Origin of the sequence: Streptomyces sp. NPDC127595 (assembly GCF_042671685.1) — a bacterium.
Taxonomy (GTDB): domain Bacteria; phylum Actinomycetota; class Actinomycetes; order Streptomycetales; family Streptomycetaceae; genus Streptomyces.
Genome location: NZ_JBHXWK010000012.1, coordinates 56,676 through 114,346, shown reverse-complemented (window position 1 = coordinate 114,346; position 57,671 = coordinate 56,676). Strand labels below are relative to the sequence as shown.

The window sequence follows — 57,671 nt, the reverse complement described above, 5'->3', positions numbered from 1 at the left end:
TGCACCTCGGCGATCCGGCGCCGCCCGGCCCGGTCCCGTACGAGATGCAGGACCACCGACAACGCCGCCGCCAACTGGCTGTGCAGCGCGGCCCGGTCGAGCCCGGCTGCCGTGCCCAGCGCCTCCAGGCGGGCCGGCACCTGCGCCGCCGCGTTCGCGTGCACCGTCCCGCAGCCGCCCTCGTGACCGGTGTTCAGCGCGGCCAGCAAGGACACGACCTCCGGCCCCCGCACCTCGCCGACGACCAGCCGGTCCGGTCTCATCCGCAGGGCCTGCCGAACCAGATCCTGGAGTGCGACGAGCCCGACGCCCTCCTGGTTTGCGGGCCGCCCCTCCAGGCGCACCACATGGGGATGGTCGGGCCGCAGCTCCGCCGAGTCCTCGGCGAGAACGATCCGCTCCCCGGGACCGACCAGCCCCAGCAGGGCACTCAGGAGTGACGTCTTGCCGCTCCCCGTCCCGCCGCTGACCAGGAACGACAACCGGGCATCGAGCAGCGCTCTCAACACCCGGTCCCCGCCGGGCGGTACCGTCCCGGCCGCCACCAACTCGTCGAGCGTGAAGGCGCGTGGCCGTACGACCCGCAGGGACAGACAGGTCGAGCCGACGGCGACCGGCGGCAGTACCGCGTGCAGGCGTGTGCCGTCCGGAAGCCGGGCGTCGACCCACGGCCGGGCGTCGTCCAGCCTTCGCCCGGCGACGGCCGCGAGGCGCTGCGCGAGACGTCGTACCGCCGCCGCGTCCGCGAACGACACGGACGTCAGCTCCAGGCCGCCGCCCCGGTCCACCCACACCCGGTCCGGCGCCGACACCAGCACGTCGGTGACGGACGGGTCGGCGAGCAGCGGTTCCAGCGGGCCGCTGCCGACCAGTTCGGAGCGCAGTTGCTCGGCCGCACCGAGGACTTCGGCGTCCCCGAGCACCCGCCCCTGCTCGCGCAGCGCCTGTGCCACGCGCGCGGGAGTGGCTTCGGAGCCGCTCTCCGCGAGCCACTGCCGTACGCCGTCCAGCAGACCCGTGCTCCCGCCGAGACCGGCGCCGCACTCCATCCCCGTACCGGCGTCCCAGCTCATACGCCCCCGCCTTCCACCGGAACCCGCTGCCAGAAGGCCGCGCAGAACCGGGCGAGCGGGCCCCGCGCCGATCCCCCAGGGGGCACGCCGCCGTCCAACAGCGGTGGTTCGGCGGGCACTTCGCCCACCAGCGGCAGTCCGAGCAGCCGTGCCACCTCGCGGTCGTCGAGGCCAGGGGCGTACGGCCCGCGAACCGCGACCCGGAGGTCGCGCAGGACCATGCCGACCGAGGAGGCGACGCGTCCGGCCGCCGCGATGGCGCGCAGGTCGGCGGGGACCACCAGCAGCCCGAGGTCGAGCTGGGCGAGGGCCTCGGCGACGCCTTCGTCGATGCGGCGTGGCAGGTCGACCACCACCGCACCGCCACGCCGTCTGGCGGCGGCAAGGACCGCCCGTACGGCCTGTGGCGGAATGGCGACGGAGTCGCCGCGATCCCAGCTCAGCACCCGCAGCGCGTGCAGTTCGGGCAGGGACTCTTCCAGGGCGCCGCCGCCGACCCGGCCGCGTGAGGCGGCGAACGCCGGCCAGCGCAGGCCTTCGGCCGCCTCGCCGCCCAGGAGTACGTCGAGTCCGCCACCCAGCGGATCCGCGTCCACGAGCAGGGTGCGACGCCCCTCGCGCGCCGAGGTGACGGCGAGCGCGCAGGCCAGCGTGGACGCTCCGGCCCCGCCACGCCCGCCGAGGACACCGACGGTGAGCGCGGGCCGGCCGACTCCTTCAGCCACATCGGCGATGCGGTCGACCAGCCATTGCTCGCCATCGGGCAGCATCAGGACGTGATCGGCCCCGATCTCGACAGCCCGCCGCCAGACGCCGGAGTCGTCCTGATCCCGGCCCACCAGCACCACTCCGCGTCTGCGCGCGGCTCCGCGCACCCGCCGCGCCGCGTCGTCGCCGACCAGCACGAGCGGCGCGGCCTCCCAGCGGCCCCTCCGCTCCGGCACCCCGTGATGGACCTCCGGCCTGGCGCCCGCCGCGGCGCACAGGCGCAGCAGATCGTCCAGTAATACGGCGTCCTCCGTGACGATCAAAGGTCCGCCCTGCCGCCCCTCGGCGGCGGGCGGCCGGTTGTCTGTGATGGCTCCCGCCACGATCTCCAGCCCCCTTCGCTGCTTCCTGCGCGGGGCCCTCTTCGGCCCCGCTGATTCCCGCTCGTATGGAGATTCGGCAACCGGCCTCCATATGAACGGCCGATACGAACCGGCCAAACACGCTCAACAAACCGAACCGGCCATGAACTTGCCGCGAGCGGAGCGCGTGGGAATCACGGTGCAGCGATCCTGGAAATCGTGTGGATCTTGGTCGATTTCTGTGGACAACCGAGTGGCTGTGAATATCGCCTTCACCCTTACCGGTGACGCCTGTGCGACTTCCACAGAGCAGCCTCACAGCTACGCAGGGTGACGGATCTTGGGCATGCGAAAGCCCGCGACCTCAGCCGCGGGCACAGGGTTTGCGGGCCGTGCATGGGGGGAGAAAATGCATCCGGACATGCGACGACCCCCGCCGGGGGGGAGAGCGGGGGTCGTCCCCACGGTCCGACTCGGGGGGGGAGGAGCCAGACCGGGTTAGCACGGTCGCGAACGATCCGTGACTTCCATGGTGTACCCGAGAGGCCTCTCAGGCAAACCCACGCGCCTCACCTTACGCCGAATGGTGGGCGCCTATGCTCTTGCTCGTGGAAAACCACTCCTTGCCTCGCACAGCAGCCTTCTTTGATCTGGACAAGACGGTCATTGCGAAGTCGAGCACGCTCACGTTCAGCAAGTCGTTCTACCAAGGCGGCCTGATCAACCGCAGGGCCGCCTTGCGTACCGCATATGCCCAGTTCGTGTTCCTGGCGGGCGGCGCCGACCACGACCAGATGGAGCGGATGCGCAAGTACCTGTCCGCGATGTGCCGCGGCTGGAACGTCCAGCAGGTCAAGGAGATCGTCGCCGAGACCCTGCACGACCTGATCGACCCGATCATCTACGACGAGGCCGCGTCCCTCATCGAGGAGCACCACACCGCCGGACGCGACGTTGTGATCGTGTCCACGTCCGGTGCGGAGGTGGTCGAGCCGATCGGTGAACTGCTCGGCGCCGACCGCGTGGTGGCGACCCGCATGGTCGTGGGCGAGGACGGCTGCTTCACCGGAGAGGTGGAGTACTACGCCTACGGGCCCACCAAGGCCGAGGCGGTCAGGGAACTGGCCGAGTCCGAGGGATACGACCTCTCGCGGTGCTACGCCTACAGCGACTCGGCGACCGACCTGCCGATGCTGGAGTCCGTCGGCCATCCGCACGCGGTGAATCCGGACCGCACGCTGCGGCGCGAGGCCCTCGCGCGCTCCTGGCCGATTCTGGACTTCAACCGTCCGGTCCGGCTGAAGCAGCGACTGCCCACGCTCTCCGTACCGCCCCGTCCGGCGCTCGTCCTGGTGGCCGCGATAGGAGCGGCGGCGGCCACGGCGGGACTCGTCTGGTACGCGAGCCGGCGGCGCACGACGGTGTCGTGATCGCGTCACGGATCACGCCGGCCATCACGTCACACGTGCGCCGACAGCACCCTCCCGCCCGTTTCCGTCCCGTTTGAACCTAAAAGTAAAGAAGTGCATCCGGGGGTTCCGCTTCCTCAGGACCTGGAGTACAAAGGGGTTAACGGCCCGCGAGACCAAGGACATCCGAGAGGATCACCTTCAAACGCAACCAAGGCCCCACGGACCGCGCATGAACACCAGGCACCCACGCGACGTCGACCCGTCGATTACGGGCCAGCCGCACCAGGAAACGGGCCACAGTTCCCGGCCTGATGGGCAACATTCGAGGACGCTTGGTAACCAGGTGAACATGCCAGCGGCGGTACGAATCCTCGTACCGCCGCAACCCTGTTCAGGGAGTTTTCCGCCCTCTTCGTAGAGGTCGTTTTTCAGACTTTCCGAGTCCTACGCCGCCCCGCGCTGAAGCGCCTCGCAGACGGCCGTCGACTCCCTGGCCCCCAGTTCAACCGCCTTGCCGCAGTGGGCGATCCATGCCGCCATCCCCTCCGGAGTACCGGAGGCATAGCCGTTCAATGCCGCGGCGTAGGCCGCGCGTCCCAGTTCGCCGTGGCCTACCTCGGCCGGGCAGACGGACTTCGGGTCGAGGCCGCTGCCGATCAGGACGATGCGCTCGGCCGCGCGTGCTACCAGGCCGTTGTGCGAACCGAAGGGACGCAGGGCGAGGAGTTCGCCGTGGACCACCGCCGCCGTCACCAGGGCGGGTGCCGAGCCGCCCGCGATGATCAGCCGGGAAAGGCCTTCGAGACGGCCGGCGACCTCGTCGGCGTCCGGCAGCGGCAGCTCGATGAGCGGCTCGTCCACCGGCTCGCCGTCCCGGCGCGGACGGCCGACCTCGTCGCCCTTGTCCGCCGCCGCCACCAGATGCAGCCGGGCCAGCACACGAAGGGGCGACTGCCTCCAGATGGACAGGAGTTGGCCCGCCTCGGCGGTCAGCCGAAGGGCCGCGCCGACCGTACGGCCCTCTTGGTCCGCGCTGAAGTCGGTGCGGCGGCGCACCTCTTCGAGACCCCAGTCGGCGCCGGACAGCGCCGCGGATCCGCGCGCGCCACGCAGCGCCGCCTCGGACGTGATCTCGTTGCTGCGGCGACGCATGATCCGGTGTCCGTAGACCCGGTCCACGGCCTTGCGCACGGACTCCACGGAGTCCGTCACCCCGGGCAGCGAACCCAGGGCCGCGAGCGGATCGGCGGTCGCGTCTGTCGTACTCATGAGTACGACATTACGCACCCCTGCGCCCCGCCCCACGATGGAGTGGTCTTCTTCACGCAAGCGGTGCACCCGGGGCGATCAGCCCACTAGTCTTTGTGAACATGAAAATTGCTTTCGTTGGGAAGGGCGGCAGCGGCAAGACCACGCTGTCCTCGCTCTTCATCCGCCACCTTGCCGCCTCCGGGGCGCCGGTCGTCGCGGTGGACGCCGACATCAACCAGCACCTGGGCCCCGCGCTGGGCCTCGACGAGGCGGTCGCCGCCGAGCTGCCCGCGATGGGCGAGCGGCTTCCGCTGATCAAGGATTACCTGCGCGGCACCAATGCCCGCATCACGTCCGCCGAGACGATGATCAAGACGACCCCGCCCGGCGAGGGCTCACGGCTGCTGCGGGTGCTCGAGGACAATCCGGTGTACGACGCCTGTGCGCGGCCCGTGGAACTCGACGGCGGCACCATCCGTTTGATGGTCACCGGCCCCTTCACCGAGGCCGATTTGGGAGTGGCCTGCTACCACTCCAAGACCGGTGCAGTGGAGCTCTGCCTGAACCATCTCGTCGACGGCCGGAGCGAGTACATCGTCGTCGACATGACGGCGGGCTCGGACTCCTTCGCGTCCGGCATGTTCACCCGGTTCGACATGACGTTCCTCGTCGCCGAGCCGACCCGGAAGGGCGTCTCGGTCTATCGCCAGTACAAGGAGTACGCCCGGGACTTCGGCGTCACCCTGAAGGTCGTCGGCAACAAGTGTCAGGGCCAGGACGACATCGACTTCCTCCGCGCCGAAGTCGGTGACGACCTCCTGGTCACGGTCGGGCACTCGGACTGGGTCCGCTCCATGGAGAAGGGCCGCTCGCCCCGGTTCGAGCTCCTGGAGGACGCCAACCGCCGCGCCCTGCGCACGCTGCAGGGCGCCGCCGACGCCATGTACGAACTGCGCGACTGGGAGCGCTACACACGTCAGATGGTCCACTTCCACCTGAAGAACGCCGACAGTTGGGGCAACGAAAGGACCGGGGCCGACCTGGCAGCGCAGGTCGACCCCGGCTTCGTACTCGGCGAGGGACTGGTGGCTACGGCTTGAGCGACGGCCCGCGGGCAGCCGCTTGGGCTTGACCGCCGGCCCGTGGGGAACCGGGACCGCTACGGCTTGACCGCCGGCGCCCCGGGGACGCCCTTCGGGGCCGGGGCCGGGCGGCCCGAGAGGAAGGACGCCCAGCCCTGCTTCGGGGTCTCGCCGACCTTGAGTCCGCGGAGCTTGTCCAGGGCGGCCGGGTCCTGGACATCGAGCCAGTCGGCGAGCTGCCGGAAGGAGACGCAGCGCACGTCCGACTTGGTGCAGACGCGTTCGACGACCTCTTCGACGGCGCGCATGTACGTGCCGCCGTTCCAGGACTCGAAGTGGTTGCCGATGATCAGCGGCGCGCGGTTGCCGTCGTAGGCGCGGTTGAAGCCCTTGAGGAGGCCGTCACGCATCTGGTCGCCCCAGAGCTCGTGCTTGTCGGGATCGCCCTGAGTGGTGGTCCCCGACTGGTTGACCATGAAGTTGTAGTCCATGGTCAGCTGCTCGTAGGAGTGTCCGGGGAAGGGCACGAGCTGCATCGACAGGTCCCACAGGCCCTCCTTCTTCTTGGGCCAGAGCTGGTCGTTGACGCCGCTGGTGTCGTAGCGGAAGCCCAGTTGGCGGGCCGCCTTCATGAAGTTCTTCTGCCCTTCCAGGCAGGGCGTGCGGGCGCCGATGAGTTCCTTGTCGTAGTCGAAGGGCAGCGGGGACGCCTTCTTCATTCCCGTGTTGGTCTTCCAGGACTTCACGAACGACTTCGCCTGGGCGATCTCGTCCTTCCAGTCCGCGACCGACCAGTCACCGACGCCGCCTTCGGCACCGCAGAAGTGGCCGTTGAAGTGCGTGCCGATCTCGTTGCCCTCCAGCCACGCACCGCGCAGCTGCTTCACGGTCTCCTCGATGCCGGCTTCGTCGTTGAAGCCGATCTCCGAGCTGCCCGCCGAGTGCTGCGGCGGCTTGTAGAGGTCACGCTTGTCCTCCGGCAGCATGTACACGCCGCTCAGGAAGTACGTCATCGTGGCCTTGTTGGCCTTGGAGACCTTCCGGAAGTGCGAGAAGAGCTTCTGGCTGTCCTCGCCGGCGCCGTCCCACGAGAAGACCACGAACTGCGGGGGCTTCTGCCCGGGCTTCAGCCGCTCCTGCCGCGGCAGATGCGGCTGTGCGCCGGTGTAGGCGGTGGAGCCGTCGCCGATCAGGCGGACCGCGCTCTTGGGCGCCGGGGCACCCGCCGCCTTCTTCGCGCCGTGCGCGCCTTCCTTGGAACCGGTGGTGTCGTGCGCACAACCGGCGAGCGCCGTGGCGCAGGCCGCGGCGAGTGCTACGCCCGCGGCGATCCTCTGGGTGACGGCCATCTTCCGCCCGCCTTCTTCCTTCAGTCTCGGCAACGCTGATGAGCGTTTTCTGGAGTTATCTGCGGCTATGAACCGCCAGTGCGGCCAAGGTCGCATGAGGCCGAGATTGAATAAGTACGACAAGCCGATCAATTGCCTGGTTCACTCCACGGGGTGAAGTAATGCCCCATTTGCCATAGTTTTCCGCACGAAGCCTTTACTCTGCATTACGATCCGTTTACCGAGCGTTGAAAATCCCGCCGCTGCACGCCGTGACCCACGGCCGCGATCCGCCCTCCGCCTCCCCGGCGGGGGACCACCTGTTCCGCGACCGCGCCGCCCCGGAGGAGACGGGAACCATGACTGCCTGCGTCCCCACCCGCGCCACCGACTCGACTCGACAGAAGCGCATCCGCCAGCCCCACAGCCCCCCGCCGGCTCCGCCCCGCAGATTCCGCATCGCGGGCGCAGATCTGTCGGCCTCGATCGCGGTCTTCCTGATCGCCCTGCCCCTGTCCCTCGGCATCGCCCTCGCCACCGGCGCGCCGCTCCAGGCGGGCCTGGTGGCCGCAGCCGTCGGCGGACTCGTCGCCGGACGGCTCGGTGGCTCACCGCTGCAGGTCAGCGGGCCCGCCGCCGGGCTCACGGTCGTCACCGCCGAGCTCATCCATCTCTACGGATGGCGCACGACCTGCGCCATCACCGTCCTCGCCGGCATCACCCAACTGGGCCTGGCCCACCTGCGGGTGGCCCGTTCGGCGCTGGCCGTCAGCCCCGCGATCGTGCACGGCATGCTCGCCGGCATCGGCGTGACCATCGCCGTCGCCCAGCTGCACATCGTGCTCGGCGGCACCCCGCAGAGCTCCGTTCTGGACAATGTCCGCGCACTGCCGGACCAGTTGGCGAACGTCCATCCCGCGGCGGTGTCGATGAGCGCACTGACTCTGGCGCTCCTCCTCGCCTGGCCGCGGATTCCCGGCCGGGTGGGCCGGCTGCTGCGCAGGATCCCGGCGGCGCTCGTCGCCGTCGCCGGGGCCACCGCGACCGCCTCGCTCGCCGGCCTGACCCTGCCCAAGGTCGACCTGCCGTCCTGGAGCAGCCACGCGCTGGCCGGGCTGCCCGAAGGACCCGTACTCGGGATCGCGGCCTCCGTCCTGACCGTCACGCTCGTGTGCAGTGTCCAGTCGCTGCTCGGCGCCGTGGCCGTGGACAAGCTGGTGGCGGGCCGCCCCGAGTCACTGCCGCGGGTGGGCCGCTCCGACCTCGACCGGGAGCTGCGCGGGCAGGGCGCCGCCAACATCGTCTCCGGCGCGCTCGGCGGACTGCCGGTCGCCGGGGTCGCCGTACGAAGTTCCGCGAATGTCCAAGCCGGCGCCGTGAGCCGGAACTCCACGATGCTGCACGGCGTTTTCGTAGTAATTGCCGCGCTGCTGATGGTCCCGATCCTGGAGCTGATCCCCCTCGCATCGCTCGCCGCCCTGGTGATGGCCGTCGGCATCCAGATGGTGTCCCTGCACCACATCCGCACGGTCACCCGCCACCGCGAGGTGCTGGTGTACGCGGTCACCACCGCCGGCGTCGTCCTCCTCGGCGTCCTGGAAGGCGTCGTCATCGGCGTCGCGGTGGGAATCGCGGTCGCCATGCACCGCCTCGCCCGCACCCGCATCACGTACGAAGAGAGGGAGGGAGTTCATTACGTACACGTACGAGGGCAGTTGACGTTTCTCGCGGTGCCGCGGCTCAGCCGTGCCCTGCACCAGGTGCCCCAAGGGGCCGACGCGTTCGTGGAGTTGGACAGCTCCTTCATGGACCACGCGGCCTACGAGGCGCTGCAGGACTGGCAGAACTCGCACTGCGCGCAGGGCGGCACGGTCGAGCTCACCGGACGGACCGGAAGCCGGATCACCGAGCCCACGGGCTCCGCCCACTGCCGCTGCCGGCCCTGGACACCCTGGCGCAACCACCACTGCGAGACCTCCGCGAGCCCGCGGTCCGCACCTCCAGGAAGCCGTCCTGGCGGGCCGGGTGAACCGGCTGGACCGGAGGACTCGACCGGACCCGCTGGGCTCTCCGGGGCGAGCGGTCGGAGCGGGCACCAACTGGCGCGCGGGATCAGCGCGTTCCAGCGCAACACCGCGCCCCTGGTGCGGGGTGAGCTGGCGCGGCTGGCCCGGGAGGGGCAGCGGCCGGCGCAGCTGTTCCTGACCTGTGCCGACTCGCGGCTCGTCACCTCGATGATCACCTCCAGTGGTCCGGGCGACCTCTTCGTCGTACGGAACGTGGGCAACCTCGTGCCCATGCCCGGGGAGGAGAGCGGCGACGACTCGGTGGCCGCGGCGATCGAGTACGCGGTGGACGTGCTGAAGGTGCGGTCCATCACGGTGTGCGGGCACTCCGGGTGCGGCGCGATGCAGGCCCTGATGAACGCGGAGCCCGGAGGGGCGATGACGCCGCTCAAGCGGTGGCTGCGGCACGGGCTGCCGAGCCTGGAGCGGATGGCCGCCAAGGACCGGCCGTGGGCACGGCTGGCCGGGCGGGCGCCGGCCGATGCGGTGGAGCAGCTCTGCCTGACCAACGTGGTGCAGCAGTTGGAGCACCTGCGTGCGTACGACTCCGTGGCGCGGGCCCTGCGGGAGGGCGCGCTCGAACTGCACGGGATGTACTTCCACGTGGGCGAGGCGCAGGCGTATCTGCTGGCCGACCACGAGGGAGCCGAGCTGTTCGATCGCGTGGGAGCGGCGGAGGACCTGCGCCATCCCGCATGACCGGTCCCGGCATCGCGTACGGGGGGCCCGGCATCGCGTATGGGGGCCCGGCATCGCGTAGGACCGGCCCCGTCATCGCGTAGGACCGGTCCCGCATCCCGCGCGACCGGTCCCGCGGTCACTCACGATTGGTCCCCCATCGCGCATGGTCTGTCCCGCGGTCACGCGTGACGCGTCGCACAGTCACGCGTGACCCTGTACCTCGTGTCGGGTGAACCCGACCGCCGAGCCGTACGTGCCCCAGAGTGGTCCTCCTGAAGAGTGCCCCGGCCACCGACACTGCCGCGCTCTATAGGTCTAAACCAATTTCGGGTCGGCCCTTGTCATCGGACCCCCGGGTCTGATGAGCTGTGGCCTGGGACACAACGGACACCCTGGGAAAGGGAGATGTCGTGAGCAACGAAAGCCTGGCCAACCTGCTGAAGGAAGAGCGCAGGTTCGCGCCGCCCGCCGACCTGGCCGCGAACGCCAACGTCACGGCGGAGGCGTATGAGCAGGCCAAGGCTGACAGGCTCGGCTTCTGGGCCGAGCAGGCCCGTCGGCTGACCTGGGCCACCGAGCCGACCGAGACGCTGGACTGGTCGAATCCACCGTTCGCCAAGTGGTTCAAGGACGGCAAGCTGAATGTCGCCTACAACTGCGTGGACCGGCATGTGGAGGCGGGGAACGGCGACCGGGTCGCCCTTCACTTCGAAGGTGAGCCCGGGGACAGCCGGGCCATCACCTATGCCGAGCTGAAAGACGAGGTCAGCAAGGCCGCCAACGCGCTGACCGAGCTGGGAGTCGAGAAGGGCGACCGGGTCGCCGTATACCTGCCGATGATCCCCGAGGCCGTCGTCGCGATGCTCGCGTGCGCCCGGATCGGCGCCGCGCACTCGGTCGTCTTCGGCGGGTTCTCCGCGGAGGCGATCGCGACCCGCATCCAGGACGCGGACGCCAAGCTGGTCATCACCTCCGACGGTGGCTACCGGCGCGGCAAGCCGTCCGCGCTCAAGCCCGCCGTCGACGACGCGGTCAGCCGGGTCGACGGGGTCGACAAGGTGCTGGTGGTGCGCCGTACCGGGCAGGAGGTCGCCTGGACCGAGGGCCGTGACGTGTGGTGGCACGAGATCGTCGAACGGCAGTCCGCCGAGCACACGCCGGAGGCGTTCGAGGCCGAGCACCCGCTGTTCATCCTCTACACCTCCGGGACGACCGGGAAGCCGAAGGGCATCCTGCACACCTCGGGCGGCTACCTCACGCAGGCCTCGTACACCCATCACGCGGTCTTCGACCTCAAGCCGGAGACCGACGTGTACTGGTGCACGGCCGACATCGGCTGGGTCACCGGGCACTCGTACATCACGTACGGGCCGCTCTCGAACGGCGCGACGCAGGTGATGTACGAGGGGACGCCGGACACCCCGCACCAGGGGCGGTTCTGGGAGATCGTGCAGAAGTACGGGGTGACGATCCTGTACACGGCGCCGACGGCCATTCGTACGTTCATGAAGTGGGGCGACGACATCCCCGCGAAGTTCGATCTGTCGTCGCTGCGGGTGCTCGGGTCGGTCGGTGAGCCGATCAACCCCGAGGCGTGGATGTGGTACCGGAAGCACATCGGGGGCGACCGTACGCCCATCGTGGACACCTGGTGGCAGACCGAGACCGGCGCGATGATGATCTCGCCGCTGCCGGGCGTGACGGAGACCAAGCCGGGTTCCGCGCAGCGGCCCTTGCCGGGGATCTCGGCGACCGTCGTGGACGACGAGGCGCGGGAGGTTCCCGACGGGGGTGGCGGCTACCTCGTACTGACCGAGCCGTGGCCTTCGATGCTGCGGACCATCTGGCGCGACGACCAGCGGTTCCTCGACACGTACTGGTCGCGGTTCGAGGGGAAGTACTTCGCCGGGGACGGGGCCAAGAAGGACGAGGACGGAGACATCTGGCTCCTCGGGCGCGTGGACGACGTGATGCTCGTGTCCGGGCACAACATCTCGACGACCGAGGTCGAGTCGGCGCTCGTCTCGCACCCCTCCGTCGCCGAGGCGGCGGTCGTGGGCGCGGCGGACGAGACGACCGGGCAGGCGATCGTGGCCTTCGTGATCCTGCGGGGCACCGCTTCCGCCGAGGACGAGGGGCTGGTGGCGGACCTTCGCAACCACGTGGGCGCGGTCCTCGGACCGATCGCCAAGCCCAAGCGGGTGCTGCCGGTGGCCGAGCTGCCGAAGACCCGCTCCGGCAAGATCATGCGGCGTCTGTTGCGTGACGTCGCGGAGAACCGCGAGCTCGGTGACGTCACCACGCTCACGGACTCCACGGTGATGGACCTCATCCAGGCGAAGCTGCCGGCGGCGCCCACCGAGGACTGACCCACCCGGCGTGACGGGTGTGGGGGCGCCGTACGTCCCCACACCCGGTTCGGGGGCCACACCCGGCTCGGGGGCCACACCCGGCTCGGGGGCCACACCCGGCTCGGGGGCACCATGAGCCCCCACACCCGGCTCCTCCGGCGGCAGACGCGCCGATCCCCCCGTTTCCCCCTACCGTGAAGATCACCGGATAGGTCCCGCCGCACCTTGGGTAGGCTGAGTACCGCGTCAACGACGCGACAAGATCCTCAAGGTGCGCCGGGAAGTCTGGTCGGCATGTGCTCCGCCCTGCCCGCCCGACCGGAGGTCTCCTCGTGCCCGCCCCCGCACCGCACAGCACCAGCCGCAAGTTCCTCGGCCGGCTGTCCCTGCCCGAGCGGAATTTCGTGGCGGACGCGCTGCGCGCCGAGACCGTCGGCGGCGTACTGCTGCTCGTGGCCGCGATCGCCGCGCTGATCTGGGCGAACACCCCGATCAAGGACAGCTACCGAACGGTCCTCGACTTCCACGTCGGCCCCGGCGCGCTCGGGCTGGACCTCTCCCTCCAGCACTGGGCGGCGGACGGACTGCTCGCCGTGTTCTTCTTCGTCGCCGGCATCGAACTCAAGCGCGAGCTGGTGGCCGGGGATCTGCGGGACCCGAAGGCGGCACTGCTGCCGGTCGCCGCCGCGGTGTGCGGGATGGCCGTTCCGGCGCTCGTCTACGCCCTCACGAACGCGCTGGGGGGCGGCTCCCTGGACGGCTGGGCGGTGCCCACCGCGACGGACATCGCGTTCGCGCTCGCCGTCCTCGCGGTCATCGGTACGTCCCTGCCGTCGGCCCTGCGTGCCTTCCTGCTCACGCTCGCCGTCGTCGACGACCTCTTCGCGATCCTGATCATCGCCGTCTTCTTCACCGCCGACCTGAACTTCGCCGCCCTCGCCGGTGCGGTCGTCGGCCTCGGCGTCTTCTGGCTGCTGCTGCGCAAGGGCGTACGCGGCTGGTACGTGTACGTTCCGCTCGCCCTCGTCATCTGGGGGCTGATGTACAACAGCGGCATCCACGCCACCATCGCCGGTGTCGCGATGGGCCTGATGCTCCGCTGCACCCGGCACGAGGGCGAGCCGCACTCCCCCGGCGAGCACGTCGAGCACCTTGTACGACCTCTGTCGGCCGGGCTCGCGGTTCCGCTGTTCGCACTGTTCAGTGCCGGGGTCGCGGTCTCGGGAGGCGTACTGGGAGATGTCTTCCAGCGGCCCGAGACGCTCGGTGTCGTCCTCGGGCTCGTCGTCGGCAAGGCGGTCGGCATCTTCGGCGGGACCTGGCTGACGGCGCGGTTCACGCGGGCCTCGCTCAGTGACGACCTGGCCTGGCCGGACGTCTTCGCCGTCGCCTCCCTCGCGGGCATCGGCTTCACCGTCTCGCTGCTGATCGGCGAACTCGCCTTCGACGGCGACCCGGAGCTCACCGACGAGGTGAAGGCGGCCGTGCTCGTCGGCTCCCTCATCGCGGCCGTGTGCGCCGGAATTCTGCTGAAAATACGCAACGCCAAGTACCGGGGGCTGGTCGAGGCCGAGGAGCGCGACGACGACCTCGACGGCATCCCCGACATCTACGAACAGGACAAGCCGGAGTACCACCTGCGGATGGCCGAGATCTACGAGCGCAAGGCCGCCGAGCACCGAAGGCTTGCCGAAGTGACGGGCGGGGCAAGCGAGGGGGACGACGGTCCGGCATGATCTGACACGACCGTACAAACATGCAGGAGAGGGAGATCGCGATGAGTGCACCCGACGGCAGTCCGGTCGGCGCCGAACGCAGCATCGGCCAACTGTTCGCCTCGGCGACGACCGAGATGTCCTCGCTGGTGCACGACGAGATCGCGCTGGCGAAGGCGCAGCTCAAGCAGGACGTGAAACGCGGGGCGATCAGCGGTGGCGCGTTCGCGGTGGCGGGCGCGGTGCTGATCTTCTCGCTGCCGATGCTGAGCTTCGCCCTGGCGTACGGCATCCGGACCTGGAGCCACTGGAACCTGGCGATCTGCTTCCTGCTCTCCTTCGCGGCGAACGTGCTGCTCGCCGTCGGTCTCGCGCTGATCGGCGTGGTCTTCGCGAAGAAGGCCAAGAAGAGCAAGGGCCCGCAGAAGGTGGCGGCCTCGGTGAAGGAGACGGCGGGCGTCCTGCAGAACGCCAAGCCGCACCCCCGCGAGCTCGCCGCGAAGGATCGTGCGCCCGAGGCCATCGAGGCTGTGGCACGCTCGTCCTCATGACGGACCCCGCCACACCTCCGGCGCAACCCACTTCGGTCGTACGCCTCGACATCCCCGGCGGACGGGAACTCACCCACCGGGACGTCGCCGCCAACGGCGCACGCTTCCACATCGCCGAGATGGGCGACGGGCCGCTCGTCCTGCTGCTGCACGGCTTCCCGCAGTTCTGGTGGACCTGGCGGCATCAGCTGGTGGCGCTCGCCGACGCGGGTTTCCGCGCCGTGGCCATGGACCTGCGGGGCGTCGGCGGCAGCGACCGCACGCCGCGCGGCTACGACCCCGCCAACCTCGCGCTCGACATCACCGGGGTCGTACGGTCCCTCGGCGAGCCCGACGCCGCGCTGGTCGGGCATGACCTGGGCGGGTATCTGGCGTGGACGGCGGCCGTGATGCGCCCCAAGCTCGTACGCCGGCTCGCGGTCTCCTCCATGCCGCATCCCCGGCGCTGGCGCAACGCCATGCTCTCCGACGTCAAGCAGACGACCGCGAGTTCATACATCTGGGGGTTCCAGCGGCCGTGGGTTCCGGAGCGGCAACTCGTCGCGGACGGCGGCGCCCTGGTGGGCCGTCTGGTACGGGACTGGTCGGGGCCGAGCCTGCCGGACGACGAGGCCGTGGAGACGTACCGCCGTGCCATGTGCATCCCCTCCACGGCACACTGCGCGGTCGAGCCGTACCGGTGGATGGTGCGGTCCATGGCGCGCCCGGACGGAATCCAGTTCAACCGGCGCATGAAGCGGCCGGTCCGGGTGCCGACGCTGCATCTGCACGGTTCGCTCGACCCGGTGATGCGCACGCGGAGCGCCGCGGGGTCCGGCGAGTACGTCGAAGCGCCGTACCGGTGGCGGCTGTTCGACGGGCTCGGGCACTTCCCGCACGAGGAGGACCCGGTGGCGTTCTCGACCGAACTGGTCAACTGGCTGAAGGATCCCGAGCCCGACCGGTGAGGCCGTCCGGGCTGGTCCGCTCGGGTGTCCGGCACCCGAACCGGAACGCTTGTCCTACGAACGGCCAAGTGCCTTACGCATAGGCCAATTGGGGGCCCAGGGGGTGGTTATCGACCTTGGGGCGGGGGCAGACGTCGGGGTATGGGCTGGACGCACGACTTCAGTGACGCAGCACGCACTCGCCGCTCGGCCGCGGGCCTGAGCTCCCCTCGGAGGAGCACCCCGCCGCTGCCGGGCACGGACCTCCGAGTGGGGATCCCACGTATTCTGCGGCGCCGAGCCCGCTGGGTCTCGGTGCGGCTGCGCCATCCTCGCGACTGAACGACCGAACCGACACACCTCACACCTAGCACTGCGGGCTGCGGGCTGCGGGCTGCGGGCTGCGGGCTGCGGGCTGCGGGCTGCGGGCTGCGGGCTGCGGGCTGCGGGCTGATCATCGGTCGGCCGGCTGACCGGTGTCAGAGCGCGCAGTTGTCGCTGTCCACCTGCTGGTTCGCGGTGCGCCCCTTGGCGATGTCCTCCTGGACCTCGTCCGCGGTGAGCGCGTACCCGGTGTTGGCGTCATCGAGCGACTTCGCGAAGACCACGCCGTACACCTTGCCTTCCGGCGTGAGCAGCGGGCCGCCCGAGTTGCCCTGGCGGACGGTCGCGTAGAGCGAGTAGACGTCGCGGCGCACCGTGCCCCGGTGGTAGATGTCCGGGCCGTTCGGCTTGATGCGTGCGCGCAGCCGCGCGGGCTGGATGTTGTACGCGCCGTTCTCCGGGAAGCCGGCGACGATCGCGCTGTCGCCGCTGACCGCGTCGTCGGTCGTGAACTGGAGGGCGGGCGCGTCCAGGTCCGGTACGTCGAGTACGGCGATGTCGCGCTGCCAGTCGTAGAGGACGACCTTGGCGTCGTACTTCTTGCCCTCGCCGCCTATCTGGACGGTGGGCTCGTCGACTCCGCCGACCACGTGGGCGTTGGTCATCACGCGGCGGTCGCTGAAGACGAAGCCGGTGCCTTCGAGGACCTTGCCGCAGCTCTGGGCGGTGCCCATCACCTTGACGATGGACTTCTGGGCGCGGGCGGCGACAGGGCTGTTGGCGAGGGCCGGGTCGGGGGGCTGGACCTCGGTGATGGGCTCGTTGGCGAACGGGCTGAAGACCTGCGGGAAGCCGTTCTGCGCGAGGACCGAGGAGAAGTCGGCGAACCAGGTGTCGGCCTGGTTGGGCAGGGCACGGGACACGCCGAGCAGCACCTTGGAGCTGCGGACCTCCTTGCCGAGTGTCGGCAGCGTCGTACCGGCCAGGGCCGAGCCGATCAGCCAGGCGACCAGGAGCATCGCCACGACGTTGACGAGGGCGCCGCCCGTCGCGTCCAGGGCGCGGGCCGGGGACCAAGTGATGTACAGGCGCAGCTTGTTGCCGAGGTGGGTGGTGAGGGCCTGGCCCACGGAGGCGCAGATGATGACGACGACGACCGCGACGACCGCGGCGGTGGTGTTCACCTCGGCGTCGTCGGTGAACGCGCCCCAGATGACCGGGAGCAGGTAGACGGCGACCAGGCCGCCCCCCAGGAAGCCGATCACGGACAGGATGCCGACGACGAAGCCCTGGCGATAGCCCACGATCGCGAACCACACAGCGGCGACCAGCAACAGGATGTCCAGCACGTTCACTGCTTCTAGCCTCGCCTCATCACTCTGCGGTCACTCCGTCTCGGCTGGGGGTCTGACCCGCGGCACGGCCGCTGACGGGTGCGGCGTCCCCCAGGAAGACACAGCACGGAGCCACCCTGTCATGCGCGCCAGTCGAGCGGGACCTGCTTCTCGCGGTCCCAGGGCAGCTCCCAGCCCGCGTAGTGCAGGATCCGGTCGATGATGCCCGCGGTGAAGCCCCAGACGAGGGCCGATTCGACCAAAAATGCCGGGCCCTGGTGACCTCTTGGATGCACGGCGGTGGCGCGGTTGGCGGGGTCCGTGAGATCCGCCACGGGGACGGTGAAGACCCGCGCCGTCTCGTTCGGATCGACCACGCCCACCGGTGTCGGGCGGCGCCACCAGCCAAGGACGGGCGTGACGACGAAGCTGCTCACCGGGATGTAGAGCTTGGGCAGCACGCCGAAGAGCTGGACGCCGCCCGGGTCGAGCCCGGTCTCCTCCTCGGCCTCGCGGAGAGCGGCCCGCAGCGGCCCGTCGGCCTGCGGGTCGCCGTCCTCGGGATCGAGGGCTCCGCCGGGGAACGAGGGCTGTCCGGCGTGTGATCGCAGGGAGGTGGCGCGCTCCATGAGCAGCAGCTCGGGGCCGCGCTCGCCCTCGCCGAACAGGATGAGCACGGCGGACTGGCGCCCCGCGCCGTCACTCGGCGGCAGGAAGCGGCTCAGCTGGAGCGGCTCCACCGACTCGGCGGCGCGCACCACCGGGTCCAGCCAGTCGGGCAGGCCTTCCCTGCTCAGCGCCACCGGGGCGCCCTGCGTGCCGCTCTCCAAGCGACCGCCCTGCGTGTTACTCGCGTGCGTCATCGCCACCCCCGTTCTGCTGATCCCAACGCCTGCCGGTACCGAGTTCGTTCCGTCATCCGGTGGCGGGGGGTGTATCCGGGCAGGGGCGTCTTGCGGTGCCCCGCTGTGTGTCCGGGGGTTGAGGCTGCGGTGCTGCCGACGGGGGCCGTCATCCAGTGCCCTGCGGTGTTCCCAGCGGAGGTGCCGGGATGCCGCCCGCGTCCAGGTAGGACTGCGGCGGGTTGAGGCGCTGGCCGGGGAAGCCGCCCTTCTCGTACTTCAGGAGCTTCTTCGCCTTCTCCGGGTCCGTCTCGCCCTCTCCGTACGCCGGGCAGAGCGGCGCGATGGGGCAGGCGCCGCAGGCGGGCTTGCGGGCGTGGCAGATACGGCGGCCGTGGAAGATCACGTGGTGGGAGAGCATCGTCCAGTCGCTCTGCGGGAAGAGCGCGCCGACGGCCCTCTCGATCTTGTCGGGCTCCGTCTCCTCGGTCCACTGCCAGCGGCGCACCAGCCGCTGGAAATGGGTGTCCACGGTGATGCCTGGGCGGCCGAAGGCGTTGCCGAGCACCACGAAGGCGGTCTTGCGGCCCACTCCGGGGAGCTTGACGAGCTCTTCGAGGCGACCGGGCACCTCGCCCCCGAAATCGTCCCGCAGGGCCTTGGAGAGCCCTATCACCGACTTGGTCTTGGCCCGGAAGAACCCCGTCGGGCGCAGGATCTCCTCGACCTCCTCCGGGTTGGCCGCGGCCAGGTCCTCGGGGGTCGGGTACTTGGCGAAGAGCGCCGGGGTCGTCTGATTCACCCTCAGGTCGGTCGTCTGCGCCGACAGGACGGTGGCGACGACCAGTTGGAAGGGGTTCTCGAAGTCCAGCTCCGGGTGGGCGTACGGATACACCTCGGCGAGCTCGCGGTTGATGCGGCGGGCTCGGCGGACGAGAGCGGTGTCGGGCGCGGGGGCCTGCTGTGAGGGCTTGGCGGGGGTTGCCTTCTTTGCTGGGGTTGCCTTTTTGGCGGAGGCCCGCTTGGTGGTCGTAGTCGTCGCCTTCTTCGGGATCGCTGCCTTCTTAGGGATCGTTTTTGCCGGCTTCTCCGGGGTTGCTTCTGCGGGCTTCTCAGGGATTGCTTTTGCGGGCGACGCCTTCTTGGCGGCTGCCGGCGCCTTTCGGGCAGGCTTCCTGGCGGGCGCGCCGACCGTCGCTTGCGCCCGCTTTGCTCCCTTTGTCGTTTTCTTGGCACCGTCCGTGGGCTGTTCGCCCACAGCGGAATCACGACGTACAACCACCCGCCCAGCCCCCTTGGCCTGTGCTCTCACCGGCGTTTTGGACACCCGGCCAGCCTAAAGCCCGGTACTGACATCCGCCCCGGACCCTGGAGATCGGCCCCCAATTGGCCCCCTGCCGCACTGCCCGGGACTCCAGTGCGGCAGACTTGTGACTGATCACACTGTTTGGACCGTCCGGCAAGATGGGGAACACGGTCCCCTGGTACCAAGGGGGAGCAAGATCCCCTGAGCAGGTCGACAAGGAGAGAACTCGTGGACGACGTTCTGCGGCGCGCCCCGCTCTTCGCGGCGCTCGATGACGAGCAGGCCGCGGAGCTCCGCGCCTCCATGAGTGAGGTGACCCTCGCGCGCGGTGACGCCCTTTTCCATGAGGGTGACCCCGGGGACCGCCTTTACGTGGTCACCGAGGGCAAGGTGAAGCTCCACCGCACCTCCCCCGACGGCCGCGAGAACATGCTGGCCGTCCTCGGCCCCGGGGAACTGATCGGCGAACTGTCGCTGTTCGACCCGGGTCCGCGCACAGCCACGGCCAGCGCGCTGACCGAGGTCAAGCTGCTGGGCCTCGGCCACGGCGACCTCCAGCCCTGGCTGAACGCGCGGCCCGAGGTGGCCGCCGCCCTGCTGCGCGCCGTCGCCCGGCGCCTGCGCAAGACCAACGACCAGATGTCCGACCTGGTCTTCTCGGACGTGCCCGGCCGCGTGGCCCGCGCACTCCTGGACCTCTCGCGCCGCTTCGGTGTGCAGTCCGAAGAGGGCATCCACGTCGTGCACGACCTCACGCAGGAGGAGCTGGCCCAGTTGGTCGGCGCGTCCCGCGAGACGGTCAACAAGGCCCTCGCCGACTTCGCGGGCCGCGGCTGGCTCCGTCTGGAGGCGCGCGCCGTGATCCTGCTGGACGTGGAGCGGCTCGCGAAGCGGTCGCGCTAAGCGTCGTCTTCTTTACTGAAGGGCTCTGCCGCAAGGTAGGGCCCTTCTTGTATCGCCGTATCGCCGGGCGGGGACCCGGGAGGCAAGGGGGCGGGAGTGCACGAGGACAGGGCGCCCGAGTCGGTCTGGGCTGGGCGGTCGACGAAACGTCGGTGGCGGCGAGGACCGGCGGCGGCCCAGCAGCTGTGGAGCACCGGGCGGGAGAAAGGCAGCCCGGGCGCGCCGCTGGGCACCTGGGCGGTGGACGGGACCCTCGCGATGGCCCGCATCGACGGAGTGCGGGCGTACGGGCTGACGTCCGGTGAGCCTCTGTGGAGCTGGCAGCCGCCCGGAGGGGGCGACCAGGTGCTCGCCCACGTCTCGCAGGACACGGCGGACGGCGTGGCCGTCGTACTGCATCACGACGGCAGGGACGGCGACGACGCGCTCAGCGACGCCTGGCACGTCTACCTCACCGGCCTCGACCTCCGCACCGGCTCGGCGGTCTGGACGCGCGCGCAGCCCGCCGACGAACTGGGATCCGTCTCCACGGAGGCGCGCGGGATCGCGCTCGGCGGCGGCCTCATCGCGACCGCGCGTACCCGCGACGGGAACACGGAGACCACGATCCGGGTACTCGACGCGCGCACCGGAGCCCTCCAGTGGGAGCGGCCGCTCCCACTGGAGGGCTGGGGGGACGCCGCCGTCCTGGCGGCCGAGCCCGTCGTCGTATCCACCGTCGGACCCGGGTATCCCACTCCCCCGCTCGCTCCCCGCCGGCTCTTCGCGTCGAGTGCTCCTCGCCGCCTCCACGTGGTGAGCGCGGACGCGGAGCAGGTCATCGATCTGCCCCAGTACTCCGAGGTACCGCCTCCGTTCGACGTGCCCCCGAGGTACGAGGCTTTCGGTGGGCACCCGGTGTTCGTCGGCGACACCCTCGCCGTCGAACTCGTCGCGCCCCAGCCGGACGACCAGGAGCACACGGGAAGCAGTCTCCGGGCGTACTCCGCCGCCACGGGCGACTTCCGCTGGTCGTGGTCCAGCACGTACGGCGGGACGATCTTCCCGCTGGCCCACCGGGGCTACCTCGTGGTCCTCAACGGCTATGGCGACCGGGCGACGGTGCTCGACCCCGCCGACGGCCGGGTCGTGGCCGAGCGCTCGCTGCCCGGCTACAGCTTCCAGGCACGTCTCGTCGCCTCCGGGGACTGCCTCGCCGTCGTCTGCACAGCGCCGCGCACCACCCGGCGCGTGCGCGTGTTCCGCTGGAAATGACATGACCCTCCACCGCGGGCAGCTGCACAGTGGTGCCATGCAGAACAAGGGGCTCGACGCCCAGGGCTACCTCGCGCCCGAGGGCGCTCCCGGACTGATCCCGAGGGAGTTCCGGCCCGTGGTGGCCACGGCACGGGACCGGCTCCTCGATGTCTTCGGGGCACGGCTCAACAGCGCGTACCTCTACGGCTCGATTCCGCGCGGCACCGCGCGCGTGGGGCGCAGCGATCTCGATCTGCTGCTCGTCCTGCGCCAGGAGCCCACCGACGAGGACCGTGCGGACGCCCGCTCGCTCGACGGTGCGCTGGACAAGGAGTTCCCGCAGATCGACGGCTCCGGAACGCTCCTGGTCAGCCGTACGCGGCTGCTGAGCGCCCTGGAGACGTACGACCTCGGGTGGTTCGTCGCGTGCCTCTGTACGCGCGTCCTGGGCGAGGATCTGGCCGAGTATCTGCCGCGCTACCGCCCCGACTCGCTCCTCGCCCGCGAGACGAACGGCGACCTCGCCCTGTTCCTGCCGCGCTGGCGCGAGCGGATCGCCGGTGCCGCCGACACGGAGGAGGCCCGGCGCCCGCTGGTGCGGTTCATGTCACGCCACCTCGTACGGACCGGGTTCACGCTCGTCATGCCGCGCTGGAACGGCTGGACCAGCGATCTGACGGAGATGGCCGAGGCGTTCGCCGCGTACTACCCGGAGCGGGCCGACGGAATGCGGGCGGCGGCCGTCCTCGGCTACGAGCCCAGCGGCGACCTCGCCGTCCTGCGGTCCTACGTCGACGACCTCGGGCCGTGGCTCGCCGAGGAGTACGCGCGCGTGCACGGCGTCAAAGCCCCGAGGCCCGACGCACCGTAAGGCGGGCCTAGATGAGCCCGTGCTCGCGCAAGTAGTCCAGCTGGGCGCGTACCGACAGCTCGGCCGCGGGCCACAGGGAGCGGTCCACGTCCGCGTACACGTGCGCGACGACCTCGGACGCCGACCGGTGGCCGCTCTCGACCGCCGTCTCGATCTGGGCGAGGCGGTGGGCGCGGTGGGCGAGGTAGAACTCGACGGCGCCCTGGGCGTCTTCGAGGACGGGCCCGTGGCCCGGCAGGACGGTGTGGACGCCGTCGTCCACCGTCAGGGACCTCAGGCGCCGCAGGGAGTCCAGATAGTCGCCCAGCCGGCCGTCAGGGTGGGCCACCAGGGTCGTACCGCGGCCCAGGACGGTGTCCCCGGTCAGGACCGCCTGATCGGCCGGGAGATGGAAGCACAGCGAGTCGGACGTGTGACCGGGGGTGGACACGACACGCAGCTCCAGGCCGCCGGTGGTGATCACATCACCCGCGCCCAGCCCCTCGTCCCCGAGCCGCAGCGCCGGATCCAGCGCCCGCACCTTCGTCCCCGTGAGCCCGGCGAACCGTACGGCCCCCTCGGCATGGTCGGGGTGTCCGTGGGTGAGCAGGGTCAGCGCGATCCGCCTGCCCGCCTTCTCCGCCGTATCGACGACATTGCGCAGATGTACGTCGTCCAGGGGCCCCGGGTCGATCACCACCGCGAGTTCGGAGTCCGGCTCGGCCAGGATCCAGGTGTTGGTGCCGTCCAGGGTCATCGCCGAGGCGTTGGGGGCCAGGACGTTGACGGCTCGCGAGGTGGCGGGGCCGGAGAGCACCCCGCCCCGTGGCTGGCCCGGGAGGGCGGCTGCGTCGGTCATGCGGGGGCTCCACCGGTCGGGATGTGCTTGGTGAACTCGTCGTGTCCCGGCCAGGAGAGGACCACTTCGCCGTTCTCCACGCGGGCCCTGGCCAGGACGGGGGTCAGATCGCGGGCGGGAGCTGCGGCGAGGGCGTCGGCAGCGGTGTCGTACGCGGTGAGCCGGCGCAGGGTCGCGATGGTCGGCGGCATCATCAGCAGCTCGCCCTTGTCGTACGAGGCCGCCGCGTCCGCCGGGCGGATCCATACCGTGCGGTCCGCCTCCGTCGACGCGTTGCGGGTGCGCTGCCCCTCCGGGAGGGCGGCCACGAAGAACCACGTGTCGTAGCGGCGGGTTTCGAACTCCGGCGTGATCCAGCGTGCCCAGGCTCCCAGGAGATCCGACCTGAGGACGAGTCCCCGGCGGTCCAGGAACTCCGCGAAGGAGAAGTCGCGGGCGACCAGGGCGGCGCGGTCCGCCTCCCATTCGTCGCCAGTGGTGTCGCTGATGACCGTGTCAGGGCTGGCGCCCGCGAGGAGGACGCCCGCCTCCTCGTACGTCTCCCGGACCGCAGCGCAGACGATGGCCTGGGCGGAGATCTCGTCGCCGCCGAGCCTTTCCGCCCACCACGCGCGCGTGGGGCCCGCCCAGCGGATGTGCTGCCCGTCGTCGCGCGGGTCGACGCCGCCGCCCGGATACGCGTACGCGCCTCCGGCGAAGGCCATGGAGGCGCGTCTGCGCAGCATGTGGACCACCGGGCCCCGGGGGGTGTCCTTGAGCAGCATCACGGTGGCCGCGCGCCTGGGGGTCACCGGTGTCAGCGTGCCCTCGGTGAGCGCGCGGATCCGGTCGGGCCACTCCGGGGGGAACCACTGCCCATTCGCCATGGGCGGAGGCTATCCCGAGCCGGGCGGATGTTCGAGGGGCCGCCCCTTGGGGATCCGCTGGCCGGCGGTGGGGGCGGGACCAAGGAGTTTTTCGCCCCCCCTCCGCCCCTACCCGTCCCGTACCTGGGGGCTCCGCCCTCAGACCCCCGTGTCGCGCTGAACGCGCTCGTCCTCAAACGCCGGACGGGCTGGAATCCTCAAGCTCCGGACGGGCTGGACAGCTCCACCTGGATCTCGACCTCCACCGGCGCGTCCAGCGGGAGGACCGCCACGCCGACCGCGCTGCGGGCGTGGACGCCCTTGTCGCCGAGGGCCGCGCCGAGGAGTTCACTGGCGCCGTTGAGGACGGCCGGCTGGCCGGTGAAGTCGGAGGCGGAGGCGACGAAGCCGACGACCTTCACGACACGCGCGATGCGGTCCAGGTCTCCCGCGACGGACTTGACCGCGGCGAGCGCGTTCAGGGCACAGATGCGGGCCAGGTCCCTGGCCTCCTCGGGCGTGACCTCCGCGCCCACCTTGCCGGTGAGCGGAAGCTTGCCTTCCACCATCGGGAGCTGGCCCGCGGTGTAGACGTACACGCCGGACTGCACGGCGGGCTGGTACGCGGCCAGCGGCGGGACCACTTCGGGCAGCGTCAGCCCGAGTTCCGCCAGCTTGGACTCGACGGCGCCGCTCATGCCCTCTCCCGCTTCAGGTAGGCCACCAGCTGCTCGGGGTTGTTCGGCCCGGGCACGACCTGGACGAGCTCCCAGCCGTCCTCGCCCCAGGTGTCCAGAATCTGCTTCGTGGCGTGGACGAGCAGAGGCACGGTTGCGTATTCCCACTTGGTCATACGGGCGACTGTAGCGGCTGTCACGGGCGCCCTCCCGCGGGCCTCGTACGCCGCCCGACCCACACGTTGTCCACAGCCTCCTGCTTAGTACCGCGGCCGACTGGTTAGGCTCGAATACGTGAGCAGGCTCCAGGTCGTCAGCGGCAAGGGTGGTACCGGCAAGACCACGGTAGCCGCCGCCCTAGCGCTCGCCCTCGCGACGGAGGGCAAGCGCGCTCTCCTCGTCGAGGTCGAGGGCAGACAGGGCATCGCGCAGCTCTTCGAGACAGAAGCGCTGCCCTACGGCGAGCGGAAGATCGCCGTCGCTCCCGGGGGCGGGGAGGTGTTCGCCCTGGCCATCGACCCCGAACTGGCTCTTCTGGACTACCTCCAGATGTTCTACAAACTCGGCAGCGCCGGCCGCGCCCTGAAGAAACTCGGCGCCATCGACTTCGCGACCACCATCGCGCCCGGTCTCCGGGATGTGCTGCTGACCGGCAAGGCCTGCGAGGCCGTCCGCCGCAAGGACAAGAGCGGGCGGTTCGCCTACGACCACGTGGTCATGGACGCGCCGCCCACGGGCCGCATCACCCGCTTCCTGAACGTCAACGACGAGGTGGCGGGCCTCGCGAAGATCGGCCCGATACACAATCAGGCACAGGCCGTGATGCGCGTCCTCAAGTCCAAGGAGACGGCCGTTCACCTGGTGACGCTCCTGGAGGAGATGCCCGTACAGGAGACCGCCGACGGCATCGCCGAACTGCGGGCCGCGAAGCTGCCGGTGGGGCGGATCATCATGAACATGGTGCGTCCCGCGCTGCTCGACGACGCCGATCTGGAGCTCACTGCCGCCGCCCCCCGTACCGCCATCGCCAAGTCGCTCTCCGCGGCCGGACTCGGTGGCGCCCGTCGCGGCGGGCTCGCCGAGCGACTGGTGGACCCGCTCCTCGAAGAGGCCGCCGAGTACGCCGAGCGCCACACCCTGGAACGCGAACAGCGGGCCGTGCTCAGGGAGCAGGGCCTGCCGCTGCACGAACTGCCGCTGCTCGCCGAGGGAATGGACCTGGCGGGCCTGTACGAACTTGCCAAGGAACTGCGTCAGCAAGGGATCTCATGAGTTCGGACCCGGCCCGCGCACACGACTCCGCCCACACACAGGAATCCGCCCACGCGCAGGAATCCGCCCACGCGCAGGACTCCTCACGCGGGCTGCACGCCGCACGCATCCTGGAAGTCGATCCGCTGATCGACGACCCGAAGACCCGCATCGTGGTGTGCTGCGGCTCGGGCGGCGTCGGCAAGACGACCACGGCGGCGGCGCTGGGGCTGCGCGCCGCCGAGCGCGGCCGCAAGGTCGTCGTGCTCACCATCGACCCCGCGCGCCGACTCGCCCAGTCGATGGGCATCGACTCCCTGGACAACACCCCACGCCGGGTGAAGGACGTCGAGGGGGACGGCGAACTGCACGCCATGATGCTCGACATGAAGCGCACCTTCGACGAGATCGTCGAGGCGCACGCGGACCGCGAGCGAGCGGCCGCCATCCTGAGCAACCCCTTCTACCAGTCGCTTTCGGCGGGCTTCGCGGGCACGCAGGAGTACATGGCGATGGAGAAGCTGGGGCAGTTGCGGGCGAGGGACGACTGGGACCTCATCGTCGTCGACACCCCGCCGTCCCGCTCGGCCCTCGACTTCCTGGACGCGCCCAAGCGGCTCGGGTCCTTCCTGGACGGACGGCTGATCCGGCTGCTGACGGCGCCGGCGAAGCTCGGCGGGCGCGCGGGGATGAAGTTCCTGAACGTCGGTATGTCGTTGATGACCGGCACCCTGGGGAAGCTCCTCGGCGGTCAACTCCTGAAGGACGTACAGACCTTCGTGGCCGCCATGGACACGACCTTCGGCGGGTTCCGTACCCGCGCGGACGCCACGTACAAGCTGCTCCAGGCACCCGGCACGGCCTTCCTGGTGGTGGCGGCCCCGGAGCGGGACGCGCTGCGCGAGGCGGCGTACTTCGTGGAGCGGCTGGCGGCCGAGGACATGCCGTTCGCCGGTCTGGTGCTCAACCGGGTGCACGGAAGCGGCGCCGCTCAGCTGTCGGCCGAGCGGGCGCTCGCCGCCGCGGAGAACCTCGGACTCGTCACCGCGGAGAACCTCCGACTTGCCACCGCGGAGAACCACCGACTCGCCACCGCGGAAAATCATGACCTCGAAGCTGCGGAAAATCTTGACGAGGCTCGCATTGTCGATCAGGGGGGCGGGAAGGCTGGACTTCGTAACTCTCCCGACACGTACGACCGTTCAGAATCTCCCGCTTCCGAGGCACCGGTTCCCGACGCGACCGACCATCCCGACGATCCCGAGGAAGGCTCCCCCGCCGCCACGGACAGGACCGTCACCACGAACGGGAACGTCACCACGAACGAGAACGGAACCGCCGTCACAGACACCGGCCGGACCGTCGAACAACTCACCGCAGGCCTGCTGAGGCTGCACGCCGAGCGCATGCAGCTGCTCTCCCGCGAGCAGCGCACACGTGACCGCTTCACCGCCCTCCACCCCGAGGTGGCGGTGGCCGAAGTGGCGGCGCTGCCCGGTGACGTGCACGACCTGGCAGGGCTGCGGGACATCGGGAACCGGCTCGCGGCCGGTCGGCCGGAGCTGCCCGAAACCAGCGCCTGACGGGGCGCTTTCCGTGGCCTGCGAGGCCATGACCTGAACACGCGTGGCCATGACCTACAGAGGCTGAGGCAAACGGCCTCAGCCCACCGCCAAGTAGCGCTCGTACACCTCTTCCTCGTCGAGGGGCAGCAGGCCCGCGCCGCGCTCGTACTCCGTGCGCGCGGTCTCGAGCAGGCGTCGCCACGAGGTGACGGTGGGCCGCCGGCGCAACAACGCGCGCCGCTCCCGCTCGGTCATGCCACCCCACACGCCGAATTCGACGCGATTGTCGAGCGCATCGGCGAGGCACTCCGTGCGTACCGGACATCCGGTGCACACTGCCTTAGCCCTGTTCTGCGCTGCTCCTTGAACGAACAGTTCATCTGGATCGGTAGTGCGGCAGGCCGCCTGCGCACTCCAGTCGGTTACCCAGCCCATACCGGCGCCGTCCTCTCCCGAATCGAGGCTCCCCCACGGCGGCAGCGGCATATTCACCGCCGCCAGTTGAGGACGTTACGGAAGGTGGGCACAGCGCAACACCCCCTTCGGGCCCAATCTTGAATGGCCCGAACGGACTATGCGTAAGCGGCAGATCACCCGGGGGAGTGACCTGGCGACATGCGTGAGTTTCCCGGCAAACCGGGACAGTTCAGTTGAGTCACAACGGACGCCGGGTGACACACAAGGCGGATTCGGACACGCCCCCAACAAAAGTTGGGCTACCTCCGGAACGATTCGGGGTCGCCGGACGTATTGATACATGGCCGCACTGCTGTGACAGTTGTGAGCAGCTTAGGCCAAGGCCTATACGTATGTCCGGCGATTGAGAACGTAGGCTGCCCCTATGCCAAAGAAGCGCTCGGGCGGTGGTCTGTCGCCTTTTCAGCAGTCCGCCAAGTTCCTCGGTGTCAGCGTCCTCGCAGGTGCGGTCATGGCCGGGATCGCGCTGCCCGCAGCGGGCGCGCTCGGCCTCGCGGCCAAGGGTTCGGTCCAGAGTTTCGACGAGATTCCGGACGAGCTGAAGAGCCCGCAGTTGAGCCAGCGGACCACGATCCTGGACAGCGAGGGCGGCCAGATCGCCACGGTCTACTCGCGCGACCGGACCGTGGTCGACCTCAAGGACATCTCGCCGTACATGCAGAAGGCGATCGTCGCGATCGAGGACTCACGCTTCTACGAGCACGGCGCGGTCGACCTGAAGGGCGTCCTGCGCGCGCTGAACCAGAACGCGCAGAGCGGCGGAGTGTCCCAGGGTGCCTCCACGCTCACCCAGCAGCTCGTGAAGAACTACTTCGTCGAAGAGGCCGGCGACGACCCGACGAAGGTCGCCCAGGCCACCCAGCAGACCCTCGGCCGCAAGATCCGCGAGCTCAAGTACGCGATCCAGCTGGAAGAGAAGCTCGGCAAGAAGAAGATCCTCGAGAACTACCTGAACATCACGTTCTTCGGTGAGCAGGCCTACGGCATCGAGGCCGCCGCCCAGCGCTACTTCTCCAAGCCCGCCAAGGACCTGAACCTCCAGGAGTCGGCGCTGCTCGCGGGCATCGTCCAGTCGCCCAGCCGGTACGACCCGGTCAACGACGAGGCGGAGGCCACCAAGCGCCGCAACACCGTGCTGCAGCGCATGGCCGAGACGAACGACATCTCGCAGGCGGAGGCCGACAAGGCCATGAAGACGCCGCTCGGCCTGAAGGTCAGCAAGCCGAACAACGGCTGCATCACGGCGGTCGAGGGCGCGGCCTTCTTCTGCAAGTACGTGGAGAAGGTCTTCCTCAGCGACCCGGTCTTCGGTGAGACCAAGGAGGAGCGGGCGAAGATCTGGAACCAGGGCGGCCTGACGATCCGTACGACGCTCGACCCGCAGGCACAGCAGTCGGTGCAGGCCTCGCTCAAGGACCACGTCAACCAGACGGACACGGTCACCGCGGCGGCCACCCTGGTCGAACCCGGCACCGGCAAGATCGTCGGCATGGGCCAGGCAACTCCGTACGGCTACGGCAAGAACGAGACCGAGTACAACTACTCGGTCAACTACGACATGGGCGGCTCGAACTTCGGTTTCCCGACCGGTTCGACGTTCAAGCCGTTCGTCGCCGCGGCCGCGCTGGAGGAGGGCCGGCCCGCGACCCAGGAGTACGCGTCGCCGTACGAGATGGAGTATCCGAGCCCCGTCCAGACCTGTGGCAGCAAGCCCTGGGTCAACCTGGACGGCGACACGGTGGAGAACGAGGCCGAGTCGGAGGTCGGGCCGTACCGGCTGAAGGACGCGATGGCCAAGTCGGTCAACACCTACTTCGTGCAGATGATCTCCGACATCGGCCTGTGCCCGGTGGTCGACATGACCGACAACCTGCACGTCACGCAGGGCAACGGCGACAAGCTGCCGGAGAGCCCGTCCATCGCCCTCGGCGCGGTGGGCCTCTCGCCGCTGACGATGGCCACCGCGTACGCCTCCTTCGCCGCCCGGGGCATGTACTGCACCCCGATCGCCATCGAGTCGATCACGCAGAAGGTCGGTGACGCGCAGAAGTCCCTCGCGGTGCCGAAGTCGACGTGCTCGCGCGCGATGTCCGAGAAGACCGCGGACACCGTCAACACCCTCCTGAGCGGCGTGATCGACTCCGGTACGGGCCAGGCGGCCGGTCTCACCGACCGCGCCAACGCCGGTAAGACGGGTACGACGGACTCCCGCAAGAACGCCTGGTTCGTGGGCTACACGCCGAACCTCGCCGGCGCGGTCTGGGTCGGCAGCGCCACGCAGAAGGTCGAGATGGAGAACATCACGATCGGCGGCGTCTGGCACGACAAGGTCTACGGCGGCCAGGTGCCGGGTCCCATCTGGAAGGACGCGATGACCGGCGCCCTTGAGGGCCACGACTCCCCGTCCTTCAACCTCGTCAACATCCCCGACGCCCCGAAGGGCAAGGGCGACGACGGGAACAACGGTGACGACGGAAACGGCAACGCGAACGGGAACAACGACAACGGCGGCCCGACCGACGGCGGCCTCACCACCACCGGTGCGACCACCGGCGGCGGAGACGTCCCGACACCGTCCTTCTCCATCCCGGAGGGCTTCCTCCAGGGGCAGAGCAACGGCGGGAACGGGACGGGTGGGCGGGACTAGCGTGCCGCCCGCCTGACGGTTTCGGGCCGAGGGTTTGATACGCCGGTGGGGGCGCCCCTTGTTGCTGGGGGCGCCCCCGTCTTATTACTGGGGGCGCCCCCACCGGCGTATGGGTAGGCATGCAGGTAGGTAGGTCTGCTTTGCGCGGTCGCCTTCGTACGATCGCTTGGTGCGGTCGCTCAGGCGCCCGCGAGGAGCTGCTTGACCAGGGCCGCGACGCGGCCGCCCTCCGCCAGGCCGGCCACCTTCGGGTTCACGATCTTCATGACCTGGCCCATGGCACGCGGCCCCTCGGCGCCTGCCGCCTTCGCCTCCTCGACGGCCTGGGCGACGATCTGCCGGAGCTCGTCGTCGGACAGCTGCTTGGGAAGGTACGTGGCGAGGATCTCGCCCTCCGCCTTCTCACGCTCGGCCGACTCGGGGCGCCCGCCCTGCGCGAAGGCGTCGGCGGCCTCGCGGCGCTTCTTCGCCTCGCGGGTGATCACCTTCTGCACTTCGTCGTCGGAGAGTTCGCGCTTGGTCTTGCCCGCGACCTCCTCGTTGGTGATCGCGGAGAGGGTCAGCCGGAGCGTCGAGGAGCGGAGCTCGTCGCGCTCCTTGATGGCGGCGTTGAGGTCTTCCTTGAGCTTCGACTTAAGCGTGGTCATGCCGTCGATTGTCGCAGGTGTGGTGAGACGGGTGCCTGTTGATTTCGGGGGGCGTACGTCGTGGGCGGCAGGGTTGTCCACAGGGGGCGCGTCGAGTTGCCGCGGTCTGACACGATGGACGTATGCGCGCGCTATACGGAGTACCCCTGGGAATCACGGCGGTGGGCGCCGCCGGTCTGTTGTATGCGGCGGGTTTCGAGGCCCGTTCCTTCCGGCTGCGACGGGTGACCGTGCCGGTGCTGCCGCCCGGCATGCGACCGCTGCGGGTTCTCCAGGTCTCCGACATCCACATGGTGAGCGGCCAGCGCAAGAAGCAGCGCTGGCTGCGCTCACTGGCAGGCCTGCGCCCCGACTTCGTCATCAACACCGGGGACAACCTCTCCGACCCGGAGGGCGTACCCGAGGTGCTGGACGCGCTGGGTCCGCTGATGGAGTTCCCGGGCGCGTACGTCTTCGGTTCGAACGACTACTACGGCCCCAAACTCCGCAACCCCGCCCTGTACTTGTTCGAGAAGGCCCAGGGCCGCCACGGTCTGAACGGCAACAAACCGGTCGTCGGCGCCCTCCACAACCCGTGGGAGGGTCTGCGCGACGCCTTCGACACCGCGGGCTGGCTGAACCTCACGAACACCCGCGGGGAGCTGAAGATCGAGGGCGCGTCGGTGGAGTTGACCGGCCTCGACGACCCGCACATCAAGCGGGACCGGTACGAGCGCGTGGCCGGCGGCCCGTCGGAGTCCGCCGACTTCTCGATGGGCGTCGTCCACGCCCCGTACCTGCGCACGCTCGACGCGTTCACCGCCGACGGCTACCCCCTGATACTGGCCGGCCACACCCACGGCGGCCAGCTCTGCCTCCCCTTCTACGGCGCCTTCGTCACCAACTGCGACCTGGACACGGACCGCGTGAAGGGCCTGTCCACACATACGGCGGAGGGGCGGACGTCGTACATGCACGTCTCGGCGGGCTGCGGGGCGAACCGGTATACGCCGGTGCGGTTCGCTTGTCCGCCGGAGGCTTCGTTGCTGACGTTGGTGGAGCGGAAGTAGGAGGCGGGGGGCGTGGTCGCCTGGCCCTGACTGGCCCTGACTGTCCCTGACTGGGTCCGGCCCGTGGGGCGGGGCCGGGGGGAGCCGAGTAGGACCAGGGACGGGCCGGGGGAGCAGGGACGGATCTGGCTCGGCGGGTCGGGAAAGGGCGAGGTCCGGTCAGGTGCTGGTCCGGTCAGGTGCCGGTCCAGAGGGGGCCTGGTCCGGAGGGGGCCTGGTCCGGAGGGGGCCTGGTCTGAACGAGTCCCCGTCTGAACGAGTCCATGTCTGAACGAGTCCATGTCCATGTCCATGTCTGGACGGTCAGGCCGATCCGTAACCCACCCAGATGACCCGTATCGCCCGATTCGTCGATCCGCTTTAGCGTGGGGCCATGATCGCCCCGATCCCCAAGGACATACCCGACCTCCCCGCGATACCGGGTATCCCCGCGCCAGCCCCCTCCATCGTCCCCGCGACGGCCGTGGTGGCTCCCCTACGCCGCCCGCTGGTGGCGGCGTTCCGCACCCTCGTGGCCCTCGCGGCGGCGACGGGCGTGGCCATCGACCTGATTCTGGGCAGCCCGTTCCGCGTGCTCAGCTACTTCACGATCCAGAGCAGCCTGCTCGTGGCGGTGGTCCTCGTCGCCTCGGCCGGGCGGGCGTGGACGGCTCGACGACCGCTGCCCGGTGCGGTGACGGGCGGCACCCTGCTGTACATCTCGATCACGGGCCTGGTCTACCACCTGATCCTGGCGAACGAGTCCAGCGTCTTCTCCATGACAGGGGAGGTCACCCCGCCCACCGGCTGGCAGGCGGTGGCCAACCACCTCCTGCACACGGTGACGCCGATCGCGGTCGCGGCCGACTGGCTCCTGCTGACGCGCCCCGCCCCACTGGCCCTCCGCCATGCGGTTACCTGGCTCCTCTACCCCATCGCCTACCTGGCCTTCTCCCTGGCCCGCGGCGCGATGATGTCCCCGGGAACCCCGGCGCGCTATCTCTACCCCTTCATGGACGTCGACCGGCACGGCTACCCCGGCGTACTCGCCAACGCCTTGCTCCTCGGCCTCTCCTTCTACGCCCTCGCTCTCCTCCTCGTCGCCCTCGACCACATCCGCCCCGACCCGGTCCGTCGCCGGGTCAGACGCCCCGAAAACCGGATTTCGTCTCCAGCCACCAGTGGGCTAAAGTAAACGACGTCGCCGCCACGGCAGCGACAATCGGGGTGTAGCGCAGCTTGGCAGCGCGCTTCGTTCGGGACGAAGAGGTCGTGGGTTCAAATCCCGCCACCCCGACAGCTGTAACGCCAGGTCAGGCCCGGTGCTGAGAGATCAGCACCGGGTCTGATTTGCGTTGTAGCCCTGTTTTGGGAGCCATTTGGGAGCCAACTGGGTGTGATCTTCGGGATCCGGCTCCCGGGTTGGCTCCCGAGGAGCGGCGTTCCGACTCCTCCCAGCGCGCTGTACGCCTCGCGCCCCCCAATGAGTCACTGCACGGCTTGTGCTGGGCAGACCTGAGACGGTACGACGATCACCATGCACCCTTGGTCTCCGTTGAATGACCGGCAGCTCGCGCTCCTCACCCGCATCGGGGGCGGAACCGATCCCGTCACTTCTGACAGCCCCGAACTCGCAGTCACGGCTCGGGCGCTCAGGGACCGGGGCTTGGTGACCATGCCCAGGAAGAAGGGGAGGTGGCAGGCGGAGATCACTGACGCGGGTCGCTTCTATCTGGAGCACGGTCACCATCCCGACCGTCCGGAACTGGCTCCACGCAAGCCTCGCGCGGCGACGTCTGAAGCCGAGACGCCGGTTGCCGCTGACCCTCGGCAGGAGGCCGATCCTCCGACGGAGACGAAGCCCGTATCGAAGCGTGCCGTACAACCTCCGCGCCCGTCGCCGGCGGCTGTCGGGCCAGCGCTCATCGCGCAGGTGCAGAAGGCCGGACGATTCCTTCGGATCCCGGACCCCAGTGCCGAGGAACGGGCTCGGTATCGCAGGGCGTTCGACGCGGCGCGGCAGTGCGCTCCGGAGGGGTATCACCTGAAGTACAGCGGGCGGGCGAAGGGCGACTTCTTCCTCGGCCTGCTCCGGGTGACTGGTGAGGACGACACCGAGTGGAATCGGATCCGTTTGGCGCGCAGCCGTGTGATCACCGACGTCGAGGACGTGCTCGCCGCGGTCACCAAGGACCACAGCGCCTTCGAGATCTCCGAGGAGGTCCTGCCGAGGGTGCTCGCGCTGCTCCGGCTGCTCGCCGAGCAGGCTCTCGCGCGGTACGGCGAGATCGCGGTGTCCAAGAAGCGCAGGCAACCCAGGCCGCTGCTTACCGTCCACGGCAGGACGTACGAGGTCAGCTTCCGTGAGCGGCAGAAGCAGGTCCGGTACGTCCCCAAGCAGCCGGGCCGGCGCACGTACGACTGGCAACGGGTTACCCCAGCCCACAAGTTCGAGCCGTCCGGCGAACTGGAGCTGCTGGTCAGCGAGAACTCGGGTTACAGCTACAGCTACGGCTGGAAGAAGGAATGGGCCGACACGGCCAAGAAGCCGTTGGAAGAGCAGATCGCCTCAATCTTCCGGGCGTTGAAGGCACGCGCGGAGGAGCAGGAGCGCGCCCGGCTGGAACGGGAGGCGGAGCAGCGGCGTCTGCGAGAGGAGCGGGAGCGGCAGGAGGCCGAGCGCCGACGGCTGGCGGCGGAGCAGGAGGAGCGCGAGCGGCGGGAGTGGGAAGCCGCGGTAAGTGCGGCTTCGGTCAAGGCGGTTCACGCGGTACGGGCCGAGCACTTCGGCACGGCCCTTGAGCAGTGGCGGGCCGCGGGTGAGATCCGGGCGTTCTGTGCAGCGCTGGATGAAGTCGCCGCCGCGTCGGGAGACGTCCTCGAAGTCGAGAGGCTGCGTGAGTGGTCGGCTTGGGGGAACACGGAGGCCGATCAGCTCGACCCCACGACGAACGGCAAGGGCCTGGCCGCCCGCGACTTCAACGTGGAACCGACGAAAAAGCAGCTGCGACCGTTCCTCGACGGCTGGCGGCCGGACCGGCCGGAGAAGGAGAAGCCTCCGGCTCAGCCAACTCCTCCGAAGCCGGAGCCAGACCCGTGGCGCGGCGTCATCGACGCACATCAGGATCAAGGGTGGCGATATGGACGCCAAGGTCGCGCTCAATGGTGGAGGCGATGACACCGTGACCACGGTCGCGAAGGGCCTTTACGGCCTTCTCGACCAGCTCTCCGAGCCGGATGACCTCCGCGCGTAGGGCCACCAACTCGTCGTAGCGATCGGCCTTGTCCTGGCCGCACCACGCCCGGACGGTTCGTAGGACGGCGGCTTCCGCGTCCAGCTTGCGTTCGTCCCGTCGGCTGTAGGAGTGCCAGGAAGGCTGGGCACGCTCCTGCTCGATGTCCTGTTGCTTGCGGTCCACCTCCGGGAGGATCTCGTCGGCGAGGCGGGCTGCCACGTGGCGGGCGACGCGCTCGGTGACCGGCCACCCGGCCAGGCACATGCCGTGGCGGTTTTCGTAGACCATGGTGTCGCTGCGGAGTTCGGCGGCATCTATGCCGATGAGTGGTGCCGTCTCGTCAAGGCGACTCAGCTCCAGAACGCCTGCGTCCGCCACTGTTCGGCGCAGGCGCAGCCTGTTCTTCGGGCGGACGAACCCGAGGATCATGCGCGCCGCCTCAAAATCCGTGCTGCCCCGGACGTGGCGAGAGGACTCCGCCAGCGCCAACTCCGCCGCATCATCCGTTCTGAAGGACTCGACGTCACTCCACGAGGCCACCAGGCAGGCGAGGCTCACCCACTCCTGCAAGCCAGTCTCGTCACCGTCCAAGAACCGCACGTGTACGTGCCCTGATCCTCCAGAGCCGCCGACCCGGACGATCTCCACCTGGCGCACCGCGCCACCCAGCTCCTTCGGTGCGGCCCGATACGCCCAGCGTTCCCCGGTCTCCATACGTCCATTGAGCCAGGTCGACGACACCGCCACGCGCCAATCAACGGATCTGAGGTATGTCTGGTTTCCACCGTCCCCTCGGCAGAAACCTGAGAGAAGATCACGGTCAGCGTCTCCCGGGGGGATCTCAAATGACTGACCAGCACAACCGCACCTGCGGGCGCCCGACCCGCTCCGGGAACCCATGCAAGGTCCGGATATCGGGCTCGGACGTGGCGTGCGGCACGCATGCCACGGAACAGGACAAAGCCGTGGCCGAGGCTCACCGACGCGGGTGGAGCGAAGGCTACAAGTCCGGCAGCGAGAGCAGCGCAAGCTTCTCCAGATCTCGGATCGAACGGCTGGAACAGCGCGTCAAAGAGCTCGAGGAACAGCTGGACGGTGCGAAGCGTGTGTACGAGATCGACGGCCATCAGGTTGTGGACGTCGGTGGATACGCCTACCGCTGGCGCGGCAGCACACCACTCGAGGTCGGCGACCGGGTGCTGCTGCCCGAAAACTACGTGAGCCGCATGAAGAACGGCCCCGGCCCCACCCTGGGTGTGGTGAGCAAGCTCGGCACCACCTATCGCGGACCGCTGTCCGACATCGTCAGGCGAGCGCCAGCAATGGGCGAGTAAGACAAGAGTGCCATCAGCTGGGTCGTGCCCCACCGAATGATGCGATGGGGATTGCCTCTCATGTCGCACCTGCACCAAGCCGCAGTGGCCTGACCTTGCTGAGTTTTTGTGCCGACTGGAACAGGGACTTCGTCGAGCACCCGCACCCGTCTCGGACCAGTGGGTGTGACGCAGGCCATGAGGTGCGAGGCCCGTGGCGATCGGGAGCGAGCAGGCATCGGTCCAGTCGCTGGCGCCACGCCCCCGGCTGGGCCGCCCGGCCGTCACTGACGAGCGCCCATGTACCTGCACTCCTCACGAGCGCTGGGTGCTTGACTCCGTCAATCGGCTCCCGCAGGGCCGGGATGATCGCAGGGCTGACGCACACCACAGATGCCAGCTTGGGTGCCCGGCAAGCGCCGAAGGCAACCAGCCAGCCAACTGCGCACTGCTCGACTGCATCACTTAAAAAGCAACAAGCACCGCACTGACTCCTAGATGCTTTACTTTAGGCACCCACTAAAGTGCAACGAGAGGTCACGAGGCACACCGATGTTGCCCTTCAGTCCCGAGTCAGACTTGGTTACAGCGCGTGCCCGACTGCGCGCACAGGTTGATGGCGTACTACAGAAACTGCGCGCCGGGGTGCTGCCTGACGAAGCTGAGCGTCAGCACGTCGACTGCAAGGAGGAGGCCGGCCGCCGCGGGACAGGAGGCGTGCTGCTGCCCGGCACCCCACGCAACCTTGCTGCCGCCGACCAGCTAGCCAGCGAAGTTGCTTGCCTCGCCAATACGCCAGGCGGCGGAGCTTTGATCGTTGGTGTCGAAGATTCCACCGGCCGTTTTCTAGGCGCCGCACTCGAAGAAGACTGGCTTCGGCACAGGATCTACGAGCGGGTAGGCATTGCCCCAGCTGTGGAGGCCATCACGATTGACGGAATGCGCCTTCTGGTGGTCTACGTAGCCGAGGCGAGGGAGCCCGTCGAAGACCTGAAGGGCCGCATCCGATGGCGAGCGGGCGGCCATTGCGAGCCCGTCGACCGCGCAGAGTGGTGGCTTCACCGACAGAACACCACTGGTCACGACCCGATGGCATCGGTTACTGACCACTCATATCTTGAGGTGTCTCCCGGCGCCGTCGCTGCTGCCCATCGCTACCTTGACTCGTCCGGATCACTCTCGAGGCAATCACGCCAAGGATCCGTGCGGGACCTGCTGAGCTCCCTGGGCGTTTTGCGCCCCGACGGCAAGCTGACCCAAGCAGGGGCTCTCACATTCTGCCCTGCCGACAGAACGTACCTCTCACTATCCGTAATCGATGTAGAAGGTGGCGACGTGATCTCGCCTCCGCCTGACCTATCAGGTCTTAGCCTGCTGGAACAGGTCGCGGCAGTGGAGGACCGGCTTGACGCGCTGAATACCTCCCTGCGCTTGGAAGGTCGCCCCGGCTTCGCAGTCACCTCCGTTCGCCGCCTTCCTGAGGGCGCCGTACGTGAGGCAGTCCTGAACGGAGTGGTACACCGCGACTGGATGCAACCCGACCCGGTAGTCATCACATGGATTGACGCGGACTCAGCCGTACAGGTCGTGAGCCCTGGCGGCTTCGTTGGCGGGATGAACGCAAGCAACGTCCTTACCCAGCGCTACGCCCGATATCCCGCTCTGGCAGACCTCTTCAGGGCACTTCACCTGGTCGAGAAACAGGGCTTGGGCGTCGACCGCATGTACCGAGACATGGTCTCCCTCGGGCATCGCCCCCCGGTCCTGGTAGAGGAAGAAGGTCCCCGAGTACGTGCACGACTAACCGGTGGGCGTCCGGTTCTACCGGTGATGAACCTCGTTACCCGGATCCAACCAACGATTCGCCAACGCGACGTCCGCGTGGCACTGATCGTGTACACGCTTCTCCGAGAGCCCTTCGTTACAGCCGAGCGGCTCACAGGCATCCTTCAACGGAGCGCTGATGAAGCTGCAGAGGCTCTCGAAACAGCAGCGGAATGCCTGGTAGGTGACGCACCTCTACTGACCCACTACAAGGACGTTTGGGCCCTTTCGAAGGCTGCTGTATCAGCCGTAGAGACCGTTGCAGATCGGGACGAGCTCAGACGCCGTGGCGTGCTTCCCTACCTAAAGCCAGACATCACGGGTGCCGAAGCCGTGGCTCGCGAATGGCTCTCCGACCATGATCGCTACACTTCGGGCGATCACGCCACGCTCACAGGGCTTACTACCACCGGCGCCCGGGGCCAACTGGAGCGATTGGAGCGAGATGGACTGCTCCTACGCGGTGAAGGGGCAGGGCGAAATTCCCATTTCGTTGCTGGGCCCGGCCTCAAGCGAGCCACAGAGTGAGAAGCCGTTGGGTTGTCAGACCCGTCGTGCATGCTGGGTCAGTCACCAACCTGGGGAGGATTCGTGCCTGGCATCCCTGCCACATTCCTGTCGGGAGGTTCTCGGACTGGTCGGGAGAGCCGGCCGGGGCCAGAAGAGCACGAGCGCTTCTGCACCACGTGCGTACTGTGCGGTGCCCCTCTGATACCTGGTCGACACAGGTTCTTCACAATCGGTGCGGAGAATGGCTGGCCGCTCGCCTGGCACACTCCGACCGAAAGCACGACGTGCGTCGCGGGGGTCAATCCCACCCCGGTCACTCTCGCCGCGCTCAAGCCGGGCGACCACATCATGGGGCCAGGCGGAGTACCGATGCTCGTCCACGAGTGCAGGCGGATTCGCAAGCCGAATCAGGCGCCTTACTACCGACTCCGCACAGGCAGTTCCGCGCCAGTGTACGTGCACCGCGCACACTTCTTCCTCGTCCCTGGCCTCGACGAATTGGCTCGTCTGAAGGCCCAGCCCGGCGCGAGTCAGGTGGACCTGTTACCCGACGACGGATTCCTCTTTCCCACGTTCGACTCGCTAAGTATCAGCCTGGCGAGGATCGACCGCCTCGCGCCAAGCCAGTTCGAGCAGTTCGTGTCTGGACTCCTCGAGCGATCAGAGTGCTCGATCACTCGACGGGGTGGTCGGGCCAACGACATGGCGGCTGACATCCTCGCCACCAACCGGGATGGGGTCTACATCGCGGTCCAGTGCAAACACACCCGAACAGGTCGGAACGTCGGCGCTGCGACCATGTACGAGGTGAATGGCACAGCCGCCCCTGAACACGGGGCAAGAGTGGCGCTCGTAGTGACTAATGGAGGTTTCACGAGGTCAGCGCTGGCCTTCGCAGACAAGCACGAGATTCGAGCCGTCGGCAGGGACGACCTCGCGAAGTGGGTAGACGGGGCGCTAACCCTTGCCGACATCCTTGGCGAGGTACCCACCAGCTAGTGACGGAAAGGTATCGGGGAGCCGACTAGCGCCGAGGAGAGCGCCTGGGCTGTTCTTCGAAGGAACGCACGGTGAGTTCCCGTGGGGAACAGCGTTCTCGTTCCCCGACACCAAGCCCACCAACAGGCCCCTGTCTTGGCGACCTCTCCGAAACTGCTGGAACGGAACGCCGTAGTCCATGTGCTGGCCACACACAAGTAGCCGAGCCCTCGCACGGCGGAGCAGATGTGTAGTGGACTGGTCGTGCACGTTCACCAGGCTGCACAGACTCTGCGATTACCGCAGTGCCCCGCAACACTGTTGCGGGGCACCGTTTAGATGCTGTGGGCGACCATGCGTGCGCGCAGGAGATCGTCGAGGACGCGCACGGGTGACGCGGGACACATTGTCAGCCGAGCGTCGAGCGCCATCTCCCACTGCTCAGTCAGTCCGAGCATGAGGCGCTTGCGCATGCCCGGGGTGACGTGGGCGTAGCGCGCTGAGACGGAGCCGTCGATATGGCCCATGCGTTCGTCCATGAGGACCTTCTCGGTGCCCAGGTCCTCCATCACGGTCCGGTGGGTGTGCCGGAGACCGTGAGGTGTGAGGCCCTTGGCGATCGGGAGCCAGCAGGCATCCGCCCGGTCGCCAGCGCCGCGCCCTCGGGCCGGGACGCCGGGCCACGGTTCGCCGAGCAGCGGTACGGGGCGGGGCTCCTGTGGGGCCTTCTTCGGGTACCAGCCGGAGACCGCCGGGGTGAACAGCCACGTCGCAAAACCGTTTCGACGCCAGTGTGCAGCGTGCTCCGACACCGCTCCGCCGCGCACGAACCCCAGGTCCGCGATGGCCTGTTCCACCTTCGCCCGCTTGGCTGCCGTCACCCGGTCGGGGTGGTTGAGCACGTTGGACACCGTGCCCGTGGAGACTTCGGCACGGCGTGCGACGTCGACGAGCTTCGCGCCCTGGTGGCCGCCGGTGCGGGCAGTGCCCTGGCCCCGGAAGACGTAGGTCTTGCCGTGACACGGGCAGGGTTTCGGCTTCGTGCGGGCGACGTGGTTGGAGACCAGGGCCAACAGCCAGCACATCGCGTCGATGGTGCGGTAGCTGTCGTCCTTGGGTGGGCAGCGCACCAGCTCGCCGGTGTCGAGTTCGTACAGCTGCCATTCGACGCGAACGGCTCCGGGACGAGCGAACTCCGTCTCCAGGCCGACGATTTCGCCCCAGCGCATGCCGGTGTACCCCTTGAGGACGACGGCTACGAACTCGTCGTCACGGCCGGAGAGCAGGGCGGCGCGCTCGGCGGTCAGCAGGATTCCGAGCGGGTCGGTGACGACCTTCTCCGGGCCGCGGTCGCGGGAGCGGCCGGCGCGCTTGCCGCGTCCGCGTCGCCTGGCAGCTGGGTTGGACGTGATCAGACCCTCGTCGATCGCGTCCTCGAAGATCAGGTGGAGCGTCGAGCGCCAGGTCTTGACGCTGGAGGCCGCGTAGACGGCCTTCTCCTTCTTCTCCCACAGGTCGACGTCCGTGCGCAGGATGCCGGCGAGCGCCTTGTCCTCGAAGTCAGGGAGCAGGTGCTCCTCGATGTGGCGCTTGTAGTTCTGCATGGTCGAGGCGGCCAGGTCCTGGGCCTCGTACCAGCGGTTCGCGTACTCGCCAAAGGTCTCCTGGCCGAGTGCCGGGTCGCGCCAGTCACCGCGCCGGTACTTGTTCTCGGCCTCGCTCGCGGCGCGCTGGGCCTCCCCCTTGGTGGCGAACCGGATCGCCTTGCCGGTGTCGTCGACCACCGTGAGGTGCTTGCCGGGCGCGGTCTTGTACCGGCCGCGCCAGTAGTTTCCGCGCTTCTCCGCGAAACCCAACTTCCGTCTTCCTCCCCTGTTCTCGGCTTGTGACTGGGCGCGGGCGTGCTACGCGACGGTCTCGTACTGGGTACGGCGCGGCGGTCGGGCCCGCAGACGCCCTGACGTCGGAGCCGTAGTCGGCCCAGGAGGCTGGGCGGCACGCGTTCGTGCAGCGGGAGGTCTTGTTGCTGCCGGACTGACCGCCGCGGGGCTGGCGGATCGCCTCGGGCGTTCTTCGTGGAGGCGCACGATCTCGGCGAGGTGCGCGGCGGTGAAGCGGTAGGCGCGGCCAACGCGGGTGTGCGGGATGAGTCCGCGTCGGGCCCGGTCCTTGACCCACCAGGCGGAACAGCCGAGGGCTTCGGCGATTTCATCGGGACGGTAGAGACGGGGCAAGGGGGCACCGCCCTCGGTGACGGGCAGGCGTCGTACGAGGGCAGGGGGTATGTCGGAGTAGTGCAAGAAGGGCGGGTCCTTACTGAGTGGAGCGTGCTCTGTCAGCGGCGCTGGGCTGGCCTCGTCACGTGGCGGTCGGCCTCTGCAGCAGGACGAGAGGCGAGACGAGGAGGGCTTCGGCGATCGCGACGAGGTCGTCGGCATCACATCGGCGTTGGGCGCGTTCGATGCGGGACAGCATGGTGTTGGACATCGGGTGGCCGAGGGCGGTCACGCGGCCAGCCAACTGGCGTTGTGACAGGCCGCGTTCGGTTCGGAGGATTTCGATGGTGCGCGCCGCCCGTATTCCAGCGGGTCCGACTTCCAGTGAGCGTGGGGGCATGGCTCCAATTGAAAGGTGCATTCGCCGGTTTGGGTAACCGGCGATCGTGGTCTATGTTGCGCTCGCGTCGTTCGCCGAGATGCGGTTCCCTGGGGTCGGGAAGGGACACGGAACAGCACATCGATCATGGCGTTGACGTGCGGTGTTGTGTTGTAGCTTCCCCGTCTGCGGCTCGTCAACGGCTTGCTGATGTGATGCTTCTGGCTCGGCAGTCCGGGCAACTATTTGGTCAACCGCCGATCGTGCCTTACGGTTTTCCTCCCGCCCGCCACCCAGCCCCATTTCCCGCAGCTTTCTGCCGTGAGAGATTGCGCCGGATAGGGCTGGACTTGCGCAACGGGGGTGTGGCTATGTTGACGACACCCCCGGAAACGCAATCGCTTCTCCGCGCGCGTCCGCGCCAACACCCCCTCGAATCCCACCCCGACCGACGGTGAGCCGTGCCGTCCACGCACAGGCCACCGAGTGAGGACCGCCCCGCACTTGGCACGAATCCGCACCATCAAGCCCGAAGCCTTCGTCTCCGAGTCCCTGGCCGCCGTCTCCCTGACCGCCGAGCGCACCTTCCTCGGCCTGCTCACCCAGGCCGACGACCAAGGCCGCCACCGCGACCACGCCGCGATCATCGCCGGACAGTTGTGGGTCCTACGCCCGGAACACACCTCCTCCGACGTCGAGACGGACCTCGCCCAGCTCGCCGACACCGGACTGATCTGCCGCTACAAGGGCCCGGATCACAAGCGATACCTCCACGTCGTGACCTGGCACCAGCATCAGAAGATCAACCGGCCCAGCAAAAGCCGCCTCCCCGCCTGCCCGATTCATGACGCCTCTGGCGCTGCCGCACCTGCCGTGAGCGACGGTGTCGTGGAGTCCTCACTGCCGCCTCATGCAGTCCTCCCTGAGGGCTCCGGCGAGGGACGTGAGTCCGCGCTGAATCCGGGGCGCTATAGCGAAGCCACAGGTCAGAAGCGCTTCACGGAGTCCTCCGTGAAGGATCAGGGAGCGCTCGGTGAGGCGGCAGTGACGTCTCACCGTCCGGATCTAGGACCTAGGACCATGGATCTAGGAGATATCCCTTCGGGGGGCGCAAGCGCCCACGCGCCCGACACCGTCTCGGCCAAGCAGCTCCTTGCCGAGTACATCGCCGCGTGCAACCACCGCCCGCCGGACGCCTTCCTGAACCATCTCGGCAAACAGGTGCGCACGCTGCTCGACGAGGGCATCGCCCCCGCCCACCTCCGGGCCGCGCTCGAACGCCATCGGGTCAAGGGCCTGTCCCCGGGCGTCCTGCCGAGCCTGGTCCACGAGGTCATGAACGCCGCCTCCTCCGCCCCGCCCGCCGCCCACCGGGCGTGGACGAACCCCACCGACGTCGTCGCCGCCTACGGAGATGAGCTCTGACCGCCACCCTCACCCGCGCTCCCCAGCCCGTCGGCGCGATCACCGACCGGCTCAACACGATCCTCGCCAACCGCGGCATCGACCCCACCACCGCTGCCGCCCACGAGCCGGCGCCCGAGACCGTCACCGCCCTGGAACTCGCCGACGCCCGCATCCCCGCCCGCTACCGCCGCGCCCTGGCCGACCACCCCCAGATCACCACCTGGGCCGACCAGATCGCCCGCGCCGGACGCCCCGGCCCGACCGGACCGGGCATCGCCGAGGGCCCGTCACTGCTGATCGCCGGCCCTACCGGCACCGGCAAGACCCACCAGGCATACGGCGCGGTACGCGCCCTCCTCACCCGAGGTGTCCGCCTGCGCTGGGAGGCCACCACCTCCGCCGACCTCCACGCCCGGCTCCGCCCCCGCGCCGGCCACGACGGCGAACGGGAACTGCAGACGCTGGCCCGCTGCCCGCTGCTGCTCCTGGACGACCTCGGCGCGGCCAAGACCAGCGAATGGACCGAGGAGCTGACCTACCGGCTCATCAACCACCGGTACGAGCACATGCTCCCCACCCTCATCACCACCAACCTCCCCACCGCCGAGCTCCGCACCGCACTCGGCGACCGCGTCGCCTCCCGCCTCGCCGAAATGACCGAACGCGTCATCCTCACCGGCCCCGACCGACGCCGCACCGCGCCCGCCGCCTGAACGACACGCGCGCCCTCACCGCCCCGCCCGTCCGCGCTTCCGCATGCCCTCGAACGCGCGGACCCCTTGGAGAGCCTCTGCATGACACCTGGCACCACCACACTCATCAACGCCAACGGCATCGGCATGCCCGCCTTGCCGCACTGGCTCCCTGCGCCTGCGGCTATCGCGGCCCTGCTCGTCGTCGCGCTGTCCGCCGCATGGTCCCTGCAGCGGTGCCTACGGAAGCCGAGCACTGGAAAGCGTCTTAGCACCGCGGCGATCCCGGTCGCCGCCATCGCCGCGATCGGCTGCACCGCCTACAGCGCGGACACCAGCTGGCGCTTCGCCGCCGACTACCTCGACATGGGCAGCACCATCGAGCGCGCCGCGATGTTCGCCGCCGCTGAACTCGCCTTGTTCGCCAGCGCACTCATGGCCCGGCAGAACCTCAACGGCCCGAAGCAGGCGCCCGGCGCGCCCGGCACCCTCACCTGGGTAATCACCGGCGTGCAGATCGTGCCTGCCTACGCCGAGTCCGGCCTGGTCGGCGGAACCGTGCGTGCCGTCGTCGGCCCGGTTCTAGCGGCTGTGCTCTGGCACCTGGCCATGGGCATCGAACTGCGCCACCGCAGCCCGCACGCCGACTCCCGCAGCCTGACCGCCGTCCTCACCCGACAGGCACGCGAACGGCTACTAGCTCGTCTGGGGATTGCCGACCGGGACGCGGATGCCGCCCGGATCATCCGCGACCGCGCCCTCGACCGGGCCGTCACCCTGATCCTCCGGGCAGAGATCATGCCGCCCGACAAGCGCACGAAGTGGCGAGGCCGGCGCCTCACCCGCCGCCTGCACCAGGCTCTGGAGCAGGCCGATGTCGACCGCGACGAACGCCAGGACGAACTGCTGCTGCGCAAGCTCGCCACCCGCCAACAGGTCACTGCCCTGGCCTCCAAGCCATTGCCCGCGCGGTGGCCCGAACCCGCCACGCGTACGAGGGGCGGCTCCGCGACGGCCCACCCGCGGGCCACGGCAAGAGAGCGGGCAGAAACTTCGGGCCGCCCGCCCTCCAAGGTCGCGGGCGATGATGCCGCCGACGGGGCAGCCCGTCCCCAGCCCGAAAACCGCCCGCAACAGCCCGCCCGCACCACCGTCGGCCCGGAACGAAAGCCGGGCGAGGAGCCGCCGAGCCACGACCAATGGACGGCCTCGCGGGTGGAGTCGAAGCGCCCGGGCCCCAAACCACGCGCGACACGGGACCTCCTCAACGAGTACGCCCGTGACCTCCACCGCGAGCACGGACGTCTCTCCCGTGACCTGCTGGAGGAAGCCGTGCGCAAGGACGGCTACAGCGTGGCCAGCGACACCGCCGGCGAGGTGGTCCGCACCGTCAAGGCCGAGCTGCCGACGGCGCCCGTCGGCCACCCACGCTGAGACCACCCCCAACACCCAAGGAAAACCACTCAATGCACGACTCGCACAACGAACTCCCCACCCCCCAGGAGGGGATGATCACCGGCCTCGACAGCGCAGCAAGCAATGGCGATGGACCGTCCACAGGCCGGTCCATCGCGGACTCCTCCGCCCCGGGGGTGGCGGAGGAGCAGCTCCGGCACGAGGGCGTGCCGGAGCAGGAACGGGTGGGCACCGGCAAACAGCCGCGCGATCCCTCCGTTGGGGCCACACAGCGTGCGCCGTACCGCCGCGCGAACCTCGATGCGCAGCGCTCCGAGCACGTCACCGCGCGCTTCGCACCGCACGAGAAGCACGACATCCAGTCTTCGGCGAAGACCTCTCACGTGACCATGGCCCGCTACATTGCCGACGCCACCATGGCCCGCGTTCGCGGTGAGATCACCGTCGCTGCCGAGCGCACGATCTACGACGATGCGGTCGACGAGCTCGCCGCTATGAGGGCGCAGATCGCCCGGATCGGCAACAACGTCAACCAGATCGCCCACCGCCTCAATGCGGACGGCGATCCACACCCTGTGGACGCCGCGATCCTCCACCGGGCGGACCGTCTACTCACCACCGCCCACGACACGGTCCGGGCGATCGATGACGCCGCCTTCCGGGCAGCCGGGCAGAAGTGGGCGGTGTGAGGTGATCGCGAACATCGTCAAGCCGGGCAACCGCACCTACGGCGTGCTGGCCTACCTATTCGACAAAGGCGACGCCAACGAACACACCGACCAGCACATCGTCGCCTCCTGGGACGACTTCGTCCCCGACCCTGGTCCCTGGGACAGCCCTGGCCACAAGCAACGGCTCGGCCAGCTCACCCGGGCCCTGGATCTTCGGGTCAAGCAAGCTGGTGACAAGGCATCTGAGGGGCACGTGTGGCACTGCTCGATCCGCGCCGCGCCCGAAGACCGCATCCTCACCGACGCCGAGTGGGCCGCCATCGCCCGGCGCGTGCTGCACGCGACCGGCATCGCACCCGACGGTGATCCGGACGGCTGCCGGTGGGTTGCTGTGCGTCACGCGGAGGACCACATCCACATCGTCGCCACCAAGGTGCGCGGTGATCTGCGCCGACCGCGGAACTGGAACGACTACCACCGCGCCATGAACGAACTCAGAGCCGTCGAGGACGACTTCGACCTCACCCGGGTTACACATGGTCCCGAAGCTGCTGCCGGCACCTCGGCGGTCAAGCGCTCCACCCGGGCCGAGGAGGAGAAGGCCAAGCGCCTGGGTCACGACAAGACCGCGCGTGAGCGGCTGCGGCACACCGTGCGTACCGCGCTGTCCCACGCGAACGATCTGGACGAGTTCTTCAACCTGCTCGCCGATGCCGGACTCCAGGTCGAGACCCGCACACTGCCCTCCGGCGACCTTCAGGGCTACAAGGTCGCCCTGCCTGACGACGGCACGCCCATCTGGTTCTCCGGCTCCAGCCTCGCCACCGACTTGTCCCTCCCCCAAATCCGACAGCGCCTGGCCGCCACCGAGGCACAGCCCACCCCAGCCTCATCAGCCCGCCAGCACCGCCCCAACTCGTGGCACGTGGCCACCGCTGCCGCCGAACGCATCCCCCACCACCTCGCCCACGCCGAAGACGGCGCCGTCCAGGCCCATCTGACCGTCTTCGGCGAAGTCCTCTACGCGCTACCCGCCCACGCCCTTGCTGGCCCCAAGGCCGAACTCCACCGTGCGGCTGTCGCCTTCGAACACGCCGCCCACACCCGCGCCCGCGCCGACCACCAGCACGCCCGCGCACTGCGGGGCGCGCTGAAGGCCATGCGCTACCAGCCTGCAGACCACACCGCGCTGGCCATGTTCTTGGACGCCGCCATCCTCGTCGTCCTCGCAGTCCAGCGCCACAGCGCACTGCACCACCACGACCGGCAGGTGGCCGCCGCCCGTCAGACGCTCACGCACCTGCAAGCCGCCTACGACCAGATAGCCCCCACCAGCCTCGCCGCACTCGCCAGGCACAATCCCTCCGACAACACGGTGCGCCGGTACGCCCGAACCCTGCACGAGGTACTGCCTCGCCACGCCGAACAGATCCTCACCGAAAACGCCTGGCCCGCACTCACCGCCGCCCTCGCTGCCGCCGAAGCCGCTGGCCACAACCCGGCCACCGTCCTCCAGCAGGCAGCCCAGCACCGCCCCTTGGACGACGCGAAGTCAGCATCCGAAGTCCTCGTCTGGCGCATCCAACGCCTCGGCGACCGGCACGCACCCGGCCCCGACGCACGAACCGCGCAAGCCCGTCGCCTTCGCACTCAGACCCCCACACTGACCGATTCCGGGCTCCCGGGCGCGTACACGCCGCCCACATCCCGCCCAGGACAGTCCCGCTGAGCAGGACCCCCTGACGCGGAGGCCACAAGGAACGACACCGCGCGCAGCCACGAACCGACACGAAGCGACGGATCGTAGCCCTACATGCCCGGTTACCGAAACCGGGGATTCTCCGGACCCTATGTGTTGCCCAACCGCCCCATCCCTCAACAAGGAGCACCCGCATCCTCCTCATCGAACCCCGCCGGCACGTCGTCGCTCAGCTGTGCGGCGCGTACTTCAAATACCACGCCGGCACCAAGACCTGGCGCCACGACGATGGAGGCCCCTACACCAAGGCGGAACAGGCCGCCGCCCTCGCGCCCACCATCAACGAGGTCAAAGAGGCGAAGAAGCAGATAGACCGGTACCACGAGTACCTGCAGACCTGGCTCGAAGCCCCCGAGGTCCTGGACCGCTTCCTCGCCCCCTTCCTGGACCAGCTCGACGAGCGGTCCTTCGGCAAGGCCATCCACATCATGAACAAGAACGAGCGGTTGAAGCTCCAGCGGCTGGTCAACGCGGCGGCCGAACCTGTCCGTCCGTTCTCCCCTTACGCCTTCTGACAAACGGCGGCACCAGCCGCATCCCCAGATGACGAAGGGGGCCGGTGACCGGGAAACATCCCGGTCACCGGCCCCCTTCACTTGTCCCGGAGTCACCGTGTCCGCTGAACTTTGTCAACGGCCTTCGCCAGGTGCGCGTCGACAAGGCCCGGCGAGCCGGAAACGACCACGACCACTGTCCCAGTGCGGACGGCCGTCTGCTTGACGATGCTGCTGCGCCCACCGGAGGAGAAGGTCAACAACTGACTCCACCGCTCGTCGCCCAACCGAGCGGCGAGCGCCTTCCGAGCCGTGACCGTGACGGAGGTACTGCCGCCGAGGACCCGATACGTGGAGCAGGAGGTCATCGCCTCGAATATCCGGGCCACGCCCTCCGAGAGTCTGGTCTCGGTGTCGCTGTACAGCTCCTCGGACACCTCGGAACCGCCGTCACCGACGTAGGTGAAGGACACTTTCGCCCTCTGGGCGAAAGTGAGGCTGCCACCGACTGCAGCCTCGCCATCGAGCTCCTCCAGCGCCGGACAGCCGATCACGGAGACGTCATCGTGGCGCTCCGCACGCTGCGGCTGCCGGACGTAGCCCTCACCGAGATCCCTCTCGTCCAGGAGCCGCTCCACCAGCACGGATGAGGACAGTGGAGCGGGCACCGAAGCCCTCTCGCCCTCTGAACTCGCCGAGAGGGCCGTCGAGGGAGGGGGACCGACGGAATCAGCACTGCCGGTCGAACAGCCTGTCAGGGCGAGGGCTGTGAGGCTGAGGACGGTCGTGGTGTGAAGGCGCATTCGACCCCTTGGTGATCTGGGGAGCGGACAGGTCGACCAGGCCGGCCCTCCGAGCGCCGACAGGGAACGGGGCCGAGTGGATTCCGGGGTTCAGTGGCCAAGATGGCGCAGCCCGTCCTCAAGGGTGGGGTGCCAGTGGTCGGCCGGACCGGCGTGGCGGTTGTACCAGGCCGCGTCCAGGCCAAGCTCCCTCGTCGTGTGGCCGGCACGGCACCGCAGCCACACCGAGTCGTCGCGCATACAGAGGACAACCCAGTGCCGGTATACGCCGCACTCGGGACACTCACGTACCTCGCCGTCGATGACGAGCGGCTGGTCCCAGGGCATCATGAACCCGGCGACGTCCTGGCGGGACGGCGCCCTGAATTCCGGCGGAAGGAGGTCGGAGTCCAACGCAGCCTCCGTGGCGTCCTGGGCGGTAGCGGCGGCCGAGCCGGGTGCATCGGGCCAGGGCATGTCGGTGTGTATCTGCAGCAGCGCTTGGCCCGCACGCTGGACGTCACGGAACTCACGGTCGGTGCCAGCACGTCGCCGGAATATTCGGAACATACGGGTCTCCTTCTCTGCCACTCGACAAGTTCGGGGAACGGTCCGTTCAGGGGAAATCGGCGCTCGACAAGGAGCAGCACAACAGCCGCTCCTGGGCGCGGGGCGTCAGCTGCGGCGGACAACCATGAGCCGGCCCTCGGCGCCGCTGGGCAGGGTCCGGCGGGACACCAAGGCCGGCGAAGCCAGAGAGGAGGCAAACGCGGCGACCAGATCATGGGGAACGCCGGCGCTAAAGCTGGCACTCCACAAATATGGGGCCCCGAGAACGGGTTCCGCCCACGCCTGCCACCCCATCAAGTCCGTGCGCGGATCCGCATCCTGGACAAGCGGCGGCTGCAACCCCAGGGAGACGGTGGCGGAGAACCCGGGGTCCATGGCGGTGGTGTGGGGGCTGTCCAGGTCACGGACCCAGCCTTGGGCACCGAGCGCGCTCAGGACGGTCTCGGGCCCTTCGAAGCCGATGTCGGGTGCCTCGCGGGCGTCGATCGCCACGAGGAGGTCGGCGAGTGCCTCATACGGGATGCCGACGGTGAAGTAGGCATTCCACTCCGCCATCGCAGAGTCGGCATGCGGGCGGGCGCTCAGCTGCCAGGCCACGGGCAGTCCGCCCAGTTCGAACGGGTAGGCCGCGAGGATCCACTCGGCACCGCACAGCTCGTCCGGGCTCACGTACAACAAGGTGTCGCGGGAGGTGGGCCACATGCGCCAGCCGAGGCCGGTCAGGGTGGTCCCGATCTGCTCGGCGAGCGCACTGTCGTCACCGGCCAAGTGGCGCGGGGTGACCCAGTACAACGGCTCCTGCGAGTCGGGGCGGAGAGGGTCGCTGGGATGGTGCGGGTACAGGGGCGCCTCCATCGGTTCCGGGGGGGTAGGTGTTCTGGCGAAGCGTTGTACGTTGGCATGGCTTGCGGCCGGGCACCAGTCGTTTCCGGGGTTTTCCTGTCTGCCCCGGGCGAACTGGAAAGAAAGTGGACGCATTTACCCTCGTACGCGGGGTGGATCACCCTCACTCTGCCTGTGCACGGGAGGGTCAGAAGGCATGACGATGAGCGAACAGACCGCGTTCGACTCCGCGGCGGCCGAGAGCATTCTGCGTAGAGCTTGCGTCCTCGCGGGGCTGGACCCCGACGGCGTGGAGATGCTGCGACTCGGTGACCATGTGGTGTTCCGCATCGACGGCGGGCGCTTCGTCTCCCGCGGACTTGAAGGCAACCAGGAAGCCGGGCGGTGGAGCCGCTGGTTGTTCGCTTTCCTGTACGCACGCACCCTGCATGACATCCAGGACTCCACCGGGCTTCGCCTGACTTTGGAGGTGAAAGGCTGCCTGCTGGACGTGACGAAGCCGGCCGTGTCGGAGGCCCACGAAACCCAAGAGCCGTTCGACCTGAACACCGAGTGGGCACCTTTGCGCATCCTGGTCGAGATGGACGGCGCCGCCCAGCGACGTTTTCGCTGGGACCCCCTGGGTATCCCCGGGCAGATAGCCCTGGCAGCCCTCATCGACAGCTGGCGAAACCCCCCAGGCCATACCAGCGATCTGACCTTCGACACCTTCCTCGAGAAGTTCAACGACCCCCGGCAATGGCAGGTCGACGAGCCTGTACCTGTCCCTGAACCTCATTTCGCCGGCCGGTTGGAGCGCCTCAAGCGGAAGCACTTCGAGCGGCTCTCCGAAGGGCTCGACGCCGGGAACATCAACGATTACGTACGCGAGTGGGAAGGAATCCTCCGCGAAGCTCGCACCACCCTGGTTCCCAACAACGCTCCGGACGAAGACCTGAAGGCCGTCGTCCTGACCGACGTCGTCGGGCTGGCCGATCACCGCATGATGATGCTGGCCACCCACCCGCTGAAGCTGCGATGGCTGGCACGGAACTACACAGAGATCGCCCGCAGCATTGAGACCGCCCTGAACAAAGATGGAGGTCTGAGCCTCAACCAGGAGAACGAGGATCTCTTCTTCGACGCTATCGACCGCATCTCCCCACACGGAACACCAGCGGTCCTCGTCGGGCCGGGCGGCACGATCGCCATTCCGATGCGGGAATCAGCCGGACACGAAGAGTACGCACCGGTCCGCCATGGCGGCAACGAGTCTAAGGAATGGCTCTCCAGCGTCGACGAGACTGCGATCGATGAGATGGTCCGCGTCATCAGCGACTATCTGACGACCTACCCCCACAAGCTCGACGGCCTCCGTGTACTGCTTCTGGACCGCAACGGCGATCCCGTCCTGCCAATGCGCGTGGCCAAGCAAGTACGGGCCAAGAACCCTCGTCTGAAAGTTGATCTGGTCGTGCTGGCCCCTCAGGCCACGCATCACGAGATCATCCAGGGTTTCGACTTGCAGTTCTCCGGCGCGGAGATGTCCGAGGACAGCTTCCTCCCCGACGTTCAACTCATCCTGCAGGCTTGGGAGCCCAACCAGAAAGCAGACCTGGCAGGGCTGGAAGACACCATTGACCTCGTCCTGGCTCCGGCACTGTTCGGCACCCAGACCAGTATTAAGGAAAGTACCAAGAAGGAATCCTTGTCGGGCTTCTTCAACCCCTGGAAGCACCCAGCATCACACAACCTGGCTCAGACCAGCGAGAATGTCGTGAGAGCGTTGTTGCCCGAAACCGCCGACGAGGCTCTTGAGTCTTGGTCCACCTTGTGCGTGCGCTACGACCGCCGTTCCCCGGTCTCCCGGGAGAGTGTCGACGGCATCGACTACTTCGAGATGCAGGTGCAGTTCGACCAGCATCAGGACCTGTTCGCCGATCTGCACCGCGTGGCCCACTGGGTCGTCACCCTCGACAGCTTCATCGGCCGTGAGCAGATCGATGCACTGCGCAACCGCCCTGACGTCATTCTCGTCAAGCCGAATGTCGGCAAGAACGAGTCGTACACCCTCATTGTCAGCTCGCAGACCGGTCGGCAATTCGTCGTCCAGCGACTGCGACGCCGCCTGGAGCAGATCGGTGTCGTCACCCCGCGGGACTCCGAAGGCACCGCCAAGCGGATCTACGAGATCGGCCGCAACGTGGCTCCTGGCGCCGTGCTGCGCTCCCTCGGTATCGGCACCACAGTCAACGAAGTCGTCGGCCTGGTTGCCACACGGTTTGTCATCGACCAGCAGTTTCCCGTCCCTCGGCAGGGCACGAGCCTCGTCACCTGGATTAGCTTCGACGAGCACCATCGCTGGTTCGGCCGCGGACACAAAACCCGTGCCGATCTGGGCCGGTTCGTGCTGACCGTCCAGGACGACGGCACGGTTCGCCTGGATGTCCTGGTCGCCGAGTCCAAGTTCCGCCAGACCTTCGACGTCGGTTCGGCTGAAGAACAGCTCAACCGAACCACCGACCTGTGCAAGGACGCTTTCCGCTCGGACGGCGAAGCTCGCCATGACCGTCCCTTCTGGCTGGACGAGCTTGCCGCCGCAATCGCTCAGACCAGTGGAAACGCCCTGGACGCGGCAGACCTTCCAGCTCGCACCTTGATCGGCAATGACGATCACCGTCAGGTCGAGGCGAAGGTCCTTGATGCCCTGCGCTCCGAACAGGTCCAGCTCGGTCAAGTCACCGGCATTGCCGTGGCCGTCTCAGCCGAGGACGATCAGTCAGCACCCGCGGTCGGACGCCTCGGCAAGCACATCCTGGTGAGGCTGAACAAGCACGAACTGCTCAACCTCATCGGCGCTCTGCGCGCCAACCAGGACCCCACCAACGCCGGCCCGCTTGTCGTGTCTGAGGACCACATTGGGAACGTCCCCGATACTGGCGTCGAGACCTCCTCAGCAGGAATTGCCGCCGAACTGCCTACTCCGGAAGAACCGGCGGCGCCTGTTGAAGTTGTCAGAACAACTGCTCTAGCAACCACGCCGAGCACGGTAGTTGTGCCTCCCCCTGCCACAGAGGTAGATCCTCTCCCCTTGAAGGCTCATCGCGGTGGCCTCTCCGAGGAGGAGCTGAGGCTTCGATACAACAAGGTTGTCGACGTCTTCGCCCGCCACAAGGTCGTAGTGACCGCCCCGGAGGTGGGCAAATGGCAGGAAGGCCCGGGCTTCTACATCTTCCGGTTCATCCCCAACCCTGGGGTCACCGTGGACAAGCTGACCAACCGACGCGACGAGATCTTCCTGGCCCTGGCACTGCCCTCCGGGTTCAGCATTCGTACCCGCAGCGACCGCGGCTCCGTGCTCTTCGAGATCCCCAAGATCGACGACGAGAAATACGGGGTCGACGCCAAGGCGCTGTGGCAGCAGTGCCCGACCGACCCCGAGAGCCTCATCGCCCCCCTTGGCGCCGACATCGAGGGCAACCCGGTCACCATCGACCTGTCCTCCGCGGACTCACCGCACTTGCTGGTGGCCGGCACTACCGGATCAGGAAAGTCCGTCGCCCTGGACACAATCCTCAAGGGCTTGGTCCGGTACGACAGGAGCACCCTGCGACTCCGTCTCGTTGATCCCAAGGGCACCGAGCTTGTCGACTTCGACGACGACCCTCACCTTGATGGCATGATCGGTATGGACGCCGCCGACGCCATCGAGATTCTTGAGGAAACTGTCGAAGAGATGGCCGTGCGCTACAAGGACATGAAGGCGATCCGCACACGCAAGCTCGTCGAGTACAACGCCAAGGTCGCCAAAGCAGACCGAAAGCCCTGGATCGTCATCGTCCTGGACGAGTACGCCGACCTCACCAGCGATCCCGAAGAGAAGAAGAAAATCGAAGCGCTACTCAAGCGCCTCACACAGAAGGCCCGCGCTGCCGGCATCCATGTCATCGCAGCCACGCAGCGCCCGAGCGCGGACGTTATCTCGACGACCATCCGCTCCAACTTCCCCGCCCAACTCGCCCTGCGGGTCAAGACCGCGACCGACAGCCGCATCATTCTGGACGAGACCGGAGCCGAAGCTCTGGCCGGACAGGGCGATGCCTTTCTACACACGGCCAAGGGCACCGTACGGCTGCAGGTCGCCTACGACGGGAGCTGACCAGGCCCCCGCCATGGCTGACCGCTGCCGCCAGCGACGCGGCGGTCAGGAGGCCTTCCTCGCATGCTTCGAGGTTTCGGCCTCCTGCCGCCGGGCGGCAACTGCCTCAATGACGGTGACGGCACACGCCTGTGGTTCGAGGTGCTCCCAGAAGCGGAGCACCAGCCAACCTGCCTCCGCGAGGCGGTTGTCTGTGTCCCGGTCTCGCTGGATGTTCCGGCCGATCTTGTCCTCCCAGTACGGCCGGTTCGTCTTGGGCATCACGAAGTGCTCCGGGCAGCCGTGCCAGAAACAGCCATCGATGAAGACTGCCACCTTCACAGGGCGGAAGACCATGTCGGCCGTGCGGCGCATCTTCGGGAGCGGCTTTGCAGCCACCCGGTAGCGCAGTCCGGCGGAGTGGACAAGCGAGCGGAGGAGCAGCTCGGGTGCGGTATCGCGATACCGGTTGCCGAGCATGCTCCGCCGGTTCGCGGCCGACGACGCCCACGACCCTTCCGGCGGTGTCCACAGCTCCGCTGGTGCTTCTAGTTGTCCTTGCTCGCTCATATCTCCGACAGCTTAGAGACGGCTTCCTCCGGGTCATCCGGCTTGGCGAGGACCCATTCCTGTCCGTCCAGCTCTATTCTCGATGCTTCCCCTTGGTGGGACGGGCGGCCGCAAGCCTCGCACTCACCGACTCGCCTGAGCTCGGTACGGGCAACCAGCGCGCTTCAGCGATCCGGCAATGAAGTAGTCCATGCTGTTGCCATAGGCGAAGCCTGATTCCCGCTGGGAGCCATCTGGGAGCCGATCTGCTCCCCAAACCCCCTCCACACCGCCCGAGACCTACCGGGACCACCTACCTGAACTGCGCAAACACAATCCAGGCAGGAAAGATCATTAACCGAACCTCATTCGGGACGAAGAGGTCGTGGGTTCAAATCCCGCCACCCCGACAGCTACATAGCAGTTCAGAGGGCCCTTACCGAATCGGTAAGGGCCCTTTGGCGTTGCTGCGTGTCTAACTGCGTGACTACCGCTCCTGCGTGCGTTTGAAGATGCCGTCCATGACCACGGCTCCGGTCTGGATCACGGGCCGGATCTGCTTCCGGTACAACTCCTCAGTCACGGCCGTGCCCGAGTGGCCTACCAGCCGGGAGATCTCCTCCAGCGGGACGCCCCGGTCGGAGAGCAGCGACACGAAGCTGTGCCGGAGCTCCCGAGGCGTCCACTCGTCGACGTTGATCCCGTCGACGTCCTTGAGCGCCTGGCGGAAGGCGCGCCGGACGTTGGGCGCATCGAGCGGCTTGCCTACGGCCGAGGAGAAGACAATTCCGTGTTCCTCCCGCTTGTCGTCGGCGGCGAGCCGTTCCCAACCCTGGTCCTCGAATTGCTTCCAGAGCGCTTCGACGCAGCGCGCCGGCAGGGCGAGTGTGCGTCGGGATTTCCGGGTCTTGGTGTCCCCGCCGCGCCGGACCGAGCGCCACACGGCGAGGTGTGGAGGCTGAGGCGGATCGGCGTCCGGCCTGCCCCTCAGAAAGACGTGGTCCCAGGTCAGCGCTCGCAGCTCCTCGGTGCGGGCACCGGTCAGCAGGGCTACGAAGTTGTATGCGTACATAGAGGTCCCTTCAGCCCCCTTCAGTACGGCCTCGGCTTGGGCGAAGGTGAGTGCCTTGGACGGCCGCCCCGCCTTGCCCTGGGGTACCGAGCACAGCTCGACAACGTTGCGCTTCACCTTGTCCCGGGCCACGGCCCCGCTTGACCGAGCGGTTCAGGCGGGAGTGGAGCGGCGGGAGAGTACGAGTGGTTCGCCGGGTTGGTGTCGTGGCGGTCGGCCGAACGGCGGGCACGGAAGCAGCATTCCCGGCAACCCTCAAACTGGAGGCAGGCGTTCTTTCTGCCTCCAGCACCTCCGCGGACTGACGTAACTTCAGGGATGCCGCAGAACCACTATCGTCCGACGGTCCCGCACCCGCACACTTGTCCGCATGACTGATTGGCTCCTGCTTGTGGGGTACTTGGCTGTGGTCGTCGGGGCGGTGCGTGTGGAGTTGCGGGCGGCTGACGCCCGCGCTCGTGAAGTCCGGGAGCAGTTACTGGCGAAGGCCGCTCTCGACGCCGTCGCTGAACCGGACGCCGATGAGCGGCTGGGGCCGGTTGCCCT

At 68.6% G+C, this 57,671-nt stretch carries 48 protein-coding genes, 1 tRNA gene and 2 pseudogenes (2 of these 51 cut by a window edge); 28 read left to right on the top strand and 23 right to left on the bottom strand.

What is annotated here, in order from left to right; all coding sequences use genetic code 11:
* Together ACFVKT_RS32030 and ssd are read right to left on the bottom strand one after the other, a co-directional pair.
* A protein-coding gene (locus ACFVKT_RS32030) for a TadA family conjugal transfer-associated ATPase (protein ID WP_385738049.1) crosses the window boundary here: on the bottom strand, window positions 1–1,073 show its 5' portion. The gene continues 136 nt to the left of window position 1, outside the view; only the first 1,073 of its 1,209 coding nucleotides appear in the window; it begins with the start codon at window positions 1,071–1,073; the stop codon falls past the left edge of the window.
* Window positions 1,070–2,164 carry a septum site-determining protein Ssd gene (gene ssd / locus ACFVKT_RS32025; protein ID WP_385738047.1) on the bottom strand — a complete coding sequence of 365 codons (1,095 nt, stop codon included), beginning with the start codon at window positions 2,162–2,164 and terminating at the stop codon, window positions 1,070–1,072. The genes ACFVKT_RS32030 and ssd overlap by 4 nt, the downstream gene beginning before the upstream one ends.
* A gap of 575 nt (window positions 2,165–2,739) precedes the next feature.
* Here ssd and ACFVKT_RS32020 point away from each other — a divergent pair.
* The gene (locus tag ACFVKT_RS32020) at window positions 2,740–3,573 is read left to right on the top strand and encodes an HAD family hydrolase (protein WP_385738045.1); all 834 of its coding nucleotides are present in this window, start codon (window positions 2,740–2,742) and stop codon (window positions 3,571–3,573) included.
* Window positions 3,574–3,999: 426 nt separating this feature from the next.
* Here the strand turns inward: ACFVKT_RS32020 and ACFVKT_RS32015 are convergent, their stop codons facing one another.
* A complete protein-coding gene (locus tag ACFVKT_RS32015) occupies window positions 4,000–4,824 on the bottom strand; it encodes an oxidoreductase (protein WP_385738044.1) in 825 nt (274 codons plus the stop codon).
* A gap of 101 nt (window positions 4,825–4,925) precedes the next feature.
* On the opposite strand from ACFVKT_RS32015, the gene ACFVKT_RS32010 reads away from it, so the two are divergent.
* Entirely contained in the window at window positions 4,926–5,906 is a 981-nt protein-coding gene (locus tag ACFVKT_RS32010; protein WP_385738042.1) for an ATP-binding protein, read from the top strand.
* Window positions 5,907–5,965: 59 nt separating this feature from the next.
* Here the strand turns inward: ACFVKT_RS32010 and ACFVKT_RS32005 are convergent, their stop codons facing one another.
* Complete coding sequence (locus tag ACFVKT_RS32005) at window positions 5,966–7,237, bottom strand: hypothetical protein (protein WP_385738040.1); 1,272 nt, start codon at window positions 7,235–7,237, stop codon at window positions 5,966–5,968.
* A gap of 338 nt (window positions 7,238–7,575) precedes the next feature.
* Here ACFVKT_RS32005 and ACFVKT_RS32000 point away from each other — a divergent pair, with 338 nt between their 5' ends.
* The 6 genes from ACFVKT_RS32000 (at window position 7,576) to ACFVKT_RS31975 (ending at window position 15,848) form a co-directional block, all read left to right on the top strand.
* The gene (locus ACFVKT_RS32000) at window positions 7,576–9,981 is read left to right on the top strand and encodes a bifunctional SulP family inorganic anion transporter/carbonic anhydrase (RefSeq protein ID WP_385738038.1); all 2,406 of its coding nucleotides are present in this window, start codon (window positions 7,576–7,578) and stop codon (window positions 9,979–9,981) included.
* 350 nt (window positions 9,982–10,331) lie between these two features.
* A complete protein-coding gene (gene acs, locus ACFVKT_RS31995; protein ID WP_385738036.1) occupies window positions 10,332–12,332 on the top strand; it encodes an acetate--CoA ligase in 2,001 nt (666 codons plus the stop codon).
* 314 nt (window positions 12,333–12,646) lie between these two features.
* Window positions 12,647–14,050, top strand: coding sequence for a Na+/H+ antiporter NhaA (gene nhaA / locus ACFVKT_RS31990; RefSeq protein ID WP_385738034.1), 1,404 nt, complete (start codon window positions 12,647–12,649; stop codon window positions 14,048–14,050).
* Window positions 14,051–14,091: 41 nt separating this feature from the next.
* The gene (locus tag ACFVKT_RS31985) at window positions 14,092–14,580 is read left to right on the top strand and encodes a phage holin family protein (protein ID WP_385738032.1); all 489 of its coding nucleotides are present in this window, start codon (window positions 14,092–14,094) and stop codon (window positions 14,578–14,580) included.
* Complete coding sequence (locus ACFVKT_RS31980) at window positions 14,577–15,527, top strand: alpha/beta fold hydrolase (RefSeq protein ID WP_385738030.1); 951 nt, start codon at window positions 14,577–14,579, stop codon at window positions 15,525–15,527. The genes ACFVKT_RS31985 and ACFVKT_RS31980 overlap by 4 nt, the downstream gene beginning before the upstream one ends.
* A 141-nt stretch (window positions 15,528–15,668) precedes the next feature.
* Complete coding sequence (locus ACFVKT_RS31975) at window positions 15,669–15,848, top strand: hypothetical protein (RefSeq protein WP_385738028.1); 180 nt, start codon at window positions 15,669–15,671, stop codon at window positions 15,846–15,848.
* A gap of 137 nt (window positions 15,849–15,985) precedes the next feature.
* Here the strand turns inward: ACFVKT_RS31975 and ACFVKT_RS31970 are convergent, their stop codons facing one another.
* The 3 genes from ACFVKT_RS31970 to nth form a co-directional block, all read right to left on the bottom strand.
* A complete protein-coding gene (locus ACFVKT_RS31970; protein ID WP_385738026.1) occupies window positions 15,986–17,185 on the bottom strand; it encodes a MarP family serine protease in 1,200 nt (399 codons plus the stop codon).
* Between the two features lie 119 nt (window positions 17,186–17,304).
* The gene (locus ACFVKT_RS31965; protein ID WP_385738024.1) at window positions 17,305–18,027 is read right to left on the bottom strand and encodes an NUDIX hydrolase; all 723 of its coding nucleotides are present in this window, start codon (window positions 18,025–18,027) and stop codon (window positions 17,305–17,307) included.
* A gap of 148 nt (window positions 18,028–18,175) precedes the next feature.
* Complete coding sequence (gene nth, locus ACFVKT_RS31960) at window positions 18,176–19,264, bottom strand: endonuclease III (RefSeq protein WP_385738022.1); 1,089 nt, start codon at window positions 19,262–19,264, stop codon at window positions 18,176–18,178.
* A 276-nt stretch (window positions 19,265–19,540) separates the two neighbouring features.
* Here nth and ACFVKT_RS31955 point away from each other — a divergent pair, with 276 nt between their 5' ends.
* From ACFVKT_RS31955 to ACFVKT_RS31945, 3 genes are all read left to right on the top strand, one after another.
* Window positions 19,541–20,215 (top strand): Crp/Fnr family transcriptional regulator, encoded by a 675-nt coding sequence (locus ACFVKT_RS31955; RefSeq protein ID WP_016642758.1) that lies wholly within the window; start codon window positions 19,541–19,543, stop codon window positions 20,213–20,215.
* A gap of 96 nt (window positions 20,216–20,311) precedes the next feature.
* Window positions 20,312–21,469: a PQQ-binding-like beta-propeller repeat protein gene (locus ACFVKT_RS31950; protein ID WP_385738020.1), complete on the top strand. Its 1,158-nt coding sequence runs from the start codon at window positions 20,312–20,314 to the stop codon at window positions 21,467–21,469.
* Between the two features lies 1 nt (window position 21,470).
* Window positions 21,471–22,322, top strand: a complete 852-nt coding sequence (locus ACFVKT_RS31945) for a nucleotidyltransferase domain-containing protein (protein WP_385738018.1) — start codon at window positions 21,471–21,473, stop codon at window positions 22,320–22,322.
* A 7-nt stretch (window positions 22,323–22,329) separates the two neighbouring features.
* Here ACFVKT_RS31945 and ACFVKT_RS31940 read toward each other — a convergent pair whose 3' ends face one another.
* The 4 genes from ACFVKT_RS31940 to ACFVKT_RS31925 form a co-directional block, all read right to left on the bottom strand.
* Window positions 22,330–23,160 (bottom strand): MBL fold metallo-hydrolase, encoded by an 831-nt coding sequence (locus ACFVKT_RS31940; RefSeq protein WP_385738016.1) that lies wholly within the window; start codon window positions 23,158–23,160, stop codon window positions 22,330–22,332.
* Window positions 23,157–24,026 (bottom strand): NUDIX hydrolase, encoded by an 870-nt coding sequence (locus ACFVKT_RS31935; RefSeq protein ID WP_385738014.1) that lies wholly within the window; start codon window positions 24,024–24,026, stop codon window positions 23,157–23,159. Before ACFVKT_RS31935 ends, ACFVKT_RS31940 begins: the two co-directional genes overlap by 4 nt.
* A 197-nt stretch (window positions 24,027–24,223) precedes the next feature.
* Complete coding sequence (locus ACFVKT_RS31930; RefSeq protein WP_385738012.1) at window positions 24,224–24,703, bottom strand: RidA family protein; 480 nt, start codon at window positions 24,701–24,703, stop codon at window positions 24,224–24,226.
* Window positions 24,700–24,858 (bottom strand): DUF4177 domain-containing protein, encoded by a 159-nt coding sequence (locus ACFVKT_RS31925; protein WP_073492664.1) that lies wholly within the window; start codon window positions 24,856–24,858, stop codon window positions 24,700–24,702. The genes ACFVKT_RS31930 and ACFVKT_RS31925 overlap by 4 nt, the downstream gene beginning before the upstream one ends.
* A 118-nt stretch (window positions 24,859–24,976) precedes the next feature.
* Here ACFVKT_RS31925 and ACFVKT_RS31920 point away from each other — a divergent pair, with 118 nt between their 5' ends.
* Window positions 24,977–25,954 (top strand): ArsA-related P-loop ATPase, encoded by a 978-nt coding sequence (locus ACFVKT_RS31920; RefSeq protein WP_385738010.1) that lies wholly within the window; start codon window positions 24,977–24,979, stop codon window positions 25,952–25,954.
* Window positions 25,951–27,516, top strand: coding sequence for an ArsA family ATPase (locus ACFVKT_RS31915; RefSeq protein WP_385738008.1), 1,566 nt, complete (start codon window positions 25,951–25,953; stop codon window positions 27,514–27,516). Before ACFVKT_RS31920 ends, ACFVKT_RS31915 begins: the two co-directional genes overlap by 4 nt.
* A gap of 78 nt (window positions 27,517–27,594) precedes the next feature.
* On the opposite strand, the gene ACFVKT_RS31910 is transcribed toward ACFVKT_RS31915, so the two are convergent.
* Entirely contained in the window at window positions 27,595–27,933 is a 339-nt protein-coding gene (locus tag ACFVKT_RS31910) for a WhiB family transcriptional regulator (RefSeq protein ID WP_365430232.1), read from the bottom strand.
* 406 nt (window positions 27,934–28,339) lie between these two features.
* Between ACFVKT_RS31910 and ACFVKT_RS31905 the strand changes: the two genes are divergently transcribed.
* A complete protein-coding gene (locus ACFVKT_RS31905; RefSeq protein ID WP_385738006.1) occupies window positions 28,340–30,622 on the top strand; it encodes a transglycosylase domain-containing protein in 2,283 nt (760 codons plus the stop codon).
* 179 nt (window positions 30,623–30,801) lie between these two features.
* Here ACFVKT_RS31905 and ACFVKT_RS31900 read toward each other — a convergent pair whose 3' ends face one another.
* On the bottom strand, window positions 30,802–31,269 hold the full coding sequence (locus ACFVKT_RS31900) for a GatB/YqeY domain-containing protein (RefSeq protein WP_384392584.1): 468 nt from the start codon (window positions 31,267–31,269) through the stop codon (window positions 30,802–30,804).
* A 122-nt stretch (window positions 31,270–31,391) separates the two neighbouring features.
* Between ACFVKT_RS31900 and ACFVKT_RS31895 the strand changes: the two genes are divergently transcribed.
* From ACFVKT_RS31895 to ACFVKT_RS31880, 4 genes and pseudogenes are all read left to right on the top strand, one after another.
* On the top strand, window positions 31,392–32,318 hold the full coding sequence (locus ACFVKT_RS31895; RefSeq protein WP_385738004.1) for a metallophosphoesterase: 927 nt from the start codon (window positions 31,392–31,394) through the stop codon (window positions 32,316–32,318).
* Between the two features lie 373 nt (window positions 32,319–32,691).
* A pseudogene (locus tag ACFVKT_RS31890) lies at window positions 32,692–33,487 on the top strand (Pr6Pr family membrane protein).
* Between the two features lie 33 nt (window positions 33,488–33,520).
* Window positions 33,521–33,594 (top strand) — tRNA-Pro (locus tag ACFVKT_RS31885).
* A 636-nt stretch (window positions 33,595–34,230) separates the two neighbouring features.
* Window positions 34,231–35,475: a hypothetical protein gene (locus ACFVKT_RS31880; protein WP_385738003.1), complete on the top strand. Its 1,245-nt coding sequence runs from the start codon at window positions 34,231–34,233 to the stop codon at window positions 35,473–35,475.
* Here the strand turns inward: ACFVKT_RS31880 and ACFVKT_RS31875 are convergent.
* Entirely contained in the window at window positions 35,405–36,247 is an 843-nt protein-coding gene (locus tag ACFVKT_RS31875) for a PE-PGRS family protein (RefSeq protein ID WP_385738001.1), read from the bottom strand. The two genes, ACFVKT_RS31880 and ACFVKT_RS31875, sit on opposite strands and share 71 nt — an antisense overlap.
* A gap of 131 nt (window positions 36,248–36,378) precedes the next feature.
* Between ACFVKT_RS31875 and ACFVKT_RS31870 the strand changes: the two genes are divergently transcribed.
* From ACFVKT_RS31870 to ACFVKT_RS31860, 3 genes are all read left to right on the top strand, one after another.
* A complete protein-coding gene (locus ACFVKT_RS31870) occupies window positions 36,379–36,867 on the top strand; it encodes a hypothetical protein (RefSeq protein WP_385737999.1) in 489 nt (162 codons plus the stop codon).
* Between the two features lie 477 nt (window positions 36,868–37,344).
* A complete protein-coding gene (locus tag ACFVKT_RS31865) occupies window positions 37,345–39,198 on the top strand; it encodes a DUF5635 domain-containing protein (protein WP_385737997.1) in 1,854 nt (617 codons plus the stop codon).
* Between the two features lie 351 nt (window positions 39,199–39,549).
* On the top strand, window positions 39,550–40,179 hold the full coding sequence (locus ACFVKT_RS31860; protein WP_385737995.1) for a restriction endonuclease: 630 nt from the start codon (window positions 39,550–39,552) through the stop codon (window positions 40,177–40,179).
* A gap of 314 nt (window positions 40,180–40,493) precedes the next feature.
* Here the strand turns inward: ACFVKT_RS31860 and ACFVKT_RS31855 are convergent, their stop codons facing one another.
* The 3 genes from ACFVKT_RS31855 to ACFVKT_RS31845 form a co-directional block, all read right to left on the bottom strand.
* The gene (locus ACFVKT_RS31855; RefSeq protein ID WP_385737993.1) at window positions 40,494–42,014 is read right to left on the bottom strand and encodes a LacI family DNA-binding transcriptional regulator; all 1,521 of its coding nucleotides are present in this window, start codon (window positions 42,012–42,014) and stop codon (window positions 40,494–40,496) included.
* Window positions 42,015–42,062: 48 nt separating this feature from the next.
* On the bottom strand, window positions 42,063–42,419 hold the full coding sequence (locus tag ACFVKT_RS31850) for a helix-turn-helix domain-containing protein (protein WP_385738286.1): 357 nt from the start codon (window positions 42,417–42,419) through the stop codon (window positions 42,063–42,065).
* A 97-nt stretch (window positions 42,420–42,516) separates the two neighbouring features.
* Window positions 42,517–42,774, bottom strand: a complete 258-nt coding sequence (locus ACFVKT_RS31845; RefSeq protein WP_382874177.1) for a helix-turn-helix domain-containing protein — start codon at window positions 42,772–42,774, stop codon at window positions 42,517–42,519.
* A 483-nt stretch (window positions 42,775–43,257) separates the two neighbouring features.
* On the opposite strand from ACFVKT_RS31845, the gene ACFVKT_RS31840 reads away from it, so the two are divergent.
* The 5 genes from ACFVKT_RS31840 (at window position 43,258) to ACFVKT_RS31820 (ending at window position 48,668) form a co-directional block, all read left to right on the top strand.
* Window positions 43,258–44,178, top strand: coding sequence for a hypothetical protein (locus ACFVKT_RS31840; RefSeq protein WP_385737991.1), 921 nt, complete (start codon window positions 43,258–43,260; stop codon window positions 44,176–44,178).
* On the top strand, window positions 44,175–44,873 hold the full coding sequence (locus ACFVKT_RS31835; protein WP_385738284.1) for an ATP-binding protein: 699 nt from the start codon (window positions 44,175–44,177) through the stop codon (window positions 44,871–44,873). The genes ACFVKT_RS31840 and ACFVKT_RS31835 overlap by 4 nt, the downstream gene beginning before the upstream one ends.
* An 81-nt stretch (window positions 44,874–44,954) precedes the next feature.
* On the top strand, window positions 44,955–46,286 hold the full coding sequence (locus ACFVKT_RS31830) for a hypothetical protein (RefSeq protein ID WP_385737989.1): 1,332 nt from the start codon (window positions 44,955–44,957) through the stop codon (window positions 46,284–46,286).
* A gap of 32 nt (window positions 46,287–46,318) precedes the next feature.
* A complete protein-coding gene (locus ACFVKT_RS31825) occupies window positions 46,319–46,957 on the top strand; it encodes a MobC family plasmid mobilization relaxosome protein (RefSeq protein ID WP_385737987.1) in 639 nt (212 codons plus the stop codon).
* Between the two features lies 1 nt (window position 46,958).
* Window positions 46,959–48,668 (top strand): relaxase/mobilization nuclease domain-containing protein, encoded by a 1,710-nt coding sequence (locus ACFVKT_RS31820; protein ID WP_385737985.1) that lies wholly within the window; start codon window positions 46,959–46,961, stop codon window positions 48,666–48,668.
* Window positions 48,669–48,814: 146 nt separating this feature from the next.
* On the opposite strand, the gene ACFVKT_RS31815 is transcribed toward ACFVKT_RS31820, so the two are convergent.
* From ACFVKT_RS31815 to ACFVKT_RS31800, 4 genes are all read right to left on the bottom strand, one after another.
* Window positions 48,815–49,216 carry a hypothetical protein gene (locus ACFVKT_RS31815; protein ID WP_385737983.1) on the bottom strand — a complete coding sequence of 134 codons (402 nt, stop codon included), beginning with the start codon at window positions 49,214–49,216 and terminating at the stop codon, window positions 48,815–48,817.
* 89 nt (window positions 49,217–49,305) lie between these two features.
* Window positions 49,306–49,860, bottom strand: coding sequence for a hypothetical protein (locus ACFVKT_RS31810; protein WP_385737982.1), 555 nt, complete (start codon window positions 49,858–49,860; stop codon window positions 49,306–49,308).
* Between the two features lie 225 nt (window positions 49,861–50,085).
* The gene (locus ACFVKT_RS31805; protein ID WP_385737980.1) at window positions 50,086–50,544 is read right to left on the bottom strand and encodes a hypothetical protein; all 459 of its coding nucleotides are present in this window, start codon (window positions 50,542–50,544) and stop codon (window positions 50,086–50,088) included.
* A 105-nt stretch (window positions 50,545–50,649) separates the two neighbouring features.
* A complete protein-coding gene (locus ACFVKT_RS31800) occupies window positions 50,650–51,399 on the bottom strand; it encodes a DUF317 domain-containing protein (protein ID WP_385737978.1) in 750 nt (249 codons plus the stop codon).
* Between the two features lie 190 nt (window positions 51,400–51,589).
* Between ACFVKT_RS31800 and ACFVKT_RS31795 the strand changes: the two genes are divergently transcribed.
* A complete protein-coding gene (locus ACFVKT_RS31795) occupies window positions 51,590–55,525 on the top strand; it encodes an FtsK/SpoIIIE domain-containing protein (RefSeq protein WP_385737976.1) in 3,936 nt (1,311 codons plus the stop codon).
* 45 nt (window positions 55,526–55,570) lie between these two features.
* On the opposite strand, the gene ACFVKT_RS31790 is transcribed toward ACFVKT_RS31795, so the two are convergent.
* Window positions 55,571–56,074 (bottom strand): very short patch repair endonuclease, encoded by a 504-nt coding sequence (locus ACFVKT_RS31790; RefSeq protein ID WP_385737974.1) that lies wholly within the window; start codon window positions 56,072–56,074, stop codon window positions 55,571–55,573.
* A gap of 466 nt (window positions 56,075–56,540) precedes the next feature.
* Window positions 56,541–57,315 (bottom strand): annotated as a pseudogene (locus tag ACFVKT_RS31785) (site-specific integrase); the annotation flags it as partial.
* A gap of 180 nt (window positions 57,316–57,495) precedes the next feature.
* Here ACFVKT_RS31785 and ACFVKT_RS31780 point away from each other — a divergent pair.
* Window positions 57,496–57,671, top strand: partial view of a TIGR04222 domain-containing membrane protein gene (locus ACFVKT_RS31780; RefSeq protein WP_385737972.1) — the beginning only. Its footprint extends 727 nt past the window's final position; the window shows 176 of its 903 coding nt (coding positions 1–176); its start codon is at window positions 57,496–57,498; its stop codon lies beyond the right edge, outside the window.

Coding starts and splice junctions, on each gene's coding strand:
- ACFVKT_RS31985 (WP_385738032.1), top strand. CDS start 14,092: ATGAGTGCACCCGACGGCAGTCCGGTCGGCGCCGAACGCAGCATCGGC.
- ACFVKT_RS31845 (WP_382874177.1), bottom strand. CDS start 42,774: ATGCCCCCACGCTCACTGGAAGTCGGACCCGCTGGAATACGGGCGGCG.
- ACFVKT_RS32000 (WP_385738038.1), top strand. CDS start 7,576: ATGACTGCCTGCGTCCCCACCCGCGCCACCGACTCGACTCGACAGAAG.
- ACFVKT_RS31825 (WP_385737987.1), top strand. CDS start 46,319: ATGCACGACTCGCACAACGAACTCCCCACCCCCCAGGAGGGGATGATC.
- ACFVKT_RS31830 (WP_385737989.1), top strand. CDS start 44,955: ATGACACCTGGCACCACCACACTCATCAACGCCAACGGCATCGGCATG.
- ACFVKT_RS31915 (WP_385738008.1), top strand. CDS start 25,951: ATGAGTTCGGACCCGGCCCGCGCACACGACTCCGCCCACACACAGGAA.
- ACFVKT_RS31870 (WP_385737999.1), top strand. CDS start 36,379: ATGACTGACCAGCACAACCGCACCTGCGGGCGCCCGACCCGCTCCGGG.
- ACFVKT_RS31935 (WP_385738014.1), bottom strand. CDS start 24,026: ATGGCGAATGGGCAGTGGTTCCCCCCGGAGTGGCCCGACCGGATCCGC.
- ACFVKT_RS31965 (WP_385738024.1), bottom strand. CDS start 18,027: ATGACGCACGCGAGTAACACGCAGGGCGGTCGCTTGGAGAGCGGCACG.
- ACFVKT_RS31930 (WP_385738012.1), bottom strand. CDS start 24,703: ATGAGCGGCGCCGTCGAGTCCAAGCTGGCGGAACTCGGGCTGACGCTG.
- ACFVKT_RS31905 (WP_385738006.1), top strand. CDS start 28,340: ATGCCAAAGAAGCGCTCGGGCGGTGGTCTGTCGCCTTTTCAGCAGTCC.
- ACFVKT_RS31940 (WP_385738016.1), bottom strand. CDS start 23,160: ATGACCGACGCAGCCGCCCTCCCGGGCCAGCCACGGGGCGGGGTGCTC.
- ACFVKT_RS31975 (WP_385738028.1), top strand. CDS start 15,669: ATGGGCTGGACGCACGACTTCAGTGACGCAGCACGCACTCGCCGCTCG.
- ACFVKT_RS31875 (WP_385738001.1), bottom strand. CDS start 36,247: ATGGAGACCGGGGAACGCTGGGCGTATCGGGCCGCACCGAAGGAGCTG.
- ACFVKT_RS31980 (WP_385738030.1), top strand. CDS start 14,577: ATGACGGACCCCGCCACACCTCCGGCGCAACCCACTTCGGTCGTACGC.
- ACFVKT_RS31910 (WP_365430232.1), bottom strand. CDS start 27,933: ATGGGCTGGGTAACCGACTGGAGTGCGCAGGCGGCCTGCCGCACTACC.
- ACFVKT_RS31805 (WP_385737980.1), bottom strand. CDS start 50,544: ATGTTCCGAATATTCCGGCGACGTGCTGGCACCGACCGTGAGTTCCGT.
- ACFVKT_RS31860 (WP_385737995.1), top strand. CDS start 39,550: ATGCTCGTCCACGAGTGCAGGCGGATTCGCAAGCCGAATCAGGCGCCT.
- ACFVKT_RS31865 (WP_385737997.1), top strand. CDS start 37,345: ATGCTTTACTTTAGGCACCCACTAAAGTGCAACGAGAGGTCACGAGGC.
- ACFVKT_RS31945 (WP_385738018.1), top strand. CDS start 21,471: ATGACCCTCCACCGCGGGCAGCTGCACAGTGGTGCCATGCAGAACAAG.
- ACFVKT_RS32015 (WP_385738044.1), bottom strand. CDS start 4,824: ATGAGTACGACAGACGCGACCGCCGATCCGCTCGCGGCCCTGGGTTCG.
- ACFVKT_RS31790 (WP_385737974.1), bottom strand. CDS start 56,074: ATGAGCGAGCAAGGACAACTAGAAGCACCAGCGGAGCTGTGGACACCG.
- ACFVKT_RS32005 (WP_385738040.1), bottom strand. CDS start 7,237: ATGGCCGTCACCCAGAGGATCGCCGCGGGCGTAGCACTCGCCGCGGCC.
- ACFVKT_RS31795 (WP_385737976.1), top strand. CDS start 51,590: ATGAGCGAACAGACCGCGTTCGACTCCGCGGCGGCCGAGAGCATTCTG.
- ACFVKT_RS32020 (WP_385738045.1), top strand. CDS start 2,740: ATGCTCTTGCTCGTGGAAAACCACTCCTTGCCTCGCACAGCAGCCTTC.
- ACFVKT_RS31800 (WP_385737978.1), bottom strand. CDS start 51,399: ATGGAGGCGCCCCTGTACCCGCACCATCCCAGCGACCCTCTCCGCCCC.
- ACFVKT_RS31925 (WP_073492664.1), bottom strand. CDS start 24,858: ATGACCAAGTGGGAATACGCAACCGTGCCTCTGCTCGTCCACGCCACG.
- ACFVKT_RS31900 (WP_384392584.1), bottom strand. CDS start 31,269: ATGACCACGCTTAAGTCGAAGCTCAAGGAAGACCTCAACGCCGCCATC.
- ACFVKT_RS32010 (WP_385738042.1), top strand. CDS start 4,926: ATGAAAATTGCTTTCGTTGGGAAGGGCGGCAGCGGCAAGACCACGCTG.
- ACFVKT_RS31895 (WP_385738004.1), top strand. CDS start 31,392: ATGCGCGCGCTATACGGAGTACCCCTGGGAATCACGGCGGTGGGCGCC.